This window comes from Vreelandella gomseomensis (assembly GCF_031451645.1).
GTDB classification, from domain to species: domain Bacteria; phylum Pseudomonadota; class Gammaproteobacteria; order Pseudomonadales; family Halomonadaceae; genus Vreelandella; species Vreelandella gomseomensis.
Genome location: NZ_JARWAI010000001.1, coordinates 230687 through 286445, shown reverse-complemented (window position 1 = coordinate 286445; position 55759 = coordinate 230687). Strand labels below are relative to the sequence as shown.

Annotated in this window: 54 protein-coding genes and 1 pseudogene (1 of these 55 only partly in view); 36 read left to right on the top strand and 19 right to left on the bottom strand. The window is 62.5% G+C overall.

Going from position 1 to position 55759, the window contains the following annotated elements:
• Nucleotides 1-42 precede the first annotated feature (42 nt).
• The 4 genes from QC815_RS01195 (at nucleotide 43) to QC815_RS01180 (ending at nucleotide 4964) form a co-directional block, all read left to right on the top strand.
• Entirely contained in the window at nucleotides 43-816 is a 774-nt protein-coding gene (locus tag QC815_RS01195) for a YiiX/YebB-like N1pC/P60 family cysteine hydrolase (protein WP_309766517.1), read from the top strand.
• A gap of 161 nt (nucleotides 817-977) precedes the next feature.
• On the top strand, nucleotides 978-1958 hold the full coding sequence (locus tag QC815_RS01190) for a L,D-transpeptidase family protein (protein ID WP_309766515.1): 981 nt from the start codon (nucleotides 978-980) through the stop codon (nucleotides 1956-1958).
• Between the two features lie 143 nt (nucleotides 1959-2101).
• The gene (locus QC815_RS01185) at nucleotides 2102-3223 is read left to right on the top strand and encodes a methyl-accepting chemotaxis protein (protein ID WP_309766513.1); all 1122 of its coding nucleotides are present in this window, start codon (nucleotides 2102-2104) and stop codon (nucleotides 3221-3223) included.
• A complete protein-coding gene (locus QC815_RS01180) occupies nucleotides 3210-4964 on the top strand; it encodes a putative bifunctional diguanylate cyclase/phosphodiesterase (protein ID WP_309766511.1) in 1755 nt (584 codons plus the stop codon). The genes QC815_RS01185 and QC815_RS01180 overlap by 14 nt, the downstream gene beginning before the upstream one ends.
• Nucleotides 4965-4976: 12 nt before the next feature.
• Here the strand turns inward: QC815_RS01180 and QC815_RS01175 are convergent, their stop codons facing one another.
• From QC815_RS01175 to QC815_RS01165, 3 genes are all read right to left on the bottom strand, one after another.
• On the bottom strand, nucleotides 4977-5537 hold the full coding sequence (locus QC815_RS01175; protein WP_309766509.1) for a DinB family protein: 561 nt from the start codon (nucleotides 5535-5537) through the stop codon (nucleotides 4977-4979).
• A 77-nt stretch (nucleotides 5538-5614) separates the two neighbouring features.
• On the bottom strand, nucleotides 5615-5872 hold the full coding sequence (locus QC815_RS01170) for a hypothetical protein (RefSeq protein WP_230446043.1): 258 nt from the start codon (nucleotides 5870-5872) through the stop codon (nucleotides 5615-5617).
• A gap of 58 nt (nucleotides 5873-5930) precedes the next feature.
• Nucleotides 5931-8222 (bottom strand): PqqD family peptide modification chaperone, encoded by a 2292-nt coding sequence (locus tag QC815_RS01165; RefSeq protein WP_309766506.1) that lies wholly within the window; start codon nucleotides 8220-8222, stop codon nucleotides 5931-5933.
• A 253-nt stretch (nucleotides 8223-8475) separates the two neighbouring features.
• Between QC815_RS01165 and QC815_RS01160 the strand changes: the two genes are divergently transcribed.
• The 3 genes from QC815_RS01160 to QC815_RS01150 all read left to right on the top strand — a co-directional run bounded on the left by QC815_RS01160 (nucleotide 8476) and on the right by QC815_RS01150 (nucleotide 11081).
• Nucleotides 8476-9447 carry a sulfurtransferase gene (locus QC815_RS01160; protein ID WP_309766504.1) on the top strand — a complete coding sequence of 324 codons (972 nt, stop codon included), beginning with the start codon at nucleotides 8476-8478 and terminating at the stop codon, nucleotides 9445-9447.
• Nucleotides 9448-9668: 221 nt separating this feature from the next.
• Nucleotides 9669-10253, top strand: a complete 585-nt coding sequence (locus tag QC815_RS01155; protein ID WP_230446046.1) for a TetR/AcrR family transcriptional regulator — start codon at nucleotides 9669-9671, stop codon at nucleotides 10251-10253.
• 48 nt (nucleotides 10254-10301) lie between these two features.
• Nucleotides 10302-11081: a ZIP family metal transporter gene (locus QC815_RS01150; RefSeq protein ID WP_309766500.1), complete on the top strand. Its 780-nt coding sequence runs from the start codon at nucleotides 10302-10304 to the stop codon at nucleotides 11079-11081.
• Nucleotides 11082-11093: 12 nt separating this feature from the next.
• On the opposite strand, the gene QC815_RS01145 is transcribed toward QC815_RS01150, so the two are convergent.
• Nucleotides 11094-11558: a MerR family transcriptional regulator gene (locus tag QC815_RS01145; RefSeq protein WP_309766498.1), complete on the bottom strand. Its 465-nt coding sequence runs from the start codon at nucleotides 11556-11558 to the stop codon at nucleotides 11094-11096.
• A gap of 68 nt (nucleotides 11559-11626) precedes the next feature.
• Between QC815_RS01145 and QC815_RS01140 the strand changes: the two genes are divergently transcribed.
• Nucleotides 11627-13741 carry a heavy metal translocating P-type ATPase gene (locus QC815_RS01140; RefSeq protein WP_309766496.1) on the top strand — a complete coding sequence of 705 codons (2115 nt, stop codon included), beginning with the start codon at nucleotides 11627-11629 and terminating at the stop codon, nucleotides 13739-13741.
• A gap of 78 nt (nucleotides 13742-13819) precedes the next feature.
• Here QC815_RS01140 and QC815_RS01135 read toward each other — a convergent pair whose 3' ends face one another.
• Entirely contained in the window at nucleotides 13820-14833 is a 1014-nt protein-coding gene (locus tag QC815_RS01135; protein ID WP_230446050.1) for an isocitrate dehydrogenase, read from the bottom strand.
• Between the two features lie 537 nt (nucleotides 14834-15370).
• Between QC815_RS01135 and QC815_RS01130 the strand changes: the two genes are divergently transcribed.
• The 4 genes from QC815_RS01130 (at nucleotide 15371) to QC815_RS01115 (ending at nucleotide 20098) form a co-directional block, all read left to right on the top strand.
• Nucleotides 15371-16861 carry a SulP family inorganic anion transporter gene (locus QC815_RS01130; RefSeq protein ID WP_309766494.1) on the top strand — a complete coding sequence of 497 codons (1491 nt, stop codon included), beginning with the start codon at nucleotides 15371-15373 and terminating at the stop codon, nucleotides 16859-16861.
• A gap of 36 nt (nucleotides 16862-16897) precedes the next feature.
• A complete protein-coding gene (locus tag QC815_RS01125; RefSeq protein ID WP_309766676.1) occupies nucleotides 16898-17758 on the top strand; it encodes a universal stress protein in 861 nt (286 codons plus the stop codon).
• 151 nt (nucleotides 17759-17909) lie between these two features.
• Nucleotides 17910-19070: a cyclopropane fatty acyl phospholipid synthase gene (cfa, locus tag QC815_RS01120; protein WP_309766492.1), complete on the top strand. Its 1161-nt coding sequence runs from the start codon at nucleotides 17910-17912 to the stop codon at nucleotides 19068-19070.
• A gap of 68 nt (nucleotides 19071-19138) precedes the next feature.
• The gene (locus QC815_RS01115) at nucleotides 19139-20098 is read left to right on the top strand and encodes an arsenic resistance protein (protein ID WP_309766490.1); all 960 of its coding nucleotides are present in this window, start codon (nucleotides 19139-19141) and stop codon (nucleotides 20096-20098) included.
• Between the two features lie 29 nt (nucleotides 20099-20127).
• Here the strand turns inward: QC815_RS01115 and crcB are convergent, their stop codons facing one another.
• A complete protein-coding gene (gene crcB, locus QC815_RS01110) occupies nucleotides 20128-20511 on the bottom strand; it encodes a fluoride efflux transporter CrcB (protein ID WP_230446054.1) in 384 nt (127 codons plus the stop codon).
• Complete coding sequence (locus QC815_RS01105; RefSeq protein WP_268902676.1) at nucleotides 20508-20891, bottom strand: fluoride efflux transporter FluC; 384 nt, start codon at nucleotides 20889-20891, stop codon at nucleotides 20508-20510. The genes crcB and QC815_RS01105 overlap by 4 nt, the downstream gene beginning before the upstream one ends.
• A 154-nt stretch (nucleotides 20892-21045) precedes the next feature.
• Between QC815_RS01105 and QC815_RS01100 the strand changes: the two genes are divergently transcribed.
• Nucleotides 21046-21900 (top strand): universal stress protein, encoded by an 855-nt coding sequence (locus QC815_RS01100; RefSeq protein ID WP_309766488.1) that lies wholly within the window; start codon nucleotides 21046-21048, stop codon nucleotides 21898-21900.
• Here the strand turns inward: QC815_RS01100 and QC815_RS01095 are convergent.
• A complete protein-coding gene (locus QC815_RS01095) occupies nucleotides 21897-23090 on the bottom strand; it encodes an MFS transporter (protein ID WP_309766486.1) in 1194 nt (397 codons plus the stop codon). The genes QC815_RS01100 and QC815_RS01095 overlap by 4 nt on opposite strands.
• A 96-nt stretch (nucleotides 23091-23186) precedes the next feature.
• Here QC815_RS01095 and QC815_RS01090 point away from each other — a divergent pair, with 96 nt between their 5' ends.
• Nucleotides 23187-23528 (top strand): TraR/DksA family transcriptional regulator, encoded by a 342-nt coding sequence (locus tag QC815_RS01090; RefSeq protein WP_230446058.1) that lies wholly within the window; start codon nucleotides 23187-23189, stop codon nucleotides 23526-23528.
• A 45-nt stretch (nucleotides 23529-23573) separates the two neighbouring features.
• On the opposite strand, the gene QC815_RS01085 is transcribed toward QC815_RS01090, so the two are convergent.
• From QC815_RS01085 to QC815_RS01075, 3 genes are read right to left on the bottom strand one after another with little or no spacing between them, the layout of a single operon-like run.
• Nucleotides 23574-24434: a MurR/RpiR family transcriptional regulator gene (locus tag QC815_RS01085; RefSeq protein ID WP_230446059.1), complete on the bottom strand. Its 861-nt coding sequence runs from the start codon at nucleotides 24432-24434 to the stop codon at nucleotides 23574-23576.
• Nucleotides 24434-26191 carry a putative bifunctional diguanylate cyclase/phosphodiesterase gene (locus QC815_RS01080; RefSeq protein ID WP_230446060.1) on the bottom strand — a complete coding sequence of 586 codons (1758 nt, stop codon included), beginning with the start codon at nucleotides 26189-26191 and terminating at the stop codon, nucleotides 24434-24436. The genes QC815_RS01085 and QC815_RS01080 overlap by 1 nt, the downstream gene beginning before the upstream one ends.
• Complete coding sequence (locus tag QC815_RS01075; RefSeq protein WP_230446061.1) at nucleotides 26188-28794, bottom strand: ATP-binding protein; 2607 nt, start codon at nucleotides 28792-28794, stop codon at nucleotides 26188-26190. The genes QC815_RS01080 and QC815_RS01075 overlap by 4 nt, the downstream gene beginning before the upstream one ends.
• A gap of 298 nt (nucleotides 28795-29092) precedes the next feature.
• On the opposite strand from QC815_RS01075, the gene QC815_RS01070 reads away from it, so the two are divergent.
• From QC815_RS01070 to lpxL, 12 genes are all read left to right on the top strand, one after another.
• A complete protein-coding gene (locus tag QC815_RS01070; protein ID WP_230446062.1) occupies nucleotides 29093-30238 on the top strand; it encodes a GNAT family N-acetyltransferase in 1146 nt (381 codons plus the stop codon).
• A gap of 104 nt (nucleotides 30239-30342) precedes the next feature.
• Entirely contained in the window at nucleotides 30343-30684 is a 342-nt protein-coding gene (gene ftsB, locus QC815_RS01065; protein WP_230446063.1) for a cell division protein FtsB, read from the top strand.
• The gene (gene ispD, locus QC815_RS01060; protein WP_309766482.1) at nucleotides 30677-31384 is read left to right on the top strand and encodes a 2-C-methyl-D-erythritol 4-phosphate cytidylyltransferase; all 708 of its coding nucleotides are present in this window, start codon (nucleotides 30677-30679) and stop codon (nucleotides 31382-31384) included. Before ftsB ends, ispD begins: the two co-directional genes overlap by 8 nt.
• A complete protein-coding gene (ispF, locus tag QC815_RS01055; RefSeq protein ID WP_230446065.1) occupies nucleotides 31384-31872 on the top strand; it encodes a 2-C-methyl-D-erythritol 2,4-cyclodiphosphate synthase in 489 nt (162 codons plus the stop codon). The genes ispD and ispF overlap by 1 nt, the downstream gene beginning before the upstream one ends.
• Nucleotides 31865-32935 carry a tRNA pseudouridine(13) synthase TruD gene (gene truD, locus QC815_RS01050; RefSeq protein ID WP_309766480.1) on the top strand — a complete coding sequence of 357 codons (1071 nt, stop codon included), beginning with the start codon at nucleotides 31865-31867 and terminating at the stop codon, nucleotides 32933-32935. The genes ispF and truD overlap by 8 nt, the downstream gene beginning before the upstream one ends.
• 10 nt (nucleotides 32936-32945) lie before the next feature.
• Complete coding sequence (gene surE / locus QC815_RS01045; RefSeq protein WP_230446067.1) at nucleotides 32946-33692, top strand: 5'/3'-nucleotidase SurE; 747 nt, start codon at nucleotides 32946-32948, stop codon at nucleotides 33690-33692.
• Complete coding sequence (locus QC815_RS01040) at nucleotides 33679-34356, top strand: protein-L-isoaspartate(D-aspartate) O-methyltransferase (RefSeq protein WP_230446068.1); 678 nt, start codon at nucleotides 33679-33681, stop codon at nucleotides 34354-34356. Before surE ends, QC815_RS01040 begins: the two co-directional genes overlap by 14 nt.
• Complete coding sequence (locus tag QC815_RS01035; protein WP_309766478.1) at nucleotides 34353-35324, top strand: DUF368 domain-containing protein; 972 nt, start codon at nucleotides 34353-34355, stop codon at nucleotides 35322-35324. The genes QC815_RS01040 and QC815_RS01035 overlap by 4 nt, the downstream gene beginning before the upstream one ends.
• A 7-nt stretch (nucleotides 35325-35331) precedes the next feature.
• On the top strand, nucleotides 35332-36357 hold the full coding sequence (locus QC815_RS01030; RefSeq protein WP_230446070.1) for a peptidoglycan DD-metalloendopeptidase family protein: 1026 nt from the start codon (nucleotides 35332-35334) through the stop codon (nucleotides 36355-36357).
• Nucleotides 36358-36511: 154 nt separating this feature from the next.
• Nucleotides 36512-37483: an RNA polymerase sigma factor RpoS gene (gene rpoS, locus QC815_RS01025; RefSeq protein ID WP_230446071.1), complete on the top strand. Its 972-nt coding sequence runs from the start codon at nucleotides 36512-36514 to the stop codon at nucleotides 37481-37483.
• Nucleotides 37484-37603: 120 nt separating this feature from the next.
• On the top strand, nucleotides 37604-38704 hold the full coding sequence (gene alr / locus QC815_RS01020; RefSeq protein ID WP_230446072.1) for an alanine racemase: 1101 nt from the start codon (nucleotides 37604-37606) through the stop codon (nucleotides 38702-38704).
• 13 nt (nucleotides 38705-38717) lie between these two features.
• Nucleotides 38718-39632 carry an LpxL/LpxP family Kdo(2)-lipid IV(A) lauroyl/palmitoleoyl acyltransferase gene (lpxL, locus tag QC815_RS01015; RefSeq protein ID WP_230446073.1) on the top strand — a complete coding sequence of 305 codons (915 nt, stop codon included), beginning with the start codon at nucleotides 38718-38720 and terminating at the stop codon, nucleotides 39630-39632.
• A gap of 88 nt (nucleotides 39633-39720) precedes the next feature.
• Here lpxL and speD read toward each other — a convergent pair whose 3' ends face one another.
• From speD to QC815_RS00990, 5 genes are all read right to left on the bottom strand, one after another.
• Entirely contained in the window at nucleotides 39721-40515 is a 795-nt protein-coding gene (speD, locus tag QC815_RS01010; protein ID WP_230446074.1) for an adenosylmethionine decarboxylase, read from the bottom strand.
• Nucleotides 40516-40757: 242 nt separating this feature from the next.
• Nucleotides 40758-41177: an OsmC family protein gene (locus QC815_RS01005; RefSeq protein ID WP_230446075.1), complete on the bottom strand. Its 420-nt coding sequence runs from the start codon at nucleotides 41175-41177 to the stop codon at nucleotides 40758-40760.
• A 70-nt stretch (nucleotides 41178-41247) separates the two neighbouring features.
• Nucleotides 41248-41643, bottom strand: a complete 396-nt coding sequence (locus tag QC815_RS01000) for a gamma-glutamylcyclotransferase family protein (RefSeq protein WP_230446076.1) — start codon at nucleotides 41641-41643, stop codon at nucleotides 41248-41250.
• Between the two features lie 2 nt (nucleotides 41644-41645).
• Entirely contained in the window at nucleotides 41646-42314 is a 669-nt protein-coding gene (gene murU, locus QC815_RS00995; protein WP_230446077.1) for an N-acetylmuramate alpha-1-phosphate uridylyltransferase MurU, read from the bottom strand.
• On the bottom strand, nucleotides 42311-43321 hold the full coding sequence (locus QC815_RS00990; RefSeq protein ID WP_309766473.1) for an aminoglycoside phosphotransferase family protein: 1011 nt from the start codon (nucleotides 43319-43321) through the stop codon (nucleotides 42311-42313). Before QC815_RS00990 ends, murU begins: the two co-directional genes overlap by 4 nt.
• Before the next feature lie 70 nt (nucleotides 43322-43391).
• Between QC815_RS00990 and QC815_RS00985 the strand changes: the two genes are divergently transcribed.
• The 7 genes from QC815_RS00985 (at nucleotide 43392) to QC815_RS00955 (ending at nucleotide 51212) form a co-directional block, all read left to right on the top strand.
• On the top strand, nucleotides 43392-45824 hold the full coding sequence (locus QC815_RS00985; protein WP_309766471.1) for an LPS-assembly protein LptD: 2433 nt from the start codon (nucleotides 43392-43394) through the stop codon (nucleotides 45822-45824).
• 37 nt (nucleotides 45825-45861) lie between these two features.
• Nucleotides 45862-46878 (top strand): peptidylprolyl isomerase, encoded by a 1017-nt coding sequence (locus tag QC815_RS00980; protein WP_309766469.1) that lies wholly within the window; start codon nucleotides 45862-45864, stop codon nucleotides 46876-46878.
• A complete protein-coding gene (pdxA, locus tag QC815_RS00975; RefSeq protein WP_309766467.1) occupies nucleotides 46878-47933 on the top strand; it encodes a 4-hydroxythreonine-4-phosphate dehydrogenase PdxA in 1056 nt (351 codons plus the stop codon). Before QC815_RS00980 ends, pdxA begins: the two co-directional genes overlap by 1 nt.
• A gap of 68 nt (nucleotides 47934-48001) precedes the next feature.
• On the top strand, nucleotides 48002-48817 hold the full coding sequence (rsmA, locus tag QC815_RS00970; RefSeq protein ID WP_309766465.1) for a 16S rRNA (adenine(1518)-N(6)/adenine(1519)-N(6))-dimethyltransferase RsmA: 816 nt from the start codon (nucleotides 48002-48004) through the stop codon (nucleotides 48815-48817).
• The gene (apaG, locus tag QC815_RS00965) at nucleotides 48814-49191 is read left to right on the top strand and encodes a Co2+/Mg2+ efflux protein ApaG (RefSeq protein WP_230446083.1); all 378 of its coding nucleotides are present in this window, start codon (nucleotides 48814-48816) and stop codon (nucleotides 49189-49191) included. Before rsmA ends, apaG begins: the two co-directional genes overlap by 4 nt.
• 75 nt (nucleotides 49192-49266) lie before the next feature.
• Entirely contained in the window at nucleotides 49267-50091 is an 825-nt protein-coding gene (locus QC815_RS00960; RefSeq protein ID WP_230446084.1) for a symmetrical bis(5'-nucleosyl)-tetraphosphatase, read from the top strand.
• A complete protein-coding gene (locus QC815_RS00955) occupies nucleotides 50088-51212 on the top strand; it encodes a tRNA nucleotidyltransferase/poly(A) polymerase-related protein (protein ID WP_309766463.1) in 1125 nt (374 codons plus the stop codon). The genes QC815_RS00960 and QC815_RS00955 overlap by 4 nt, the downstream gene beginning before the upstream one ends.
• Before the next feature lie 6 nt (nucleotides 51213-51218).
• Here QC815_RS00955 and folK read toward each other — a convergent pair whose 3' ends face one another.
• Both folK and folB read right to left on the bottom strand, forming a co-directional pair.
• Nucleotides 51219-51764 (bottom strand): 2-amino-4-hydroxy-6-hydroxymethyldihydropteridine diphosphokinase, encoded by a 546-nt coding sequence (gene folK, locus QC815_RS00950; RefSeq protein WP_230446086.1) that lies wholly within the window; start codon nucleotides 51762-51764, stop codon nucleotides 51219-51221.
• Nucleotides 51761-52141, bottom strand: a complete 381-nt coding sequence (folB, locus tag QC815_RS00945; RefSeq protein WP_230446087.1) for a dihydroneopterin aldolase — start codon at nucleotides 52139-52141, stop codon at nucleotides 51761-51763. The genes folK and folB overlap by 4 nt, the downstream gene beginning before the upstream one ends.
• Before the next feature lie 90 nt (nucleotides 52142-52231).
• Between folB and plsY the strand changes: the two genes are divergently transcribed.
• Nucleotides 52232-52804: a glycerol-3-phosphate 1-O-acyltransferase PlsY gene (plsY, locus tag QC815_RS00940; RefSeq protein WP_230446088.1), complete on the top strand. Its 573-nt coding sequence runs from the start codon at nucleotides 52232-52234 to the stop codon at nucleotides 52802-52804.
• A 7-nt stretch (nucleotides 52805-52811) separates the two neighbouring features.
• Here plsY and tsaD read toward each other — a convergent pair whose 3' ends face one another.
• Entirely contained in the window at nucleotides 52812-53861 is a 1050-nt protein-coding gene (gene tsaD, locus QC815_RS00935; RefSeq protein WP_309766461.1) for a tRNA (adenosine(37)-N6)-threonylcarbamoyltransferase complex transferase subunit TsaD, read from the bottom strand.
• Nucleotides 53862-54060: 199 nt separating this feature from the next.
• Here tsaD and rpsU point away from each other — a divergent pair, with 199 nt between their 5' ends.
• Nucleotides 54061-54276 carry a 30S ribosomal protein S21 gene (gene rpsU, locus QC815_RS00930; protein ID WP_007113641.1) on the top strand — a complete coding sequence of 72 codons (216 nt, stop codon included), beginning with the start codon at nucleotides 54061-54063 and terminating at the stop codon, nucleotides 54274-54276.
• Between the two features lie 164 nt (nucleotides 54277-54440).
• Nucleotides 54441-55759 (top strand): annotated as a pseudogene (dnaG, locus tag QC815_RS00925) (DNA primase); its annotated part runs 514 nt beyond the window's last position; the annotation flags it as partial.

Genomic DNA, 55759 nt, shown 5'->3' with positions numbered 1-55759 from the left:
CACTCCACTAACCAGTAAGGAATAAGATCGGGAGGGGCAGAGATGAAAGCAGTACTGCATCGCATGGGTTACATGATGAGTTGCTGGTTGTCCTGCCCACGCCATGACAAGTTGAGTGCGGGGCCAAGCAATGAGCAGTTGGCGTCGTTGTTACAGCCCGGCGATGTCTTGCTCGTTGAGGGATCATCACGACTGAGCGTGGTCATCCAATACCTGACCCAGTCGTCATGGTCCCATGCGGCACTATACCTGGGCGCCGATCAAGCCCGGCGCCTTGGTGCTCAGGGAGAGGAATGCTTTATCGAGGCCGACGTGGCGGAAGGCGTTCGTCTGGTGGGGCTGGACGAGTTTCAGGGCTGTCATTTGCGTATCTGCCGTCCAGTCGGTTTACACGACAGCGAAATAGCGGCGTTGATGGCGTATGTTGGCCAGCGGCTTGGACAGCGATACGACCTGCACAACATTGTTGACCTTGGGCGTTATTTCTTCCCCCTGCCACCCGTGCCGCAGCGCTTTCGAAAGCGCTTTCTGACGCTGGGAAGCGGTGATCCTACCCGCGCCATCTGCTCAACGCTGATCGCCCAGGCGTTCCAGTCGGTATTTTATCCAGTCTTGCCCATCGAAGAAGGTGATGCATCGTCAGCATCGAAGGCTGACGGCAGCGATCAGTTGATGACGCAGCGCCATTATTCGTTGTTCACCCCGCGAGATTTTGACCTCTCGCCCTATTTCGACATTATCAAACCGCGCTTGGCGAATGGTTTTGACCCTCACCGGTTGCATTGGCGAGAGGCGAAGGCGCCGTCTTTGACATGACTTTTGAAATGGTTACTACACGCTTGGTTGCGCAATATCCCGAGATTACACATCCACCCTGAAATGACGAGTAAAGAAAACCCATGAGCCGAGTGTGCACACCCGTAAATCCTGAGTATGCCCCCAAGCGAACTTATATCGCCCTTATAGTGGGGGCGGTGATGCTTCCCGGGATTGCCACGGCCCAGCCAGACCCGAATGCGGACGGTTATTATGCGATACCGGCGCAGGGCGACCTGATTGGGCAGGACTACGAAGTCATCGCCAATAAAGACGATACGCTGCTGGATATCGCCCGGGAACATAAGGTGGGCTACGAGGAAATCCGCTCCGCCAACCCGGATGTCAGTCTTTGGGTGCCCGGCGAAGGAACCTCGGTGACGATTCCGCGACGGCATATCCTGCCGGACGTCGAGCGCAAGGGGGTGGTGATCAACATTGCCGAGTTGAGGCTCTACTATTATCCCGAGACGGACGAAGGGCAGCCGTCGCGCGTGGCGACCTACCCCATCGGCATTGGGCGAGAGGGGTACGATACACCGCTGGGCATTACCCAGACCACCATGCGGCTGGAACAGCCGGCCTGGTATCCGCCCAGTTCGATGCGTCAGGAAGCGGCCGAGCGGGGTGACCCACCGCCAGAGATCGTGCCTCCCGGACCCGATAACCCGCTCGGCGAGTACGCCATCCTGCTGGATATCCCCGGCTATCTGATTCATGGCACGAACCAGCCCGACGGTATCGGCATGCGGGCCAGTCGTGGCTGTATACGCATGTACCCCGAGGATATCGAGTCCGTCTTTGATGCAGTGCCCATTAACACGCAGGTCAATATCATCGACCACCCCATCAAGGTGGGGGAGGACGAACAGGGGAATACCTACTTTCAGGTTTTCGAGAGCGTCGAGGGTGTCGAGTCTGGCATCGAGCAGTTAGAGGACATGCTGATAACGCAAGGGGTCATTGGCGCGGAGGGAACCGACGTTCTGGACAGGGTTCGGCTGCTGGCGCATTTTGCTGAGCCTGACGACCAGATACGTTCGTTATCCTCCTTTTATCAAGAGGTGGTCGAACCGCCTGGCGAGACCAACGCCATTACGGTTTATAGCTTGATGGATGAGCCAGCAGCGGCAAGCTGCTAGCGAGTGGTCGTTTCAGGCGTCGGTCGTCCCATTGAGCAGAGGCTCATAAATAAATACAAAGCTCTTGAACCGTCGTACACTATGATCGGGAACGATCATTCCATGACCTGGTTCGGCACTTGAAGGCACAGTAAGGGGATCTTATGTCGGCAGCAGACGTACATCATTGGGGAAATCACAACGCCCAGAGCGATAGTCATCCGCCACTTTGGCATCGGGCTCTGAAAACGGCACTGGTCGTTGGGCCCGTGCTGACAGTGATCAATCAATTTGAAGCGCTGTGGGCGTTAAGCGGCTTCAGTGTCTGGCAGTTTGCCTTGACCATGCTAGTTCCGTTCTGCGTGTCATGGCTGGGCGCCTCCGGCGCCAAGCAGCACTTTGGCCGCACCAGCCAACGGCAGGCCGACCGGTTTGACGACATTGCCGGACTTGCCGACAAGATTGCCCATAACGCCCATACGGTGAATCAGGCCTCTCAACAGCGCCATGCCTTCATCGAGCAGGTGCTTTCCCACAGTCGTGGGACGGGAAAAGAGGCCGAGCACCTTCAAGTGACAGCCGAACAGAGCTGTAAAACGCTACGCCAGGCCAACCATGACGCCGCCGATGTGAATACACGTATTCAGCATGTTGCCGATGGCATGTCGGAGGGACGTTCGCTCACGCAGCAAACGGCTGACGCGGTGGCCACGTTCAGCCAGCAGTTTGACGATATTCAAGGCATGGCGGCCAGCATTCAGCACATCGCCACCCAAACGAATTTGCTGGCCGTCAATGCGCGGGTAGAGGCCGCAAGAGCGGGAGAAGCCGGTCGCGGTTTTGCCGTCGTGGCGATGGAGGTCAATAAGCTCGCAGACAGCGCGGCCAACGCGGCTAATGATATTCATCAGCGGCTGGATGCGCTCTCCGCTACCACAACCGACGTCAAGCAGAAGATGCAGGCGCTGCAGGCGCAAATCGACGCGCTCGAAGCCGAAAGCCAGGCCGGTCAGCGCGGCGTCGAAACGGTCTCGACGGCGATCGACCATGCCACTGGCGCCGCCGATGAGGCAGCTGGTCATGCGATGCGGCAGGTGGAGGCAACCCGAGGTGTCATACGTGACCTGGAGCAGGTACTGGATGACACGCAAAAAGCGATCGAACGCTCAGCCAGCAATCACCAGCTTGCCCTGGAGCTCAGTCGCGTCGCCCATCCTGTCGTGCCCACGCTGCCCGAATCATCGCCTGCGCTTCCTGCATCGGGAGCCCAAAATGGCGTGGCGTAACTGGTTCAATCTCTCTCGGCACATGGCCAACTGCTCCCAGGCGCTGACGGACGCCAACCGTCGGCTACGCCAGGAAATTGCCGAGCGCCGCGAAGCCCAGGCGCTTGTGGCAAGCCTTGCCCGGTTTCCCGAGGAGAATCGTCAGCCGGTGCTGCGCATCGACCAGCGCGGGGAGTTACTTTATGCCAATAGTGCTGCCCGTCCGCTGCTCGATCACTGGCGTTGCGATGCGCCAAACGATGACACACCCCGGCAATTGCGAGTCCCCTCGGCCTGGCAAGCGCGTGTCGATAGCGCGTTGAAAAGCGGAGAGCTCGTTGAAGAAGAGTGTTACCTGGCACAGCGCTGGCTGTTATTGACGCTGAACCCCCTTGTCGATGCCAACTATGTCAATCTTTACGGCACTGACATTACGGACCGAAAAGCCTATGAGCATGCGTTAGAGCAGCGTAACCACTACGACGAACTGACCGGTTTAATCAACCGGCATGTGCTTTACGACCGTGTTGATCAAGTCTATCGCCGTGCTGACCACAAACGCGGGTTCGCCTTGATAGTGCTGGATCTGGAAAACTTTCGCCTGGTGAATAGCTTGCTGGGTCACCAGGGCGGTGATCAGGTGCTCATTGTCCTGGCAGAGCGTTTACGCCAGCAGGTGGACGAGGCAGCCACCCCGGCCCGTTTGGACGGTGATACCTTTGCAGTGCTACTGCCGCATACGGAGTCGCTTTCCCGTTTGGCAGCAGGCGTTGAGCGATGGCTCCAGAGCCTGGCCGAGCCCCTTGACGTCGACGGTGAGCGCATCGAGTGTCAGATGGCAGCGGGTATCGCCCTGGGCCCGCAAGACGGAGAAGATGCGCGTGAGCTGTTACGTCATGCCCATTTGGCCGCCCACCAAGCGCGACAGGGTCAGCAGCGCTACCGCTTTTTCGTTCATGAACTCAACGCTCACCTGCACCAACGCCATCAGCGCTTGACCGCCTTAAAAGATGCTATTCAAAACGATATCCTCTTGATGCACTACCAGCTCCAGTTCGATTCGCAGGGTGTGGCGGTCGGCGCTGAGGCCCTGATTCGCTGGCCACAACCCGATGGCAGCATGGTATCACCAGGTGAGTTCATTCCTCTGGCGGAGGAAAGTGGCTTGATTGTGCCCATTGGTCGGTTAGCGCTAACCCACGCCTGTGCCCAAGCGGCCAAGTGGCGACAAATCGGCTATCCGCTGCGCGTGGCGGTCAATCTGGGGGCCGAGCATATTCATGACCCCGAGCTGCCTGAGCTGATAGAAACCCTATTGGCGCGCTACAAGCTGCCCGCCCATGACCTGGAAATTGAAGTGACCGAAAGCAGCCTGATGGAAAATATCAGCCAAGGCCGCCAGCAGTTACAACGGCTACGCGAGATCGGCATTGATATTGCACTGGATGACTTTGGCACAGGCCACACATCGTTGGCCTACCTGCGCGATTTACCTGCCCAGCGGCTTAAGCTCGACAGGGAATTTATCACCGACTTGCCCGACAAACCCTATAACCAGGCGATCTGCCGGGCCGTTGTCACGCTGGGTCATGCCATGGGGATTATCGTACTCGCCGAGGGCGTTGAAAGAGAAGAAGAATATGCGCTGCTCAAAACGCTTGGCGTAGACGAGTTTCAAGGTTTCCTGCTGGCAAAACCCATGCTGAGTTCGAGAGTGGATGCGCGCCTCAAGACGTTATCGTCAGCGCGGTCTTTGGAATAACTATCAAGTCGGCTAAGCGGACAGTTCTTTCTGACTTGATGACCGCGCCCAGTAACGCAACGTCGATGGGTGAACGCCGAAGTGCTCGGGTAGCGCGATGCCCAGCTGTTCGCAGAGCAGGCCCAGCAGCGCCATATGGTGAATGCTGTGACTGGTTAGAAACGCCAGCTCCCGGCCCAGGCTGGTGGGCAGTGCTACCGAATCGTCGGCGTCACCCTTAACCGGATAGTTCAGCGTCAGAGCGGCATCGTGTGGCATGGTCGCCAATGCCGTGAGCCCCGCCTGCAGCGCTTCAGTACGGTCACCCGCATAGCCGGGCTGGGTTTCCAGCGCCGCTTCCCGCAGGCGATTTTCATAGTCAAAGATCGTCTGGGGAGATGACGTCGCGCAGGCATCCAGCAGGGTTTGGTAGTGCTCAAGGATATGGCGAACGTGCTTGCCCAGCGACTGAGTACCCTTGGCGCCAAGCGGGCGCTGGTAGTCGTGTGCCGAGACGCGGCCAAGCAATTGGGCGAGTTGCGCGAGCGTTTGCACGTTTTCGTCTATCAGTGGCGACAGTGATGATGTCGACATGGTCATTAGCCTCCCGGTGAAGTGTGCCGGTGCGTACACCGGCACAGAAGCAGTTAGTTTGACGGGCAGGGCCGGTGTTAGCCGGCTTCGGCACCGCCTTCGCCTTCTGCTTCTCCCTCGCCTTCACCTTCGCCTTCCGCTTCAGCTTCGCCCTCAGAGCCACCTTCGGCCAGCATCATGGGCGCTTCCTGCATCGAGGTGAATCCTTCGGTGGGCTCGTCGGCCTGGGCCTGAAAGGCCAGACCACCCGCGACCAGCGCCAGGGCAGGGGCGGTATAGCCGAACCGGCGGCCAAGGCGGCTCAGTAAACGACGTTTCGCTTCGTGTTGAGACATGAGGCTTCTCCTTAATAGTGTCATAAGCAAATGCGCCAGATGGCGCGACTTCCTGCCGCTATACCGCGGCCTGGGAAGAGGGTAAAAGTGGTGTCTGTTTAAGCCACTGGTTAACAGCATCAACTGACGTGCTGGCCAGCCGCGCGCAATGCGAGCCTTGGGCCATATGCTGCAGCGCCGTTAAAGCATCAGGGCTTAATCCTTGTTGATGGTCTGCTGTTTCCAGGGCTCTGGGCAGCAGGGCGCCGAGCAATTCGAGCGACGACGGTGCTTCGGAGCTGTCGCTCGGGGCGTCATCAAGCCATAAAAGCCCAACGCAAGGGCCGCGTTCCTGAAACAGGAACCCGGCATCCTCAAGCGGTAGATTAAGCGGTTCCAGGGTGTTCGGTGCGGGCAGGGAGAGGCGTGCCCCGCGTGTCAGGGCAAGGCCATGATGCGCCGCCACGGTTGTCAGCGTGTCCATTGCCTGGGCAGGCGCCTGGTTGGGCACAACGCAGACGACGTGCCCCTCCGCCCGGCTCAGCAGGGCGACATCGAGCACCAGCTGGCCGTTACTGGCAGCGTGGGACAGGCAGTGCTGGGTGATGGCGGGGACGATGTCGTCGAGGCGCAGGCGCGAGCGAATCACCCGGCTGTCGCTGGTCAGGCAATAACCGTTGGCGCTTTCCAGGACATGCAGTGATGTGTCGGCGGTGTTGCCGTCGGTGTCCAGCAGCGGCGTCAGTGTCTCGGTAATCATGGCTGACACGGGGCCCTCGGGCGCGCTGATCGACCAGCGGCGCTGATCGAAGAACAGCGTACCGCGCCAGGTGGCGGGACGCTCGCGAGCGGAAGATGTCGTGTCGGGCACTGAAATGTCGCGATCCCCGGGCGCCAGCAGCCCATGTTGCCACCATAGCGAGAGCGTCGCCCACAGATCGCTGGACAGGGTGTCGGTATCGACCTGCCCGCCGCTTGCCTCTTGGAGCTGTTCAATTACGCTTTTGATCGGCGCGCCGTCGCTGACCAGCAGCCAGATCAGCGCTGCGCTGTCGTTGAGCTGAAAATAGTGCCCGCTGGGGTGGTGATAAAGCGCCAGACGATCGTCGTCGATCAGCTCGCTGACGCCCTGGCCGTGGAAAGACAGGCTCAGCGGAGCGAGCTCGGTCGCCAGCCGGTAATCGGCAAGGCTGGGTAGCCCGACGAAGGGCAGGTAGCGATGGCCGTCCCGGGTCGGGTAGAGCGGTACAAAGCCACCCGCCCGTTCACGCTCGGCCGCCAGCGCCGCGGCATCGAAGGTGGCCTCGTCGCGGGGCGGCTGATCAAGCCCGTTCAGGGCGATCATGTCCTGCACCAGGCCGGTTTTGACGGCCTCTTCGACTACGCCGCCGTGCTCGGGCTTGGCGCAGGTGCCAAGCGAAGGGCTCAGGTTGCACTCCAGAATCCATGGCTTTAGCTGGTCGTCGACCAGACAGTCCAGGCCGATCAGCTCGTAGCAGCCCCGCGGGTCGGCGCCGTCTTCCCGGGAGCGGGCGCGCATCGCCTCGACGCCGGACAGCGCGGTCAGCGTGGCCAGATCCTGCAGCTGGCTAAACAACGCCTGGTCGTCGTGGCCCTGTTCGCGAAGCCAGTGGCGATAGCGGTCAAGGTCGATAAACTCCACCGGAATCTCGGCGTCCAGGTTGAGCGCGTTGATGTCGGGGTTGGTCAGCTGGCTGAAGGGGTTGTCGATGTCGTCCGGGCTCCACGGCGCCGAGGCCAGCTTGGCAAAGCCCTGGTCGTAGAGATACACGCGTAGCGGGTCGATGCTGGCGATCAGCATATACAGGCGCAGCACGTACTTGTGGCCGCGGATGGTATGCGGGTTGGCAACGTATTCCTGCACCAGCCAGTTGGGTTCCAGCGGGGCACGGACCGGGTCGCGCAACACCTGAACCCCTTGTCCCTTGGACGCATTGGTCGGCTTCAGGATCCAGCGCTTATCGGGATGCGCGGCGGCGTCTTCGACCAGCGCCGGGTAGTCGTGGGGCATTTCATAGGCGCGGGGGAAGAAATTAAGCCGCTTCGTGTTGGGGTGCAACTCCCCAAAGTGGTGCCGGGTGCGGTCACGCAGCGCCTTCAAGCCCGCATGCAGGCGGCTTTTGACCGTGAGCGCGGCGTTGCCGGGAATGTGGTTCATCACGCGGCTGGGAGACGTCGCCTGGAATGCCGCCCTGGGCGGCATGCCGGTCACCCAGGCTGCCTGCCAGTGCGCGTCGTCGCCTTGCTGCCAGCCCTTGGCTTCCAGCGTCTGGCGGAAAAAAACATCCTGCTCGGCATGGCGTTTGCCGCTCAGCCAGAAGCGTGGTGGGGGAGTAGTGTGCGCGCTCATACCGGGCTCCTTGTCGGGTCATTACCAGTGAGTGGTGGATCAGCGCGATTGCTTACACATGATTTTCAGCAATTGCCAAAAGCAAGCCTCGCACCGATGCCACGACCATTGGGGCGTTTATCTATACGTTTATGCCAAAAAAGCATTTTAATAATGGTTTTATATCACCCATTATCATATTAATGTACCAATCGTTCTTTTTCCTGTTTTACTCAGGTCGATGAGCGTTGCTCGCGACCGCAATGGAGGTTTTATGTCCCGCTTACTATTGGGCCTGATCGGCGCCCTGGGGTTTTCCGCCCAGGCCCTAGCACTTGAAGAAACGCCGTTTGAAATGACGCCGCTGGTGGATGCCCAGTGGCTAAACGAGCATCTCGATGAAGAGGAATTGGTGGTGTTGGACGTGCGCTCGTCCATCGACGATGGTGGCGATGCCGAGAGCTTTGCCGAGGCCCGCATTCCGGGCAGCCGCTATTCAAGCTACACCGATGACGGCTGGCGCGAAACCCGCGACAGCGTAGCGGGCTTGATGCCCGAGGTGAGCGATCTGGAAACGCTGGTTGGCGACCTGGGTATCGATAACGACAGCGCGGTGGTGATTGTGCCCGCGGGTACCGGCGCCACCGATTTCGGCAGCGCGGCGCGGGTGTATTGGACGCTCAAGGTCCTCGGCCACGACGACGTTGCCATTCTCAACGGCGGCTTTGCGGGCTGGGAGCAGCAGGGCTTTGACGTGGCAAGCGGCGAGCCTGAGCCTTACGATGCCGCCGAGTTTGATGCCACGCTCCGCGAGGAGCTGATTGCGTCAACCGAGGATGTCGAAGCCGCCCGTGAAAGCCAGGCGCAGCTGGTCGACGCCCGGCCCGCCGACTATTTCGCCGGTGACAACCAATCCCCTGCGGCGCGGGTCGCCGGCACGATTCCAGGCGCGCAGAGCCTGCCCCATCAGTCGCACCTGAACGACCAGAACGGCGCTTACTATCTGGACGTTGAGGGTCTGCAGTCGCGCATCAATGCCGTGGAGCTGGATAGCAGCGAGCGCACGATCGCCTTCTGCAACACCGGCCACTGGGCCGCGACCGACTGGTTTGTGCTCAGCGAAGTCGCCGAGTTCGACAACATCGCCATGTACGATGGCTCGATGGCCGCCTGGACCCTCAGCGATTCCCGCCCGGTGCAGCTCGCTCGCGAAGGCATCAAGCAGGTGAGAGAACTGCTGAACTAAGCCTCAAGCTTTTCTTCATGCGTCTCATCCCTGGTGTGGCTCGGCTACGCCAGGGACAAGCGTTGCTGTGTCCTTAACGGGCTTCCCCGTGTCGCTTTTTCCTTGCCCTGCGATCGATAGGGACGCTGGCTCCCCTAATGCCCCTGCGGCATGTTAAATTGATCCTTTAGATAGTGATTGTCCCGCCTATGGGCGGGCGACAGCTTCCAAGAGTGGTGACGATGGCCATTGGCAGACCCCTACAGCATCAGCCAGAGGAAGCGCTAAAGGCGGCGATTAATACCTTCTGGCGCTCCGGCTACTATCATACGTCCATGCGTGACCTGCTTGACGCCATGGCGCTGTCGCGCAGCAGCCTGTACCAGTCGTTCGGCAATAAAGAGGCGCTGTTCCTGCTAGCCCTGCAGAATTATCGTGACGAACTGCTGGCGACGCTGTCCGAGCAGCTGGACGCCGCCGACAGCGCTTGGTCGTTTATCGAGCAGCTTCTATATTCAGCCGCCGAGACCGATAGCCAGCAGGCATCGCTTGGCTGCCTGCTGTTCAATTCCGCCACTGAGCTGGGCGGTGAAGATTCGCCGCCGGCGCAGACCGCCCGGGACAGCGTGGCCAGCATCAATGCGTTCTTCTCGGACGTCATCAAGCGTGCCCAGCAGGAAGGCAGCATTGCCGATACCCGCGACCCCGACAGCGCCGCGCAGTTTTTGACGCTGTCCATGTCCGGCCTGCGGCTGTTGATGAAAAACGGCGCCTCGCAGCATCAGGCGCAGCAAACGGTAGACTTCATTCTGCGCGGGCTGGGCTAGGCATTACCCCAGCGCGCTGACCCTATTGAAACAAGGCCCACTTGGCGCATGGAAAATACATTTTTACTCGGTTTCCTGGGCAGCCTTGCCGCCGGGTCGTTGACGGCCGTCGGCGCGCTACCGGTACTGCTGGGCAAAACCCCTGACCGTGGCTTTCGTGATCTGGCGCTGGGGTTTGCCGCCGGCGTCATGCTGGCGGCGTCGTTCTTTTCGCTGATCATCCCGGCGCTGGACGCCGCCGAAATCTACTACGCGGGTGGCCCTGTGCCTGCCGCCATCGTCTGCGCGGCGATTTTGCTGGGCATGGGCGCGATTGCGATGCTCAATGAACGCCTGCCCCACGAGCATTTCCAGCAGGGCCGCGAAGGCCCCGAAGCCGCCTCGCTGCGGCGGGTATGGCTGTTTGTATTTGCCATTGCCATTCACAACCTGCCCGAGGGCATGGCGGTGGGCGTGGGGTTCGGCGCCAACGGCCTGGAGGGCGGCATGCCGCTGGCGATCGGCATTGGCCTGCAAAACATGCCGGAAGGGCTGGCCGTGGCGATTGCGCTAATGGGGGAGGGCTATTCCCGATGGCGGTCGTGGTCGATTGCCGCGCTCACTGGACTGATCGAGCCCATCGGCGGCCTGTTCGGCGCCAGCATTATCAGCGTCTCGCAGATATTGCTGCCCTGGGGCATGGCCTTTGCCGCCGGGGCGATGCTCTATGTGATCAGCCATGAAATCATTCCCGAGACGCACCGCTGCGGGCACCAGAAGAAGGCAACCTTTGGTCTGGCCATCGGCCTTGTGATCATGCTGTTCCTCGACGTGTGGCTGGGGGCGTAACGCGCCGCCGCATCAACGTAGCGCCTCCGCGCCGCCATGGGCGGCATCGTGGCTGCACAGCCGGTGGTCGCTCAACACCTCGATAATCCGGCACTGGGCCACGCTGTCGCCGTCGCACTGGGCAACCGTGCGCTTCAGTTCGTCGCGCAGAACCATCAGCCGCTGAATGCGCGACTCCACCTCCGCCAGGTGCCGACGTGCCAGCTGATCGACCTGGTCGCACGGCTGGCTTGGGTGGTCGGCCATGTCGAGTAGCTCCCGCACGGCCTCCACCGAGAAGCCGAAATCCCGCGCATGACGAATGAACATCAAGCGCTGCACCGTTGCCTCGCTGTAACGCCGCTGGTTGCCCTCATTGCGCGGGGCGGCGGGCAGCAGGCCGATCTTCTCGTAATAGCGCACGGTCTCCGGCTTGCAGTGGGTCCGGCTGGCGAGTTCGCCGATGCCGATAGCGGCATGGCTGGACGTGCTGGTCATGGCTTGAACCTCTAGTGACTACAGGTATTAGGCTGATCCCAATATAGTCGACTGGGAAGGACGATGCCATGACCACTCGCCAGCAAGAGACCCGCGACACCGCACGCCTGAATGTCCAGGGCATGGACTGTGGCGGCTGCGAGCGCAAGGTAGAGGCAGCGCTTGAAGGCTTGTCGCAGGTTGAACGGGTCAGCGCCTCCAGCATGAGCGGTACCGTGAGTGTGACCGCCCATGCCGATCAGGCGCTGGACCATGACAGCTTGAAACACACGCTTTCCAGGCTTGGTTATCCGGTGATTGAAGCCTCGCCATCGACGGCATCGACGCCGCGCTGGTGGAACACGACCAAAGGACGCCTGGTGGTGGTCAGTGGCGCGCTGCTGGTCATGGCGTGGTTGTTGGCCTGGCGTCTGCCTGAAGTGGGTGCCTGGCCATTCGTATTGGCCACGCTGATCGGTTGGCTGCCGATCGGGCAGGTGGCCTGGCGCTCGCTGCGCATGGGCAATCCGCTGACCATTGAAATGCTGATGAGTATCGCGGCCCTGGGGGCTTTAACCATCGGGGCCGCCGCTGAAGCGGCCATGGTGGTGTTCTTGTTCGCGGTGGGTGAGCTGCTCGAAGGCGTGGCGGCCGGGCAGGCGCGACGCCGTATCGCCGCGCTGGGCAATCTGACGCCAGCGACGGCGCGTCTGCTTGAGGGGGAGACCACCCGCGAGATAGCGGCGGATACGTTGACACCAGGCCAGCGGGTACTGGTGCGCCCCGGCGATCGCGTGCCTTGCGATGGACGTATCATTGCGGGTACCTCTCAGCTCGACGAGTCACCCATCAACGGTGAGTCGGTGCCCCGGCAGCGGGCCACCGGCGAGGAGATCTGGGCGGGCACGGTCAATCTCGACGCGGCGTTGGAGGTAGAGGTCACCCGGGGGGCTGCCGACAATACCATTGCCCGGATTATCCATCTGGTCGAAGAGGCGCAGGCCGCCAAAGCCCCGGTGGCGCGCTTTATCGATCGCTTTGCCCGCTGGTACATGCCATTGGTCGTCGGGGTGGCCGTGCTGGTGGCGGTGGTGCCCCCCTGGTTGACCGGGCTGGCCTGGTCCGAGTCGGTCTACCGGGCCTTGGCGCTGCTGCTGATCGCCTGCCCGTGCGCGCTGGTCATCTCGACACCCGCCGCCATTGCCGCCGGGCTTTCAACCGCGGCGCGGCGTGGGCTGTTGATCAAGGGTGGCGCCGTACTTGAGCAGTTGGGCAAGCTTCAGCGCGTGGCAGTGGATAAAACCGGCACCCTGACCGCTGGTGCGCCCAGCGTGACCGATGTTGAAGCATGGACCGAGTCGAGCGAGGACGAGGTGGTCAGGTTGGCCGCCGCGCTGGAGCAGGACTCAAGCCACCCGGTGGCGCAGGCCATTGTGCAGCATGCAGAGCAGTTGGGGCTGTCGCTTGGCAGGGCATCCGAGGGGCAGGCTCAGGCCGGGCAGGGTGTCAGCGGTCGGTTCGAGGGGCGGGCGTTGACCCTGACAAGCCCGCGCCATTGGCTGGGGACCGAGACCCAGTCAGCGCGAATTGCCGCGCTTGAAGCAGAGGGTAAAACGGTGGTTCTGTTGCTGGCTGAAGGAAGCGCGCTTGGCGTGCTGGCGCTGCGCGACGAACCCCGTGAGGATACCCCTGCAGCAATCGACGCGCTCAACCGCCTGGGCGTCAGCGTGGTGATGCTCAGCGGCGACAACGCGCGCACGGTGGCCGCCATGGGTAAGCAGTTGGGTATTGAGGCCGAAGGCGAGCTGATGCCCGAGGACAAGGCTCAGCGGGTGCGGGACTGGCAGGCCCAGGGTCTGGGGCCCGTGGGTAAAGTGGGTGACGGTATCAACGATGCCCCGGCGCTGGCGGCCGCCGACGTGGGGGTTGCCATGGGCGGCGGTACCGACGTGGCGCTGGAAACCGCCGATGCGGCGCTGCTCAAGAATCGCGTGATGGGCGTCGCCGAGCTGATCGGGCTATCGCGAGCCACGCTACGCAACGTCAAGACCAATGTGGTGCTGGCGCTGGGCTTCAAGGCGATATTTCTGGTGTCGACGCTTCTAGGCGTGACCGGGATGTGGGTGGCGGTCATGGCGGATACCGGTGCCACCGTGCTGGTGACGCTCAATGCGATGCGTCTGCTCGGCTACCGGTTCCGTTAATCAAGCGGATCATGGCGTAAAGTACTGGCCGCTCAAGAGCGGCCAGGTAGCCAGGTCGTGATCGAGAGGTATGGTGGGTTACCGGCCGACGTACTCGACCAGCGCCTCTGCGAAGGAATCGGTGTTACCGGTGCCGCCCATGTCCGGGGTGACCATGTCGCTGCGGGTTTCCAGTACGGTACGAATCCCCTGACGGATGGCGGTGCCTTTCTCGGGCATGCCAAGGTGGTCGAGCATTTGCGCCGCGGCGAGCAGCAGGGCACAGGGGTTGGCGATTTTCTTGCCGGCAATGTCCGGCGCCGAGCCGTGTACCGCTTCAAAAATCGCCGCTTTCTCGCCGATGTTGGCGCCCGGTGCCAGGCCAAGGCCGCCCACCAGGCCCGCACACAGGTCTGACAGGATATCGCCGAACAGGTTGGTGGTGACCACCACGTCGAACTGGTGCGGGTTCATCACCAACTGCATGCAGGCGTTATCGACGATCATTTCCTGGAATTCGATTTCCGGATATTCCTCGGCGATTTCCCGGGCGATGTCCAGAAACAGCCCCGAGCTGGTCTTGATGATGTTGGCCTTGTGCACCGCCGTGACCTTCTTGCGGCCCTGGCTGCGCGCCAGTTCAAAGGCGTAGCGCACGATGCGCTCGGAGCCCTTGCGCGTCACCTTGATGACCGACAGTGCGGTATTGCCATCGTCGGTATATTCCTGGCCATCGGCGAGGTAGGCCCCTTCGGTGTTTTCGCGCACGGTGATCATGTCGATGTCGTCGTAGCGCGAACGCGTGCCGGGGAAGCTGATGGCCGGGCGCACGTTGGCGTAGAGATCAAAATGACGGCGAAGCTGCACGTTGATGGAAGAGAAGCCTTTGCCGATCGGCGTGGTGAGCGGGCCCTTGAGCGCGATACCGTGCTTTTCGATGGCGTCCAGCGATGCCTGGGGAATCAGCGTGCCGTGTTTTTCCAGCGCGCCAAGACCTGCATCGATAAATTCGTACTCCAAACCGCAATCCAGGGCGTCCAGCACGCGTAGCGTGGCGTCCATGATTTCGGGGCCGATACCGTCGCCTTTGATCACTGCTATGGAATGGCTCATCTACTGCTCCTCTTCTCTCGGCGGGGGTGCCGCTTCAACGTGGAAAGTTGGGACTCGATCAGTCGATATATGCGCTGTAATGGTACGCCAAAGTGGTGGGCTTGGGCACCCTGCGGTCGTCGTACATGGCGCCTTCATGACCGTTGTCAAGGAACGCCAACGGCGATGGGCGGGTGCAGCGTGGTAAAATTACTGTTAGAATCTCGCGCCTTCTGCTGCCCTTATCGTTAAGAGCAGGCACATCGACGTATTCGTGTAGATGACACAGTGGCCTTTTTTATGACGTTACCGGCATTTGCCACCCAAGGGCTGATGACTCCACCCTAGGCTTCCCTTCCTATTGCTGTGCATGACGCCTTCACCCGGCTGTCATCGCCTGACGGTATCCTTGCATACCGCCTTTGCTATGTCCTGACGTTGCCGTACGTCGATCTCTCAAACATCGTTTGTACTACCCAAGCGCTTCACGTGCCGCTGTCGGGCGTTTTACGCCCCACGCTTGCGGCCTGTCGTTAACCCTTAACTATGGATCCCCGCATGTACGAAAAATTTAAACAGTCTTGGCTCTCGAACCTCAAGGGCGACACCCTGGCGGGTATCGTGGTGGCGCTCGCCCTGATTCCCGAGGCCATCGCGTTCTCCATCATTGCGGGGGTCGACCCCAAGGTTGGCCTTTACGCCTCCTTTGCGATCTGTGTGATTATCGCCTTTACCGGCGGCCGCTCGGGCATGATCTCGGCCGCCACGGGGGCCATGGCGCTGCTGATGATCACCCTGGTCAAGGAGCACGGCCTCGAGTATCTGCTGGCCGCCACGCTGCTGACCGGCGTATTCCAGATTATTGCCGGCTATCTGAGGCTTGCCGACCTGATGCGCTTTGTCTCGCGCTCGGTGGTCACGGGGTTTGTCAACGCCCTGGCGATTCTGATTTTCATGGCCCAGCTGCCTGAACTGACCGATGTTACCTGGCACGTTTACGCCATGACGGCGGCGGGTCTGGCAATCATCTACGGCTTCCCCTATATGCCGGTGCTGGGTAGGACGATTCCCTCCCCGCTGGTGTGTATCGTCGTGCTGACGGCGGTGTACATGATCACCGGCATGGAGATTCGCAGCGTGGGCGATATGGGCGAACTCCCCGACAGCCTGCCGATCTTCCTGTGGCCGGACGTGCCGCTGAACCTTGAAACCCTGATGATCATCCTGCCGTACTCGCTGATGCTGACCGTGGTGGGGCTGCTGGAATCCATGATGACCGCGACGATCATCGATGATTTGACCGATACCAAGAGCGATAAAAATCGCGAGTGTAAAGGCCAGGGCATTGCCAACATCGGGTCGGGCCTGATCGGCGGCATGGCGGGCTGTGCGATGATCGGCCAGTCGGTGATCAACGTGAAATCCGGCGGCCGTCGACGCACTTCGACCCTGATTGCCGGTATTGCGCTGCTGCTGATGGTGGTGTTCCTCGCCGACTGGGTCTCGCAGATTCCCATGGCGGCGCTGGTCGCGGTCATGATCATGGTGTCGGTGGGTACCTTCAGTTGGGAGTCGATCCGCGACCTCAAGAAACACCCGATGAGCACCAATATCGTGATGGTGGCGACCGTGGCGGTCACCGTGGGCACCCACAACCTGGCGATTGGCGTTTTCGTGGGCGTGCTGCTGGCAGCGATGTTCTTCGCCAACAAGGTCGGCAACATCATGTACATTGGCTCGAAGGAAGTCACGCCGGGCAGCGAGCGCGAATATCAGGTCGTAGGCCAGGTGTTCTTTGCCTCCTCCGAGCGCTTTATCGAAGCATTTGATTTCAAGGAAAGCATCGACAAGGTCACCATCAATCTTTCGCGGGCCCACTTCTGGGATATCACCGCCGTGCAAGCGCTGGATCGGGTGGTGATCAAGTTCCGCCGCGAAGGCACCGAGGTTGAAATGATCGGCCTCAACGAAGCAAGTGCTACCGTGGTGGATCGCTACGCCGTACACGACGACCCCGTGGCGGTGGAAAAACTCATGGGCGGCCACTAACGAGGCAAGGAGTGCACAATGTCTGATCAATTCACGATGTCCGGTCAAGTACTAGCCGCGATCGACGGCTCGTCGTTTTCCGAAAGCGTCTGCGATTACGCTGCCTGGGCTAGCCAGGCGCTGAACGCGCCGCTGGTGTTCGTCCACGTGGTGGATAACCATCCGCAAACCAGCGAGGACGCTAACCTGTCGGGGAGCCTGCGCCTCGGTGCGCGGGAAAAGCTCATGGAAGAGCTTTCCGACCTTGACGAGCAGCGGGCCAGGGTCAACCGCGAGCAGGGCAAACTGATGCTCGAGGCGGCCAAGGCGCGTGCCGTTGAAGACGGCATCGCTGACCCGGCCACCCGCCAGCGTAACGGCACCCTGGTGGAAACCCTGGTGGAGCTTGAAAACGACGTGCGTCTGCTGGTCGTGGGCAAGCGCGGTGAAACCGCCGACCAGGCCAGCGGCCACCTGGGTTCAAACCTTGAGCGCGTGGTGCGCGAAATGCACCGGCCGATTCTGATGGTGCCACGAGGTGGCTTCAAAGCCCCGGCAAAGGCCATGATGGCGTTCGATGGCAGCAAGACGGCGCGCAAGGGCATTGAAATGCTCGCCAAGAGCCCGCTGTTCAGCGGTATTGCCTGCCATGTGGTCATCGTCGGCGCCGATACCGGCGAGAACAGCTCGCAGCTCGAGTGGGCGCTTTCCACCCTGCGCGAGGCCGGCCACGAGGACGAAGGGGCTATTCGCGCCGGTGAAGTGGAAGCCACGCTGCATGCGTATGCAGAAGATAACGACATCGACATGATGGTGATGGGCGCCTACGGCCATTCGCGCATTCGCCATCTGCTGGTAGGCAGTACCACCACCGACATGCTGCGCAAGAGCACGATTCCCGTGCTCATATTGCGCTAAGCGCAGCTCAAGCCGGCCTTCTTCGCGAGTGGCTGGCTTTTTTTTGCCTTGATATAAATAGGGCGGTCGATTTCACCAAACGGCGACGTTGATTCTATGCTTAGTGGAAAGGTGTTACCTATTCACTCACTAGCATAGGCGGGGTGTTACCTTGAATTTATCAACCCTCGACAGGCAACGAGCCGTCTTTGACGAACGCTCATCATCCCATCGCTTCGTCGCTGATTTATTGAAACAGGCGGATATTGTGATCAACGGCCACCGGCCATGGGATATTCAACTGAAAGCGCCAGGCGTTATCGATAGCGCCCTTTCGCGAGGCAATCTGGGGCTTGGCGAAAGTTACATGAATGGCGACTGGGACGCCAAGTCGCTGGATCAGTTCTTTTATCGCCTGATGCGCGCCCAGCTCCACCAGCGGATCCGGCCGACGCAGCTTGTCTATCATTCGCTACGCGCCCGGCTGCTCAACCGCCAAAGCGCCAAGCGCGCCTGGGAAGTGGGCGAAAAACACTATGATCTGGGCAATGAGTTCTACGCTGCCATGCTCGACAAGCGTATGACCTATACCTGCGGGTACTGGAAAGACGTTGACAGTCTGGACGACGCCCAGGAAGCCAAGCTCGATCTCATCTGCCGTAAACTGGGCTTGCAGCCCGGTATGCGAGTGCTGGATATCGGCTGCGGTTGGGGCAGTTTCATGGCCTACGCCGCCGAGCATTATGGCGTCGAATGCGTTGGCCTGACCATCTCCAGAGAACAGGCAGAGTTTGGTCAGCGGCTGATGAGAAGCGGGCTGCCCGTCGAGTTTCGCCTGCGGGACTATCGCGACGAAACGGAGCAGTTTGATCGCATCGTCAGCATCGGCATGTTCGAGCACGTCGGGCATAAAAACTATCGCCAGTACATGGAGGTGGCAAGCCGCTGTCTGAAAGACGACGGGCTGTTTCTGCTCCACACCATCGGCAAGAACCTTTCCGCCACGGCTTCTGACCCATGGATTGACAAGTACATTTTCCCCAACGGCGAATTGCCGACCCTCGGCCAGGTCATCGAGGCTTCCGAGTCGCTCTTCGTGGTGGAAGATGTGCACAACTTTGGGGCCGATTACGACAAGACCCTGATGGCCTGGCATGCCAACTTCGACGCCAACTGGCCAAACTTCCGCGACCGCTTCGATGATACCTTTTACCGCATGTGGCGTTACTATCTGCTCAGCTGTGCCGGTGCCTTCCGCGCCCGGGAGATTCAGCTCTGGCAGTTCGTGCTGAGCAAAAGAGGCGTGGTAGGGGGTTATGAACGCGTGAGCTGAGTCATTAAAAGCTGCCGCCGTGTTAGCTTAGGGGCTTACCTTTTTATCTAGCACGAGCGGACGGCTGAATGCGAGACACGCTGGAAAAGTATCAGGTTGGTTGCTATCTGGCGGCTATCCTCGCCGGTATCGTCCTGGGAACGCGCTGGGAGGCGCTCCACGCCTGGGAGGCAGCGCTCTGGCCGTTACTCGGCGCCCTGCTGTATGCCACCTTCACCCAGGTGCCGCTGCTGCATGTTTCCCGGGCGCTCAACGACCGGCGCTTTCTCGGCGCCCTGATCGCAGGCAACTTCGTGATCATGCCGCTGATCGTGTGGGGACTGGTCACGCTGTTTGCGCTGGAAACCAGCCTGATGCTCGGCGTCCTGCTGGTGTTGCTGGTGCCCTGCACCGACTGGTTTATCAGCTTTACGCACCTGGGGCAGGGCGATAGCGCCCGGGCGATTGCCGCCACGCCGGTCTTGCTGTTGCTGCAGATCCTGCTGCTGCCGCTGTATGTCACGCTGATAATGGGCGAACAGCTGGTCGCGTCCCAGCTGTTCAGCGAATTATTGCCCGCCTTTGCCGGGCTCATTGTGACCCCGCTGTTGCTTGCCTGGCTGACGGAAAAAGGCGCCGAACGTTACGCGGTGCTAAAGAAAGGCGTCAGCGTCATGGGCTGGTTGCCCGTGCCGCTGTTGACGGCGGTGGTATTCCTGATTGCCGCCTCGCAGGTACACGTCATCATGGAAGCGCGGCAAACCCTATGGCAGGTAGCGGCGATCTTTGTCCTTTACCTGCTTGTTGCCGCCGTGGTCGCCAGGGTGCTTTACCGACTGGCCAAGCTACCCGTGGCCGCCGGCCGGACACTGGCCTTCAGCCTGGGCACCCGTAACTCTTTTGTGGTGCTACCGCTGGCAATGGCGCTGCCGGATATCTGGGCCGCGGCAGTGGTGGTCATTGTCATGCAGTCGCTCATCGAGCTACTGGGCATGGTGGTTTACCTGACCTGGGTGCCGCGGCTGATCAAGTCGCCGCCGACCCGGTAACCGTGGAGCGTGGCGCACAGGCGACAGGCTTAACGCCCGATGGCACAGCGCTGACCCAGCCATACCGCCGCAAGCCACAGCGGCAGGCTGCCGAGGGTATATACCAAGGCCAACGCCAGGTCGCTCTGCGCAAGCAGAGCGACTTCCAGGCTGAACAGGGAGAAGGTGGTGAAACCACCGCAAACCCCGGCGATCAGAAACGGCTGCCAGCCTGCCAGGCGCGCTTCCGGGGCCTTGGCAATTTGCGCCGCCAGCCAGCCGATCAGCCAGCAACCCGCCACGTTGACCAGCAAAGTGCCCCAGGGAAAGTCGCTGGCGAAGGCGTCGATCATCATTAACGAGATCACATAGCGCAGCGCGCTGCCGAGCCCACTGCCGATGCCTATCGCGGCGTAGGTGGTTAAGGTTTTCACAGCCCGCCCCCCAGCCAGGCGCCGACGGCGAGGGCGACAACCCCCAAGGTGACGGTGGTAATGATATTGGCTAGCGCCTTGCCGCCCTGGCCGCTTTCCCACAGGCCCAACGTCTGCAGGCTGAATGACGAAACGGTGGTAAAACCACCGAGCAGCCCCACGGCGAGCATTAGCCAGGGGCCGCCCGTGGGCGCGACGCTATCGGTTGTGAGGGTGGCCGCCAGCCAGCCAAGCGCCAAGGCCCCTAGCAGGTTGACGGCCAGGGTGCCCCAGGGAAAGGCGCTGCCCAGCCATCGGGCGGCGAGCTGGGAAACGCCGACGCGTGCCATGCCCCCAATGGCCCCGCCCACGGCTACCAGCGTAATGCTTGCCAAGCCCATGCCCACGGATTTACCTCCCTTGCCAGCGCAACCTGTTGGTTACCAAGCTTATCATGGGCCGCCGTTGGGGCGCTGTTGTCGGTGAACGACTTCGTGTAGAAAGGAAGGCGAATAACAACAATCCCTCGACTCGCCGTTCAAGGAGACGCACGCCATGACCGACCATGTATTAGCGGCCGTTGATAGCTCACAGTTTTCCATCGGCGTCTGTGACTATGCGGTATGGGCCGCCCAGCGCCTTGATGCCCCACTGGCGTTTATCCATGTCATCGATAACCACCCGCAGACCTCGGAGCCTGACCTGACTGGCAACCTGGGCCTTGGCACCCGCGAGCATCTGCTCGAGAAGCTGTCCGACATCGAGGAGCAGCATGCCAAGCTGGCCCGCGAGCAAGGCCGGCTGTTGCTTGACGACGCCAAGCAGCGCGCCCTGCACGCGGGTATCGAGGCGCCGGCAACCATGCAGCGCAACGGCACGCTGGTGGAAACGCTGGTGGAGCAGGAAAATGACGTGCGGCTGCTGGTGGTCGGCAAGCGCGGTGAAACAGCGCACCAGGCCAGCGGGCATCTGGGCTCGAACCTCGAGCGCGTGGTGCGTGAAATGCATCGCCCGATTCTCATGGTGCCCAAGGCCTTTACGGCGCCCAGGGCGGTGATGATGGCCTTCGACGGCAGCAAGACGGCGCGTAAAGGCATCGAGATGCTGGCCAAGAGCCCGTTATTCAACGGCGTGACCTGCCATGTGGTGATTGTCGGTGCGGAAACCGCCGAGCATCGCTCGCAGCTGGAATGGGCGCTGAGCACCCTTGAAACGGCGGGCCATGCCGCCGAAGGCGCGATTCGGGCGGGTGACGTCGAAGAAACGCTACGCGCCTACAAGGAAGAACGCGCCATCGATATGCTAGTGATGGGGGCCTACGGCCATTCGCGTATCCGTCACCTGCTGGTGGGCAGCACCACGACCGCAATGTTACGCAGAGCCCAACTGCCGGTGCTGATCCTGCGCTAGCGGCGTGGCGCTCGGCTGGCCACCTGCAGCACGCGCTGGGCCAGGCACCAGGCGGCGATGATAAACGCCAGCATCGTGGCAAGGATGGCCTGAAACGCCATGCCCGCGCTGAGCGCGAGCCCGATAGCGGCGGGGGCGATGCCCGTGGAAAATACCATGGCGGCGCTGAGCGCCGAGCGTACGCGCCCCAGGTGCTCGATGCCCCACAGCTTGATCAACAGCCCCGATGCAATCAGCTCCTGGGCGCCCATGGCCAGTCCGCCGCCGACCATCAGCGCCCAGACGCTGGCGTCTCCGCCGACAAAGGCGGCAAACAGCATGGCACTTGCGTAAGGCAGCAGGTAGACGCGGGCCAGGCGTGCCGGGCCGATTTTGTCGATCCAACGGCCGCCGAGCAGCGCCCCCGGCAGCTTGGCGACGCCCATGCCGGCAAGCGCCAGCGCGTAGACGCCAAGGGAGCTGTCCAGGGACTCGGTCAGTTGGGCCTGGTAGATGAACAGCCCCGTCATGGTAATCGGCAGCGACATGAGTAGTGGCAACAGGGCCCAGAAGCGTGGCTCGCGAAAAGGTCTCGGCCCCTGCAGATCGTGGTCGGCGGGTTTGTTACCCGGCGCGATGGACCACGGCGCGCTTATCAGCAGCCACAGCCACGGCAGGGCGAGTAGCGCACACAGCAGCCACCAGAAGGACTGCCAGCTGAGCCACACCAGCGTCGCGGCGACCAGCGGTGGCAGCAGCGCTTCGCCGAGCGGGATTCCCAGGCTGGCCAGTCCCATGGCCCGGCCGCGCAGCGTGGTGAATTCACGGGCGGCAAGGGTGTTGCCGAGGTGCGTCAGCATGCCCTGCCCGCATAAACGCACCAGCCCGAGACCCAGCACGCCCAGCCCCCACCAGGGTGACAGCGTCATCAGCGCTACGCCGGCGAGCAGGGCAAGCAGTATCGTTATCGCAAACCGGCGTGGGGCGACCCAATCGATGGAGGGGCCCACGCGCAGCATGACACATCCCGCTGCCAGTGTTACCACGGTGTAGGCGGTACCAAATTGCCCGGCACTCAGCTGCCAATGCGCGGCCAGCGGTGCCTGAAACAACCCCACAAAAAAACTTTGTCCCAGGCTTGAACTGAACATCGCCAAGAACGCGATACTCAATACGCTGCGGTGGTCGCGCAGCAGGGTGCGGTAGCCCATGATGGCTTATCCTTTGCGAAACAAGCAGGCGGAGAAAACGCCCAAAAGGTAGTAATCCTGTTAAGTGTAACAGCAGATCATAAGGAGACGACGGTGATGAACCATCCAGACATCGACGCGGCGGCCATGAAGACGCGGTTGTTGACCCTGCGTGAAACACTTCTTGACGAGAGCGCTGACAGTGCCGGAGCCCGGGATACCGTAACCCTCGACCAAACCTCGGTAGGCCGCCTGTCCCGGATGGACGCCCTGCAGGGTCAGGCGATGGCCAAGGCCGAAGAGGAGCGCCGCCAGTTGAACGTCACGCGCATCGCCGGTGCACTGCAACGTCTCGAGCAAGGGGGGTTCGGCGAATGTATCGAGTGCGGCGAGTGGATCAACGTCAAGCGCCTGGAAAGCGATCCGCTGGTACTCAAGTGTATCGACTGCGCCGAATAGTGCCGACCTGGCGGAGGCTGAGGCCGGCGACCACGCCTTGACCCGTCAGGTGATCTTGTTCACGGGGAAGCGCGTTTCGCGCAGGCTGTCCTTGATTTTCTTGAGGTGCGGCAGAAAATCCTCGCCGCGCCTGAGCGTCACGCCGGTGGCCAGGGCGTCGATCAGCGTCAACTGGATTACCCGCGAGGTCATCGGCATGTAATGGTCAGTGTCTTCCGGCGTGGCGACCTCCAGAGTGGCGGTACATTCCTGGGAAAGCGGTGAATCCGGCGCGGTAATGCCCAGCACCACCGCGCCCGCTTCGCGGGCGACGCGAGCAATGTCGACCAGCTCGCGGGTGCGCCCGGTATAGGAAATGATCACCACCACATCGCCAGTGTGGCAGGCCGCCGCCACCATGCGTTGCATCAGCACATCGATATGCACCATGACCGGCAGGTTGAAACGGAAGAACTTGTGCTGGGCGTCCTGGGCCACCGCACCGGAGGCCCCAAGGCCGAAGAAGTGGATCTGCTTGGCCTGGGTCAGGTAGTCCACCATGCGCTCCACGGCGCCCATGTCGACCTCGCGCTGGGCCTCGTCCAGGGCGGCAATGGTGGCGCCGAAGATCTTGTGGGTGTACTGGGTAGCGGTATCGCCAGGCTCCACCGCGCGCGTCACGTAGGGGGTGCCGCCGGCCAGGCTCTGGGCCAGCTTGATCTTGAAATCCGGGTAACCTTTAGCACCGAAGTTACGGCAAAAACGGTTGACCGTAGGCTCGCTGACGCTTGCCGCTTGAGCCAGGCTGGCGATGCTCAGGCTGGTGGCGGCGGCCGGATCGTCGATAATCACGTTGGCGACTTTACGCTCCGAGCGGTTGAGGTCTTCCAGGCGTTCGCGTATCCGGGCTAGCAAATCGTGAGCCATTAAACGGTCTCCGTGGCAGTAGGTGGCAGGTGCGACTGCCAATGATCGCACCAATCAATAAAGTCGTCGGCCGCTAGCGGGCGTGAGTAATAGTAGCCCTGGGCGATTTCACAGCCAATATGGCGTAAGTACTGGGCCTGGCCAGAGGTTTCAATGCCTTCGGCCACCACGTCACAGCCGACACTATGGGCGAGCTGGGTAATGGTGCGCGCCAGTTGGCGATCCACATCGCTTTCTTCCAGGTCCATCACGAAGGCACGATCGATCTTCAACGTCGAAAACGGCAGCGTCTTGATGTATGCCAGCGACGAATGGCCGGTGCCAAAATCGTCAATGGCGACGGCAATACTCGCCTGGCTGAGCTGCGCCAGTTGCTGACGGGCATTCTGCATGTCGCTCATCAGGCCGGACTCGGTGACTTCGATGGCGAAGAAATGAGGGGGAATCTGCCGCGCTGCCAGCTGGTGCAGCAGGCCATCGGCGAAATCCCGGCGAGCCAGCTGGCGAGCCGCCACGTTAACGGCTACATGGAAGTCATTGCCCATCACCTGCTGTTCGCGCCAGCGGGTGATGGTGCGCATGGCTTCTTCCATCACCCACTCGCCAATGGCGAAAATATCCCCGCTGGCTTCAGCCAGTGGTATGAACATGCCCGGGGAAATCTGCCCAAGCTCGGGGTGGTGCCAGCGCAGCAGTGCCTCGGCGCCGACGACACGCTGATCCATCAGCGATAGTTTGGGCTGAAAGGCGAGCGACATTTCACCCCGTTCGATAGCGCCGCGCAGGGCCTGCTGGACGTGCAGGCGATGGCGTTGCCGGGCCTCAAGGTCTTCATTGTAACACTGTACCTCAACGCTCTGACGGCCCGGTAGCGCCAGGGCGGCCATGTGTACCAGGCGCTCGGTATCAAACGCGTCCCGGGCGCTGCTGATGCCGATCCGCGCCGCCAGGGGCAGCAGCATGCCGTCAAGCTGCTGGTCGTGCTCGAAGACGGCCAGCAAATGGTGGGCCAGCGTCAGCAGCTCACCGTCGTCATCGCTATTGCGGATCACCAGCAGTTCGCTGCCGCCCCACAAACCCAGGGTGTCGGTGTCGCTCAGGCGTTCGTTCAGGCGCTGGGCAATGTGCCGGAGGAGTCGCTCGGCAATCCGGTAGCCATGCAGCCGGATAACGTCGTCCAGGCGATCCAGGGCGATGAACAGAAGCCCCGTGGCCTTGCGCAGCGCGGCCGCCTCGTTGAGCGTCTGGGTCAGCCCGCGCCGATTGGGCAACAGGGTGATCGGGTCGGTGCGCGATTGACGGTTGAGCGCCCGGGTTCGCTTGCCCACCAAGCGTTCGAGGGAGTCGGCCTGCTGGTCGCGAATACGGAAGCGCTGCTCGACGCTCAGCACGTTGTGAATGCGCTGTATTACCTCGTCGTGCTGAAACGGCTTGGTGACGAAGTCGCGCACGCCCAGGGCCAGCGCGCGCTGCTTGGTGTCGTTATCGATTTGCGCCGTCAACACGATCACCGGCGGCGCCTGACGCTCGAAGGCGTGATGCAGCCGTTCGATGACCGCGTAGCCGTCCAGGTGCGGCATGCGGATGTCCAGCAACAGCAGGTCGGGCAACTGCTGCTGGCAGTAGCCTACCACCTCCCGGGGGTCGCTGATGCCATGGCTATTGTCAAAGCCGTGGTCATCGAGCAAGTCGAGCATCAGCTCGATATTGATCGGGTTGTCGTCAACAACCAGTATGTGTTTATCGTGAGATGTCATGGCTCCTGCCTGGTGGGCGCTCCCAGCAAATGGTGAAGGGTGTCGGAAAGCTGTGCAATATCGATGGGTTTTTTCAGGTAGTCATCAAACCCGGCGTTGAGGCCCTGTCTTACGTCGCGGGGCAGTGCGTTGGCCGAAAGGGCGATCACCGGTAGATGCCGGTAGCGCGGATCCCGACGCAGATGGGCCAGCGCCTCATAGCCGCCCATGCCCGGCAGGTGGAGATCCATCAACACCACGGCGGGCCTCTCTGCCTGCAGCATGTCCAGCCCCAACTCGGCGCTTGACGCGGTGCGCAGGGTAATGCCCTCCATCGCGTCGACGATGTCTTCCATCAGGCGCTGATTGGCGGGGTTGTCCTCGATATACAGCAGCGTGGGCGACGATAGTGGCGCTGATGACGCGTCGGGCTGAGGTTCGCGTGGCGATGATGCAGCGGCCGGTGTCGCCACCGGCAGCGTGAACCAGAAGGTGGCACCCTGGCCCGGCTGACTGTCGACCCCGATCCGGCCGTGCATCTGTTCGACCAGCTCGCGGGTGATGGACAGGCCAATGCCGGTTCCTTCCACGGTGCTATCCTCGGCGTCGAGCCGGTTAAACGGCTCAAACAGCTCATCAAGGCGCGCGGGGTCGACGCCAGGCCCCGTATCACGCACGCGAATCTTGATCTGCTCCTGCTGGTGCTCGGCACTGAGCTCGATACGTCCATGGGCGACGTTATATTTCATGGCGTTGGACAGCAGGTTGAGCAGGATCTGCTTGGTGCGCGTGTAGTCGGCATGCACACGCCAGGCGGCGTCGGGCAATGTGCAGCTCAGGGCAATGCCTGCGTTCTTAGTGCTCGCTTCCAGGGTGCTGCAGGCGTCGTCGAACACGCCGGCAAGCGAGATGGTTTCAATGGACAGCGATAGCTGGCGGGCCTCGATCTTGGCCAGATCCAGCACGTCGTTGATCAGGCTGAGCAGGTGCTGGCCGCTCTTCTCGATCTGGCGAACCTGTCGCTGCTGTTTGGCGTTGAGCGGCGTTCGCGTGTTGCTGGCGAGCAGCTGGGCAAAGCCCAGGATGGCGTTGAGCGGGGTGCGCAGCTCGTGGCTCATCGACGACAGAAAGTCGCTCTTGGCCTGGTTGGCCTGTTCCGCCTGATCGCGAGCCGCTGCCAGGTCCTGCATGACCTGTTCGCGCTCAGCCATCTGGCGGTACAGGTTGATCAGCAGCACGCAGGTGTCGGTGAAAGGCTGTAGCCAGTCCAGGAGGCCCCGGTTCAGCGGCTGGCGGCTGTTGGCGATGGCGTACATGCCGATCAGCTGACCGTGGCTGAAAATCGGCACGCCCAGGTAGTTATCAAACTGCACTTGTCCCAGTGGGAACTCGCTGCGCTGGGTCGACGCATTCACATTGTTGTCGATGACCACTTTACCCCGGGAAAAGACGCGGCCCAACAAAGAGTTAGGGTTCTTGAGCACCATGTCGCCGCTGGCCAGTTGCTCCATCACCTGTTGCGACTCGCTGCTCCACGACAGGTCGGTAATGGCATGCAGTTTCAGCGCATTACCGGTGTCTCCCTGAATGACCTCGCCAATCAAGGCGTAGTCGCTGTCGGTCAGCTCGCGCAGGGCTTCCATGAGAAATATCCACAGCCGTTTGCCCGACATCAGCGCTGGATAGTCGGTAATCCCCTGGTGCAATACCTTGAGCAGGCTCTGTTCCTTTTGGATGCGCTGGTTGGCGGCGTGGATCTGACGCAGGTCGGTCAGAATGCCGATAAACTCCGCTACCTGATGATGCTCATCGTCGATGGCGTTGACCGCCAGATGGACAGGCACGCGGTGGCCGGCCTTGTGTTGCGCCTCGACTTCGCGGCCGCGCCCCACCACCTGGGGACGCCCGCCGGCCAAAAACCGGGCGATGAAGCTGTCGTGCCGGTCGTGCAGGTCGGGAGGGGTCAGCATTGCCACGTTGCGGCCGAGCACTTCATCCCGGGTGTAGCCGAGCAGCTTCAGGGCAAAGGGGTTGATGCCGAGCACCGTGCCGTCGCGGTTGATCCGCACGATGCCGGTGGCGCTTTCGTTGAACAACGCTTCATAGCGGCGGGTGGTTTGCGCCAGGGTATAGCGCATCTGGTGCTGTCGCAGTAGCTCTTCTACCTGGCCTGCCAGGCTTTTCAACAGCCCCATGTCGCGCTCGCTGAATTCGCGGGGCTGGTGGTCGAGCAGGCACAGGCTACCCACGGCCAGCTGGTCGTGAGGGCGCAGCGGGTAGCCGGCGTAAAAGCGAATGTGGGGTGGCTCAACGACCAGCCGGTTGTCCATGAAGCGAACGTCACGATGTGTATCGGGCACGACCAGCGGCGCATCGGCGGTGATGGTATGGTCACAAAACGCGATGTCGCGCGGGGTCTGGCAGATGTCGAAGCCGGGGTGCGACTTGAACCACTGGCGTTGTTCGTCGAGCAGAGTAATCAGCGCAACGGGGACGTCAAACAGCTCCCGGGCAAGCTGAGCCAGCCGGTCGAAGGCCTCCTCTGCGGGCGTGTCCAGCACATGCAAGGCGTGCACCGCGGCCAGTCGCTGCGGCTCGTTGTCAGGGGGTGCTGATGCTGGCATGGCCGCTCCGCGATTAAACGTATTTGTTAGTTATATCGGCCGAGATTAGCATTGCTTAAGCCAGAGCGCGCATTTTCAGTGAACAGTGTCGTTGCGGGGACTAGCCGCGTGATCGGCGAGCGCTTTGGCGGATGGAAAAAACGGCGTAAGTAACTGAAACGGTAGAGCCGGCGTTAAAAGACGTGGCATGGCGTGCCCCCGTGATAGGCGCTTGTGGGCAGCGTTTCCCCTAGCGTAGAAGGGCAACCGGCCAGCATAGTGTAGAGTCGTTCAATTAACCCAATGTACGGGAGATGCCATGCCAGCTTCGCTATCGGTGGCGGTGATATCCACCATGGAGGCCGTATCGGCCAGCCAGTGGGACGCGCTGGTGGATCCGGACCAGCCTTTTTTGCGTCACGCTTTTCTTCATGCGCTGGAGGCGAGCGGGTCGGTTAGCCCGGCGACTGGCTGGCAGCCGTGCCATCTGACCGTATGGCAAGGCGCGCAGCTGGTCGGCGCCATGCCCCTCTATGAAAAGTCTCATTCCTACGGCGAGTATGTGTTTGACTGGGGGTGGGCCGATGCCTTTGAGCGCGCCGGGGGCGACTATTATCCCAAGGCGCTCAGCGCGATACCGTTTACCCCGGTGCCCGGCTCGCGCGCGCTGGTGGGGCCGGGCAACGATACGCAAGCGATTTACGCCGCGCTGGCCGAGGGCTGGCAAGCGCAGTGCCAGCGCCAGGGGTTGTCGAGCTGGCATCTGCTGTTTGCCGAGACGCCCGAGGTCGAGGCGTGGCAGGCGCAATGCCCGGCGCTGATCAGCCGAGAGGGCGTACAATTTCAGTGGCGTGATACAGGCTTCGGTGATTTCGACGGCTTTCTTGCCGCGCTGACCTCCAAGCGTCGCAAGATGATCAAGCGCGAGCGCCGCCTGGTCGCCGAACAGGGCCTTGACATGGTGCGCTTGTCCGGCGAGCAGATCACCCCCGACGCCCTTGCGCATTTCTACCGCTGCTACGCGATTACCTATCAGGAGCGCGGTCGGCCGCCCTATCTGAACAAGGACTTTTTTGAGCGCCTCTACCGCGACATGCCCGACTCGCTGCTGCTCGTCCAGGCGCATCTCGACGGGCGACCGGTGGCGGCGGCGCTGTATTTTAAGGGTACCCGTACGCTTTACGGGCGCTACTGGGGTAGCGAGGTCATGGCCGACTGCCTGCATTTTGAGGCGTGCTATTACCAGGGCATAGAGGTGTGCCTCGCGCAGGGACTGACGCTGTTTGACCCCGGCACTCAGGGCGAGCACAAGCTGCTGCGCGGGTTTGCGCCGCAGCGCGTACGCTCCCTGCACTACCTTGCTCATCCGGGCCTGGCCAATGCGGTGGCGACCTTTTGCCAGGATGAGGGGCGTCAGGTGGCGGCCTATCGTGAGGCCGCCTCCAGCGCCTTGCCGTATAAATGAAAGCCACTCGCTGGGTGGGCGGCATGATGGCATAATGCGCGCCACTTTAGGCGCATCGGTTTTTTGAAAAAGCCCAGGCAATTGTCAAGGAAAGGAGAGCGGTCATGCGCAGATGGCTATTACTCGCGCTGCTGCTGGTGTTGGGCGTACTGCAATACCAGCTGTGGCTGGGCGAGGGCGGCTGGCGCGACCTCCAGCAGCTTGAGCAGCGCGTCGCTGCACAGGAAGCTCATAACGTGCCCCTGCGCGAGCGCAACGCCCGGATGGCGGCTGAAGTGACCGACCTGAAAAACGGCCTTAATGCGATCGAAGAGCGTGCGCGCAGCGATATGGGCATGGTGCGTACCGACGAGCAGTTCTTCTGGGTGCCGGGCGTGGCTATCGAGCACGCGCTAATCGGCATCAACGCTCGCATGGTGACCTCGCCGGAGTCGGCCGATGAATAACCGCTTATGGCTGGTCGTGCCCGCCGCTGGGCAGGGGCGCCGCATGGCAGCGGACAGGCCCAAGCAGTACCTGTCGCTGCTGGACCGCCCGATTCTTGCGCACACGCTTGCCCGCTTACACAGTGCCTTCCCCGATGCGCGGCTGGTGCTCTGCCTGGATGACGATGACCGTTGGTTCTCACCCGAGTGGGTGCCGTTTACCGACTGGCAGCGCGTGACGGGCGGCGCTGAACGCATGGAGAGCGTGTTCAATGCGCTCGGTGCCATCGACGCGGGCGACGACGACCTGGTGCTGGTTCACGATGTCGCGAGACCCTGCGTCACCTGCGACGACCTGCTGGCGCTCCATCAGGCGACGCAGCAACACGCCTCGGGCGCGCTGCTGGCGATGCCGGTGGCGGATACCATGAAGCGTGCCAGTGCCGCCGGTACCAGCCTGCATACCGAGCCCCGGGAAGCCCTATGGCATGCGCTGACCCCCCAGGGCTTCCGCTATCGTCAGCTTTATCAGGCGCTGGATGAGGCGCGTAGGCGCGGGACATTGCTGACTGACGAGGCCTCAGCGGTGGAAGCACTTGGCGAAGCCCCAAAACTGGTGCCCGGCCGGCGCGATAACCTGAAAGTGACCCACCCTGATGACCTGGCGCTGGCGGCCGCGATTCTCACTGCCCAGCGGGATACCCTCGAAAGGAGCCTGTAATGCGAATTGGCCACGGATTTGACGTACATCGGTTTGGCCCCGGCGACCACCTGATGCTTGGCGGGGTCAAGGTAGCGTTTGAACAAGGATTCGTTGCCCACTCCGACGGCGATGTGCTGCTCCACGCGGTAAGCGATGCACTGCTGGGGGCCTGCGCGCTGGGGGATATCGGCCATCACTTCCCCGACACCGACCCGGCCTGGAAGGGCGCGGATAGCCGTGACCTCCTGCGTCAGGTGATGGCGTTGGTGCGAGGGGAAGGGTATACCGTCGTCAATATCGACGCGACGGTCATGGCCCAGGTGCCCAAGCTGGCGCCCTTTGTGGGCGCCATGCGCGAGGCCATCGCGGCGGATCTGGCGCTGTCAACAGGCCAGGTGAACGTCAAGGCGACCACCACGGAACGGCTCGGTTTCACCGGTCGCGGAGAGGGCATTGCCGCCGAGGCCGTTGTATTGCTTGGCTCGCTCGAGGCGCCCCATGCTTGAGCTTCCCCACTGGCAGCGCGGCCTGGATGCCGACCTGGGGCCGCCCAGGCCCGGTCATTTTCGTCTCACGCCCGACGACTTCCTGGTCGACGAGGCGCTGGATTTTGCCCCGGAAGGCCACGGCGAACACCTTTGGCTGAACATTGAAAAGCGCAACCTGACAACCCTCGAGGTCGTCAAACTGCTCAGCCAGCGCTGCGGCGTGTCGCCCCGCGACGTGGGCTATTCGGGGATGAAGGACCGCATCGCCGTGACCCGCCAGTGGCTGAGCGTACACCTGCCGGGCAAGGAAGCCCCCGAGGGCCTGATGAGGGGCCTCGCCGAGGGCGGCGTGAAGGTACTGGCGCATGCCCGCCACCCGCGAAAGCTGAAGCGCGGCGTGCATCGCTTTAACCGTTTTCAGCTGCGGCTCGGCGGCGAGGCGGTGGCCGCCGATGACTTTGAGACGCGCTGGCAGGCGCTCTGCCAAGCGGGGGTGCCCAACTACGTGGGGCCACAGCGCTTCGGGCCGTCGGGGCGGAACCTGCAGCGTGCCGAAGCGCTGCTGGCGCGCGGCTGGCGCAAGCGCGATGATCGCCACGGCATCCTGTTGTCCACGGCGCGCAGCTTTCTGTTCAACGAGCTGCTCAGCGACAGGGTCAAGCAAAATCAATGGCATCAGCCCCTTGACGGCGATACGCTGATGCTCGAGGGCACCCATAGCGTGTTCAGCGTCGACCAGGTGGACGACACGCTGCGCGCTCGCGCCGCCGCGCTCGATCTGCATCCGACCGGCCCGCTGTGGGGCGTCGGTCGCACCAGTCAGCAGGCGGCGGGCGAGTTCGAGGCCGCGCTGCACAGCCGTTATCCGGCCCTCTGCGAGGGCCTGCTGCACAGCGGCGTCAAGCGCAGCCAGCGGGCATTGCGCATGTGCCTGAGCGAGCCGTCGCTGACCCGGGACGCGCAGGGCGTGGTACTCTCATTCGGCCTGCCGCGCGGCAGCTTCGCCACGGCGGTGGTCAGCGAGCTGCTGACCACCGCTGACTCGGGTGGCGAACGCGTCGGCGCGGACGCAATCCATTAAGGAGACTTCCATGCGGCGTTTGCTGCTATCCAACGACGATGGTGTTCATGCGCCGGGACTCAAGGCGCTTTACGATGCGCTCACCCAGCATGCCAACTTGCGAGTGGTGGCGCCGGATCGCGACCGTAGCGGGGCGAGCAACTCGCTGACGCTGTCGCGCCCGCTGGCAATGACGGCTCTGGAGAGCGGTTTCTACAGCGTGGATGGCACGCCTGCGGACTGCGTCTACCTGGGCGTCAACGGCGTATGGGACGAAAAGCCCGACCTGGTGATTTCCGGCATCAACCATGGCGGCAACCTGGGTGATGACGTGCTCTATTCGGGCACCGTCGCCGCCGCCATGGAAGGCCGTAACCTGGGCATGTCGGCGATTGCCATGTCGCTATGCGGCCAGCATCACTTTGCCACTGCCGGCCATGTGGCCGCGAGCCTCGTCGGCGCCGTGGATCAGCTGTCGCTGCCGCCGCGTACGCTGCTCAACGTCAACGTGCCCGACCTTCCCTGGGATGAAGTCAAGGGCGTCAAGGTGACCCGGCTTGGCTATCGCGGCCCGGCGGAGCAGCCGTTGGCCGTCAAGGACCCGCGCGGACGCACCCGCTACTGGATTGCCCCGGTCTCGGCCAACGCTGACGACGGTGATGATACCGACTTTGCTGCGGTGGAAGCCGGCTATGTGTCGATTACTCCGCTGCAGACCGATTTAACGCGCCATCAGGCGCTCAACGACGTTCGAGACTGGTTGGATGCGTTTGCCTGAACTGTCGCCGGAGGAGCTGCGCGGTACGGGAATGACCTCGCAGCGTACCCGGGATCGCATGGTCAAGCGCCTGATGCAGCAAGGGATTCGCGATGCACGGGTGCTGGAGGTCATGGCCGGTGAGCCGCGTCATCTGTTCGTGGATGAAGCGTTGGCCCATCGCGCCTACGAAGATACCGCCTTACCCATCGGCTTTGGTCAGACTCTGTCCCAGCCGCTCATCGTGGCCCGCATGACCGAGCTGGTACTGCGCGCTGAACCTCGTCGGGTATTGGAACTTGGCACCGGCTCCGGGTATCAGACGCTTATTCTGGCGCGGCTGGTGGACAGGCTGTTTTCTCTCGAGCGGATCGAGGCGCTGCATCGGCGTGCAGCTTTTCGCCTGAGCCGCCTGGGCGCGCGGGCCTCGCTGGCCGTTGCCGACGGTGGCGAAGGCTGGCCCGGCGCGGCACCTTTCGACGTCATTCTGCTCACCGCCTGCGCGCAAACGCTGCCCGAGGCGCTGCTCGAACAGTTGAGCCCCGACGGCGTCCTGATTGCGCCGCTCGAGTCGCCCGACGGCAGCCAGTGGCTCACCCAGATAAAGCGCATCGGCAATGCGTTTGAGAAACGCCGCCTGGAGCCGGTGCGGTTTGTCCCCCTATTGCAAGGAGTGGTCGATTGAAGCGTCAACCCGTACGATTGTTATTAACCGGTGCCGGGATGGGCGCCGCCGACGCCGTGCCGGGCGTGTCCGGGGGAACCATTGCCTTTATCAGCGGCATCTACGAAGAGCTGATCCTGACCATCAAGCAGTTTGGCCCCGGCGCTTTTGGTGCCTGGCGCCAGGGGGGATGGAGCGGGCTTGTCGAGCACCTTAACCTGGCGTTTCTGGTGCCGCTTTTCGCTGGCATCGTGGTCAGCCTCTTCAGCGTGGCGCATCTGGCGCTCTGGCTGATGGAAGCGCACCCGCTGTTACTGGATGGCTTCTTTTTCGGGCTGGTCGCCGCCTCGGCGATTGTCGTGAGCGACTCGGGCACCCGCTTCAAGTTGCGCTACCTATTCCCGCTGGGCGTCGGCTTGTTGTTGGCCCAATGGTTGCCTGGCTTGATGCCGCTGGTGTCAACATTGGGTAATGAATCACTGATATTGGTAGTGGCCGGGAGCATTGCCATCAGCGCCATGCTGCTGCCGGGCGTATCAGGCAGTTTTTTACTGTTGACCATGGGGCTTTACAGTACGGTAATGGAAGCGGTTCGTGGCCTTGATGTGACCACCATGGCGTTGTTCGGCGGGGGGTGCCTGATCGGCCTGGCGCTGTTTTCACGGTTGCTGTCGTGGTTGCTTACACATCACCGTGGTTCAACGCTCCAATTATTGTTAGGTTTTATTATCGGTTCACTGCCCGTGCTCTGGCCGTGGCGTGAGCTGTTACGCTACCAGTTGGGTGGCGAAGGTGAAATGATTCCGCTGGACTATCGCTATTTATTGCCCGGTGACTATGCACAATTGACGGGTGAATCCGCACAGTTAATCGGTGTGATCGCGTTGATGGCGTTTGGCGCGTTACTGGTTGTCATGTTGCACCGGCGTGGGCTTGCGCGCACGACGCCAACGTCACCCCAGACCGCCTCCGCCGTTGAGAAGGAGTAGGCTTTGCATGCGTAAGATAGTAATGATGTCCGCACTGGCGCTGGCCGTGGCCGGCTGTGCCAATCAGCAGGGGGGCGGCCCCTTGGTGCGCGATCTGAGCGATGCCAGTAACGCGGTGGAGCGCTCCCCCGAGTACCAGGTGAAAGAAGGCGACACGCTGTACGGCATCGCCTGGCAACATAATCTCGATTACCGTGACCTGGCGGCGATCAATGACATTGATCCCCCGTATCGTATCTATCCCGGGCAGACGATTGCCCTGCGCGAGGGGGCGGAGATGTCGTCGGCGAGCGCTTCGGCCGCGTCGGGCTCGAGCGGCGCCGTGGCCCGAGGCCTGGCCCCCGATGCGTCGGCGTCCAGCGACGGCCAGCAGATGGACTGGCTGTTGCCTGATGAGTCCGCCATCGAGCGTAATCAACGACTCAGCGCCGAGCGCGAGGCCGTTGATGCGGCAGATGACGCCGCGACCGAGGCACCGCGTGAGGACGTCGTGGCTGCCGAAAACGCGCCAGAATCTGAGCCCGAGCCGGAAAGCGAACCCCGTCAGACCGAGCAGGTGCAGGCGGATACCGAGTCGGCACCCGAGTCCGCCGAGCAAACCGCTGCTGCGAGCGAGGACTCGTCCTCCGAACGCGAAGAGCGAACCTATACGCCCGCCGAGACGATTGACTGGCAGTGGCCCAGCGACGGTGATGTGGTAGGCGAGTTCGGCCAGGGCGACAGCATCACCGCCGGGATTGATATCGCGGGTGAAAAGGGGCAACCTGTAAGAGCGGCCGGCCCTGGCATCGTGGTATATGCAGGCAGCGGCGTACGTGGTTACGGTAACCTCATTCTGCTCAAGCACAACGATCAATTTCTCAGCGCGTACGCGCATAACGACAGCCTGAATGTCAGCGAGAACGACGTTGTGGAAGCCGGTGAAGTGATTGCCGCCATGGGCGATAGTGACGCGGAAGACGTGAGACTGCATTTCGAGGTTCGCCGGGAAGGCCAGCCGCAAGATCCCCTGGAGTTTCTGCCGTCACGCTAACCGATATCAGCCATGTGTAATGTCCGTTACCCAGACCATTGCGATAGGTAACGGCGTCAACGCTTTAGATAATAATAACGATGGGAATCGGACCTGGGTGTCTCGTTCCGGATTTTTTAACGGGCGGATAGGCGATATAACGGGGGTAAGACGCATGAGTATGCTGGAAAAAGATCTACAGGAAGTAGACCTCAACGCAGTGGAAGAGGCGCTTGACGGCGGCGAGGAGGTGGCCGCCGCCGAAGACGCTTTTGAGAAGGCGTTAGGACGCGAGGACCGTCAGCAGCATCAAAGCCTTGATGCCACGCAGATCTACCTCAACGAAATCGGCTTTTCGCCGCTGCTGACGCCCGAAGAGGAAGTATATTACGGCCGGCTGGCGCGCAAGGGTGATCCCCTCGGGCGCTCGCGGATGATCGAGTCCAACCTGCGTCTGGTGGTCAAGATTGCCCGCCGCTACCTGAACCGCGGGCTGACCCTGCTGGATCTGATCGAGGAGGGCAATCTCGGTCTGATTCGCGCCGTTGAGAAGTTTGATCCCGAGCGGGGGTTCCGCTTCTCGACCTATGCCACCTGGTGGATTAGGCAAACCATCGAACGGGCGCTGATGAACCAGACGCGCACCATTCGACTGCCCATCCACGTGGTCAAGGAGCTCAACATCTATCTGCGCGCGGCCCGCGAGCTGACCCAGAAGCTGGATCACGAGGCCACGGCCGAGGAAATCGCCGACCACCTCGACAAGCCGGTAGAAACGGTGAAAAAGATGCTCGGGCTCAACGAGCGTGTCTCATCGGTCGACTATCCGATGGGCGGCGAAAGCGACAAGCCGCTTATCGATACGCTCAGCGACGATGATGACCACGGCCCCGAGGCGAGCCTGGTCGACGGTGACGTCAAGGAGCACGTCGATTACTGGCTCGACGAGCTCAATGAGAAGCAGCGCGAAGTGGTGGTGCGCCGTTTCGGGTTGCGCGGCCACGAGGCGGCCACCCTGGAGGAAGTCGGCGCCGAGATTGGCCTTACCCGCGAGCGCGTTCGTCAGATCCAGGTGGAAGCGCTCAAGAAACTGCGCCGATCCCTCGAGAAGCAGGGCCTGTCGCTGTCGTCGATCTTCGAGAGCTAGCGAGCGCTCGTTCACCATTGTGGTACCCAGCAGTCACCGGGCCAAGCGCCCGGTGACTTTATTGGGCATAATCGGGCATAGCCTCCAACCTGACCGTTCAGCAACAAGCGAGACACCCTCATGCGCCCGCTGGTGGCCCATATCGATCTGGACGCGTTGCGTCATAACTATCGGCTGGCGTGTCAGTGCGCGCCACACAGCCATTCAGTGGCGGTCATCAAGGCCGACGCCTACGGGCACGGCGCGCTCGACTGTGCCCGGGCCCTGGCAGCCGATGCGTCGGCATTCGCCGTCGCCAGCCTGGACGAAGCCCTGGCGCTGCGTGAAGGCGGCATCACCGTGCCGATTGTCTTACTGGAGGGTATCTTCAACGCGGATGAGTTGGCGCAGGTCGATCAGCATCGGCTGTGGATGGCGGTGCACAGCGCCTGGCAGGTAGACGCGCTGCTGGCTTTCTCGCCGCGCGCGCCGATTCCCGTCTGGGTCAAGGTCGATTCGGGCATGCATCGCCTGGGATTTGCTCCCGACACCGTCAGCGCCGTCTGGCAGCGGCTCAGCGAGGCGCCCCAGGCCACCGCGCTGCACCTGATGAGCCACTTTGCCACCGCCGACGCAGCGGAGAGCCGCTATTTCCACCAGCAGATGGAATGCTTGCAGGCGCTTGGCGATCGCCTGGACGCACCGCTATGCCTGGCCAACTCCCCCGCCACCCTGGCCTGGCCGGTGGCTCACGGCGCCTGGAACCGGCCGGGCATCATGCTCTACGGCAGCAATCCGCTGGAAACCACCACAACGGCTGCTGACACGTTGCGCCCGGTCATGACGCTGCGATCCGAGATCATCGCCCTGCGCGATGTAGAGGCCGGTGAGCCGGTGGGCTATGGCGGCCGCTGGCGGGCACCGCGTCGCTCAAGAATCGCGGTGGTTGCGGCGGGCTACGGCGACGGCTACGACCGCCACGCGCAGGACGGCACCCCGGTACTGGTGAACGGGCAGCGCTGTCCGCTGGCGGGCAAGGTGTCCATGGATATGCTCACGGTGGATGTGAGTGACGTGGCTGATGCGACCATCGGCAGTGAGGTGGTGCTGTGGGGGTGCGCCGCCAATGGCGCGGTGCTGTCGGTCGACGAGGTGGCCCGCGGCTGCGACACCATCAGCTACACCCTGCTGACGGGGGTGTTGCCTCGGGTGCCGCGCCGCTATCATGGCGCTTTTGGTTAAAAGGGCGAACCGCATGTCACGATCCACCTATCCACGCTCTTTTGCGCACCCGCGCTTCTGGCTGACCTGGCTGGGCATTGCCTCCATGTACGTGGTGGCCTGGTTCCCCTGGCGTCTGAACATAGCCATTGGCTCGGCAATCGGCCGACTAGCCTGGCGCTTTGCCAAGCGCCGTCGGCACATTACCGACGTCAACATCAAGCTCTGCTTTCCCGACAAAAGCCCTGCGGAACAGCGTCGGCTGGTCAAGCAGACGTTCATCGCCAATGGCATTGGCCTACTGGAAACCGCCGTGGCGTGGTGCCGCAGCCCCGAGGACTTTCGCCATCGCGTCGCCTGTGTCGGTGAAGAAAACCTCGCCAGGGCCCAGGCGCAGGGGAAAGGGGTGCTGATTATCGGCGTGCACTTTTCGCCGTTGGATTTGGGCGGTGCATTACACTCACTGTTTTTTACCTCGGACGCCGTCTACCGGCCACACAACAACCCACTGTTCGACCGCTTCATGACCCGGGCCCGCTTGCGAGTGTTTGATCAAATGATTCACCGCCATGACCTGAGAAGCGTTGTGCGACGGCTGAAAGCGGGCTATTCGGTGTGGTATTCCCCCGACCAGGACTTTGGTCGCGACGCCAGCGTGTTCGCGCCGTTTTTCGGCCAGCAGGCGGCGACGGTGCGGCTGACCGCCAAGATTGCGCGGATGACCGGCGCTGAGGTGGTGCCGCTGATTTTCTACCGCAACCCGGATAACCGTACCTACACCTACGAGTGGCTCCCTGCGCTGGAGAACTATCCAAGCCGCGATGAAGTTGCCGATGCCACGCGGGTCAATGCCTTTATCGAGCAGGCCATTCGTCGCCATCCCGAGCAGTACTTATGGCTGCATCGACGCTTCAAGACGCGACCGGAAGGCGAGCCGGGCGTTTACTAGCCAGCTTGACCCTATTACCGCCAACAAAAGCGTACCGCCACCAAAAAGCCGACGCATGACGTCGGCTTTTGGTTTTCGTGTCACCCGGTCAGTCGAGATTGCGCGAGTAGAAAATTTCCAGCATTTCCTTGCGCAGGCGGCTTTCAATATCGCGCGCTTCTTCGAAGCTGATATCTTTCTGCGTGGTGCCGAACAGGTAGTTATCCAGCTCGAAGTTCTTGAGCAGCATCTTGGTGTGGAACATGTTTTCCTGATACACGTTCACGTCGATCATCTGATAGGAATGCTTGGTATCCTCGGCCAGATAATCCTGGATCGAGGTGATGTCATGGTCGATGAACAGCTTCTTGCCGTCGACGTCGCGGGTAAAGCCGCGCACCCGGTAGTCCATGGTCACGATGTCGGAGTCAAAGCTGTGGATCAGGTAGTTCAGTGCCTTGAGGGGGCTGATATGGCCACAGGTCGACACGTCAATGTCCAGTCGGAAGGTGCTGATGCCGTTGTCCGGGTGTGACTCGGGGTAGCTGTGGACGGTGACGTGGCTCTTGTCCAGGTGGGCGACCACGGTCTCCGGCAGCGGGCCGGGGCCCGGTTCCGTTTGCTCGGGGTCGGTCTCGTCCAGCTCGTGTTCGGCAATCAGAATGGTCACGCTGGCGCCGTGGGGCTCGTAATCCTGGCGCGAGATATTCAGTACGTGCGCGCCGATGATGTTGGTCACGTCCTTGAGGATCTGCGTCAACCGTTCGGCGTTGTAAAGCTCATCGATATAATCGATATAAGCCCCACGCTGCTCTTCCGTCTTGGCGTAACAGATGTCGTAAATGTTGAAGCTTAGCGAACTGGTCAGGTTGTTAAACCCGTGGAGTCGGAGATTATCTGACACGTCCGAACCTCCCTATGGCAGATGAAAACACCCCGACGAGCCAACGCCGGAACCGATCATGGGCACAGTGCCGGCCGGGGAGGCACCGACGTCCCATGGTGAGGAGCACGCATTCCAGCGCCTTTTGACACAAGGCGCCATAGAAAAGCGGACGTATTATGCCCGCCTCGATCCCGTGATGCATCCGGCCAGGCAAGTTTTTTCGCGACTTGCCCGGCCTGAACGCCTGCCTGGTGCGCCGGTTACGCCTCGACTATCTCGAACGAATGAGTGATTTCAACGCCGCCGTTGGTCAGCATGATCGAGGCGCTGCAGTACTTCTCCGCCGACAGCTCGACGGCGCGCTGAACCTGTTTCTCTTTCAGGGCGCGGCCGGTCACTACAAAGTGCACGTGGATGCGGGTAAACACCGACGGCACGCTATCGGCGCGTTCGGCCTCCAGTTCGGCCACGCAATCGGTCACGTCGGCCCGGGCCTTGTCGAGAATATTAAGGATATCGAAGGCTGTGCAGCTGCCCATGCCCATCAGCAGCATTTCCATCGGCCGAGGGCCGGTGTTGCGACCGCCATGATCCGGTGGGCCGTCGATCACGACGCTGTGACCGCTGCCCGACTCGGCGACGAACTGGCGACCGTCTGTCCATTGTACCCGTGCTTTCACGTTGCTCTCCTCGTCCTGGCGACTCCACTAAGTTGCGCAGCATAACATCTCTTGCCCGAGGCGCACTGCCTCATTGTGGCAGCCAGCCGCCCTGGGCAATCATCCGGCGTCCTGCCACGCTTGGGTTGTAAACGTAGACCCAGGCGGTGCCGAAGCGCGTGGCAAGCAGCCGCCGCTGGTACTCGCCCTGGGCCGGCGCCTGCGGGCGGTGATCTTCCAGGACGTCGAGATCGGCGAGCTGGTTTGCCGTCACGCGATAGACTTCAAGCGTGATACCGCGCGACCTTTGCCATTTGGCGCCGGGGTAGGGGCCGATGTCGTAGAGGGTCAGGTCGGTGCTGGTGTCGGCCCCCAGCCAGGTCGCCGCCGACAGCCAGTGGGCGTTGTTCAGGCCTTTCTTCAGCGTGCCGTATACCGCCACCAGCGGCGTGGTGGCAATGGCGGCGTTCAAATCGTCGGCGCTCATCCTTAAACTCCCTGGCGTTGCAGGTGGTCATCAAGCTCGGCCAGCCGCTCGGGCGTGCCGACGTCGACCCAGTGGTGAAGCGTGTGCTCACCGCTCACCCGGCCGGCGTCTATCGCCTCTCTCAGCAGCGGCGCCAGGGCAAAGGCGCCTGCCGCCTGGTTTGCCAGAAGCGCCGGTCGAATCAGGCTGATGCCTGAATAGGTCAAACGCGGGGCAGGATGCTGATACACCCGGCCATCGCGCAGGGCGAAATCCCCGTCGCGATGGTGGTCGGGGTTGTCGACCAATATCAGGTGAGCCAGATCCTCTGTGGCCAATGCATGCTCGCCGGGCAGCGCGTCGCACCAGATATCGCCGTTGAGCAGCAGAAAGGGCGCCTCGCCGAGTAGCGGTAGCGCCTGATGGATGCCGCCGCCGGTCTCCAGCGGGGTGGCTTCTCGGCTCCACTGGATGGAGACGCCGTAAGCCCGGCCGTCGCCGAGCGCCTGAATGATCTGCTCCGCCCGGTAGCTGACATTGATCACTACTTGATCAATGCCGGCACGCTTGAGTCGCTCCAGGTGGTGTACGATGAGCGGCTTGCCGGCGACCGGCAGCAAGGGCTTGGGGCAGTGGTCGGTGAGCGGGCGCATTCGCTTGCCGAGGCCGGCGGCCAGGATCATGGCTTTCATACCTCTGCCTCGTTCAGGCGCGCCATCACTGCCGGGCGCAGCGTATCCCTGGCCCAGCGGGCAAAGTCGCCGTGCGCCGGCAGTCCGGCCAGGCTGTCGTCGAGATGATCGAGAAAGTGGGGTAGTCGCGCCAGATATCCCGTTTTTTGGTCGCGCAGGGTCAAGCGGCAGAAAATGCCCAACACCTTGAGGGTTCGCTGGGCGGCCATCGCCTGGCACTGTTGGAGAAAGGTGGCGGCGTCGTGGCGTGGCGACAGGCGACCATCGCGCCGGGCCGCGTGGTGAAACGCCGCCACGAAGGCGGCAAACTGTTCATCGCTGAAGCGCCGGTAGCGCCCGCGCAGCAGTGAAATGACATCGTAGCTGATGGGGCCTGCCACCGCGTCCTGGAAGTCGATCATGAACAGCTGCTGGTGATGAACCATTAAATTCATGGCGTCAAAATCGCGGTGGACGCAGACCACGGGTTGGTCAAGGGCCTGGTCGATCAGCTCGGCGCGCAGCGCCGTCCAGCTGTCGGGCGCTGAAAGGCCCAGCCATGCGTTCAGGCACCACGTGGGAAACAGGTCGAGTTCGCGACCCAGCAGCGTCGCGTCGTAGGCTGGCAGTGACGTTGGCGACACGCGATTTTGTAAATCGGCGATCAGCGTGAGGGCCTGATTATGGTAGCCTCGAACAGCCGCATCATCGGTAAACAGCTGCTGCATGGGCATGCTACCCAGGTCGTCGAGCAGTAAAAAGCCCTGCTCGAGATCGGCAGCATGCACCTGGGGTACCGGCAGACCCGCGCCATGCCAGCGTCGGGCAATGGTCACAAACGGCTGGCTATCCTCCTGTTGGGGTGGGGCATCCATGACCACCCGGGTGGTGCCGTCGGGGAGCGTCAGCCGGAAATAGCGCCGAAAACTGGCGTCGCCGCCGGCGGGGGCGATGGCAATGGCGTCTACGCCAAGCCCGTGTTGGTGTGCGGCCCAGGTAGTAAGGGCGTTAATCCGCGATGAAGACATGCAAGCTCCTGGCTGGTCGGGCATGATGCGGACTGTATAATACCGATTCTCGATGCCAAGGATAACGACGATGGGCAAGCGATTTTCGCGCGCGGTGCCAATGGCGCAAACATTGATGGGCAGTTTGCTGGCCGGTGCCTCGTTTTCAGCCGTGGCGCAAAGTGAGCCGCTCTCGGCCGACGCGCTGGACTGGGAACCCTGGGGGAAAGAGGAGGCGGCGACGCAGCTCTGTCGTGGCCGTTACGTCATGCCCGGTTACCGCTTGGCAGAGCAGGAAAATCCCGACACGCTGGCGGCCGAGGCCACCGAAGCGGACTACGCCACCGACGGAAAAACGATTCTGCGTGGCGACGTGGTATTGCGGCGAGCCAACGAAGAGGTTGAGGCGGAGCAGATCACCATGCCCGCCGACCGCGAGCGTGTACACGCCGAGGGCAATATCGCCCTGCGCGACGGCACCGCCCTGGTGCGTGGCGATACGGCCGACATCATGCTCAACGAAGACCGCACCCAACTGGATAACAGCCAGTTCGTGCTTTACGACCAGCATCTGCGCGGTCAGGCCGTCCAACTGGAACAGCTGGAAAAGGATCAGTACCGCCTCAAGGATGCCAGCTTCACCACCTGCGATCCCGGCGAAAACACCTGGCAACTGGTGAGCAGCGATATTCGCCTGGATCAGGCGGCGGGTTTCGGCACCGCGCGTCATGCGCGGCTGGAAATAAAGGACGTGCCCGTGATGTACGTGCCCTGGGTGCGCTTCCCGATCGATGACCGTCGCCATACCGGCTTGTTGACGCCGGCGATTGCAGTGTCCGGTGACGGGGTCGACTATACCCAGCCGTTCTACTGGAACATTGCGCCCAACCGCGATGCGACCATCACCCCGCGCTGGATGACCGACCACGGCCTGCTGCTCAACGGCGAGTTCCGCTATCTGGAAGATAATGTTGCCGGCACGGTGGAGGCGGGCTATCTAAACAGCGATGACGGCGGCTCGGGCGGCGCAGAAGGGCGCTACGCGGGGCAGGATCGCTGGTATTTTGAGACCCAAAACGCCGGGCGTATCAATCCGCGCAGCCGCTATCGCTTGAATTACGGCGCCGCCAGCGACGGGCGATACTTCGATGATTTTGGTGGCGAGTTTGGCAGCAGCGACCGCGTCAGCATGGAACGCCTCGCGCAGGTGGACTATCGCGGCGAGCGCTGGCAGCTGGATGCCCGGGCCCAGGGCTTCCAGCGCCTGGACGATCCGCTCAATGACCGCGACAAGCCGTTCTATCGCCTGCCGAGCCTGACCGCCAATGCCGATTGGCAGCTGGGCAGCGGCGTCTACAGCCAGTGGCGATCCAACGCCACTTACTTCTGGCGGGACGTCAACGAGCAGCGGATCATCGAGCGCGAAGCCGCCACGGGTAGCCGGGTGCACCTGACACCGGCGCTGGGCTGGCGATTTGACCGGCCTTGGGGCTATATCGAGCCGCGCACGGAACTCTGGCACACCGACTACCAGCTGGATTACGGCGATCGCGCGACGACCAACGGCGAGTCGCCAAGCCGCACCGTGGCGATAACCTCGGTGGACAGCGGCCTGGTGTTCGAGCGTGAGCTGGCGCTGGGCGGCCGCGACTACCGCCAAACCCTAGAGCCGCGCTTGAACTACGCCTTCGTGCCGCGCACCGACCAGAGCGAACTGCCGGATTTTGACAGCAGCGAGCGAGCTTTTTCATGGAACCAGCTCTGGTCTCCCAATCGCTTTTCCGGCGCCGACCGGGTGGGTGATCTGAACCGACTGTCGTTTGGTGTCGAATCGCGGCTGCTCGAGGACGAGACCGGCCGCGACCGACTCTCCGTGGGCGTTGGTCAAAGCGTCTACTTCGACGAGCGACGGATCGATATCGAGGGCGATGCTGATACGCTGCCGCCGCGCACGAATGACGAGGAATATTATCAAGCCACTCGGGATCGTTCGCCGCTGGTCACGCGGATCGACTGGCAGATCAGCGACCGTTGGAGCACCGGCTACGAGTGGCTTTATGACGACAAGCGCGAGCGTACCGAAAGCGCCACCGCCGACCTGCGCTACCGTCATCCGCAGGGCCACGTCGTGAACCTTGGCTACCGTTGGGAAATCGAAGACTTCGACCCCGGGGTAGAGCCGAGCGATGACAGCTTTCGCAACTACGATCGCGAAGAGTGGGATCTGTCCTTTGCGTGGAAAGCCAGCCCGCAGATTGATCTGATCGGCCGTTACCTTCACGATCAAACCAATGGCCGCGCGCTGGAACAGCTGGCGGGTGTCCAGTGGAGCGACTGTTGCTATGGCCTGCAGGTGGTATGGCGCGAATGGATCGACGACAACGACAGCGCGCGTATCGACGACGACTTCAACGATCGCGGTATTTTCCTGCGCTTCGTATTCCGCGGTTTAGGCGGCGTTGGTCAGAATGCCGATGGATTCTTTGAGCAAGCTATTCCGGGTTACCGCCCGACGCCTTTATAAATGAGCCTTTTGAATGGCGACTGACAGAGACGATGTTATGACGATGAGAAAGACCCTGCGTGTCCGCGCGACCCTGCTATCGGTAGGCGGCGTCCTGGCCCTGTGCATGGCGGCTGCCGTTCCGCTGAGTGCCCAGGCGCAAACCTCGGCGCCTGCCGAGCGCCAGACCCTCGACCGGGTGGTCGCGGTGGTCAACGATGGCGTGATCATGCGCAGCGAGCTGAACGACCGCATGGCCCAGGTCGAGCGCCAGGCCAAATCCCGTGGCGAGTCGCTTCCCGTCGGTGAGCAGATCGAGCGGCAGGTGCTTGAGCGCATGATCCTGGAAGAAATCCAGCTGCAGATGGCGCGCGATGCCAATATCACCGTCGACGACACCGAGCTTAACCGGCAGGTGCGCTCGATCGCCGAGTCGAACGACATGACCCTGGACGAGTTTGCCGATGCGGTGGAAGCCGACGGCATGACGCTGGCCAGCGTGCGGGACAACGTGCGTCGCGAAATGCTCATGCGCCAGGTACAGCAGCGCCAGGTCGGCAGCCGGGTCAATATCAGCGACAGCGAAGTTGACCGCCTGCTGAGCCAGCAGACCGGCCGGTCGGGGGAGCAGGCCGTGATCCCCGAAACCCGTGCGCGCCACATCCTCATCGAGCTGACCCCGACCCGCGACGATGAGCAGGCACGCGCCATGGCTGAAGAGGCCCGCGAGCGGCTGGCGCAGGGCGATGACTTTGCCACCGTGGCCCGTGAAATGAGCGATGATGACGGCAGCGCGCTCAATGGCGGTGACCTTGGCTGGGTACGCCCCGGGCAGACCGTCCCCGCCTTTGAAGAGGCCATGCGGGAGCTCTCGGTGAATCAGGTGTCCGAGCCGGTTCGCTCGCCGTTCGGCTATCACGTTATCGAAGTCCTGGAGCGCCGCCAGCAGGACGTGACCCAGGAAGCCCAGCGTGAAGAGATTCGCCAGGCTATCTTCCAGCGCCGCGCCAACCAGGAGCTGGAAGCCTGGCAGCAGCAAATCCGCTCGCAAGCCTTCGTAGATGTCCGCCTTTAATGAGCCCTGACCATGCGTCACCGATGGTGATCACCACCGGTGAACCCGCCGGTATCGGGCCCGAGCTTGTGCTGATGCTGGCCGCCCGGGGCGTCTTGCCTGCAGGCACCGTGGCGATTGGCGACCCGCGCATGCTGCGTCAGCGCGCCGATGCCCTGTCGCTCGAGGTGGCAGTTGTCGAAGCGTCGCCGGGCCAGGTGCTGCCGGCACCTCAGGCGCCGACGCTGCCGGTCTGGCCGGTTGCGCTGAAGGAACCCGCGGTGCCCGGTACGCTCAATCCGGCGAACAGCCATTATGTACTCGAGACCCTGGCGCTCGCGGTGGCTGCCTGTCGATCGGGGCAGGCAGCGGCCATGGTTACCGCGCCGCTGCACAAAGGGGTGATCATCGAGGCTGGCATCGCCGGGTTCACCGGGCATACCGAGTGGCTGCGCGATGCCTGCGGCGTTGACGAGGTGGTCATGATGCTGGCGACCGACAATGCCCTGCATGCACAAGCCCCAGGCTGGCAGGGCAGCGGCGACCTGCGTGTGGCGCTGGTGACGACCCATTTGCCGCTGCGCGAAGTGGCCGAGGCCATCACCCATGAGCGCGTGATGCGTATCAGCCGCCTGCTGGAGGCCGATCTGCGCCACCAGTTCGGCCTGGTGTCGCCGCGCATTGCGGTGTGCGGGCTGAATCCCCATGCCGGGGAAGACGGCCACCTCGGGCGCGAGGAGCTGGATATCATCATGCCCGCCCTTGATGCGCTGCGTCAGGAGGGCATGGCGATCAGCGGGCCTTTCCCCGCCGATACCCTGTTTACCCCGCGCCATCTGGCCGACGTCGATGCGGTGCTTGCCATGTATCATGACCAGGGCTTGGCGGTGTTAAAATACGCCGGCTTCGGTCAGGCCGCCAATATCACCCTGGGTCTGCCGCTGGTGCGCACGTCCGTGGATCACGGTACGGCGCTGGCGCTGGCGGGCAAGGGCGTGGCCGACGCCGGGAGTCTGCAGGTGGCCCTCTCGCTCGCCAGGCGGCTTGCCGACCAGCGCACCGCGTCGCGTCGCTGACCCGGCGACGTGCCGAATTGATGGTTCAACCCTTTTGCCCAACGATAGCCCCCAAGGAAACGTGCTTGATGTCTCACGCGCCCCAGCAGCACCGCGCTCGCAAACGCTTCGGTCAGAACTTTCTCCGTGACCTGGGGATCATTTCGCGCATCGTTCGCGCCATCGGCCCGCGTGAAGGCGACCGGCTGGTCGAGATTGGCCCCGGCCAGGGCGCCTTGACCGAGCCGCTGCTCGAAGCGGCCGGGTCGCTGGAGGTCATCGAGCTCGATCGCGATCTGATCCCGGGGCTTAGGGTACAGTTCTTCAACTACCCGGATTTCGTCATCCACGAAGGCGATGCGCTGACGTTCGACTTCACCGCGCTGAAAGGCGAAGGGCCTGGGTTACGCGTGGTAGGCAATCTGCCCTACAACATCTCGACGCCCTTGATCGTGCATCTGCTGACCATGGGCGATGCCATTGCCGATATGCACTTCATGCTGCAAAAGGAAGTCGTCGAGCGGCTGGCGGCCGCGCCGGGGGGAGCTGACTGGGGGCGCTTGTCGATCATGGCGCAGTATTACTGTCAGGTCGAGCAGCTGTTCATTGTGCCGCCTGAGGCCTTTGTGCCCCGCCCCAGCGTGGATTCGGCCATCGTGCGCCTGACCCCCCACGCCGCGCTGCCGCATCCCGCCGACGATCCCGCGCTTTTGTTCGAGCTCGTCAAGCAGGCTTTCGGTCAGCGCCGCAAGACACTGCGCAACAACCTGAAAGGGCGTGTCAGCGCCGAGGTGCTGGAAGCGCTGGGCATTGACCCCGCGCGTCGCCCGCAAACGCTCACCGTCGCCGAGTATGTGGCGATCGCCAACCGCTTGGCAGCCGATGAAGGAGGAGCAATCCCGTGAGTGACCTGGCGATTGAGGTGACGGTGACGCCCGAATACCGTGCCGACGAGTCCAGCGAGGCGGAATCACGCTACGTATTCAGCTACGCCGTGAGCGTCCGCAACAACAGCCCCCACAGCGTTCAGTTGATGGCGCGTTACTGGAAGATCACCCAGGGCGGTGGGGAGTATCAGGAGGTGCGTGGCAAAGGCGTGGTGGGCCAGCAGCCGCTGATCGGTCCGGGCCAGCAGTTCCGCTACACCAGTCGTGCCATGCTGCAGACGCCGGTGGGGGTCATGGAGGGCGTCTACACCCTGCTGGATACCTCAACCCAGCGCGTCTTTGAAGTGGCGATTGCCCCCTTCAGGCTGGCGGTGCCCCTGCAGCTGCATTAGGAGACACCAACGCCAGGCATGATAAGGCGTTGAAATACGCGTATTTGATGCATTCATTTTTTATAGGCTCCCTGCATGAGTACTTACGCCATCGGTGATGTGCACGGCTGCCACGCCGAATTTGTGACGCTGCTGGAGCAGCTTAGCTTCGACCCCAGACGCGATACGCTCTGGCTGGTCGGTGACCTGGTCAACCGCGGGCCCGATTCGCTCGCCTGTCTACGCGAAGCCGAACGCCTGGGCAGTGCCGTGCAGTGCGTGCTGGGTAACCACGACTTTCATTTGCTGGTGGCCGCGCGGGGCGGCGGCAAGCTCAAGAAGAACGACAGCCTCAAGGCGGTGCTTGAGGCACCCGACCGTGAGCGACTGCTCGACTGGTTGCAGAGCCGTCCTTTAGCGGTTCGCCATGACGCCTGGCTGATGACCCATGCGGGGCTGTTACCCCAATGGGGGCTTGATCAGGTGGAAACGCTGTCGCAAGAGGTGCAGGCCGCGTTAACCGGCGAGCAGTCGGGTGACTTTTTGCGCCAGCTGTATGGTAACCACCCCGACCGCTGGGACGATGCGCTTGACGGCATGGAGCGGCTGCGCTGTGTGGTCAACGTGCTGACCCGCATGCGTTTTATCGACGCTGAAGGGCGCCTGGATTTCACTGCCAATAAGGGAATGGATAGCGCTCCTGCGGGGTTTGCGCCCTGGTTTCAGTTCCCGCGTGACGATGACCCACAGCTGCTGTTCGGCCACTGGGCGGCCCTTGAGGGACGTACGCCCGATGCCCGGGTGCGTGTCAACGCCCTGGATACCGGCTGCGCCTGGGGAGGCGCGCTGACCGCGCTAGACCTGGCGACCGGCGAGCGGATCCGGGTGCCCGGCCGTGCATCGGCGGGCGTGGCGCGATGACAACAGTGCAAAACGACCCGCGGATCGCCGGGCTCGAGGTCTACCGGGTGGGCGGCGCCGTGCGCGACCGGCTGCTGGGCTGGCCAGTTTACGACAACGACTGGGTGGTCGTGGGCGCGACGCCCGAGGTCATGCTGCAGCGAGGGTTCAAGCCGGTAGGCCGCGACTTTCCGGTATTTCTTCATCCCGACAGCGCCGAAGAGTACGCCCTGGCGCGCACCGAGCGTAAAGCCGGGCATGGCTACGCCGGGTTTCAGGTGATTGCCAGCCCCGAGGTGACGCTGGAAGACGACCTGCTGCGCCGCGACCTGACCATCAATGCGATTGCCGAAGCGCCCGACGGCACCCTGATCGACCCCTTTCACGGACAGCAGGATATACAGGCGCGGCGGCTGCGGCATGTCTCGCCCGCCTTCAGCGAAGATCCGCTCCGAGTGCTGCGCACCGCGCGCTTTCTGGCCCGTTACCAGCCGCTGGATTTTGTCATTGCCCCGGAGACGCTGGCGCTGATGGCGGAGGTCAGCACAAGCGGCGAGATGGCCTTCCTGGCCGCTGAGCGGGTCTGGCAGGAAACCGCCAAGGCGCTGGGCGAGGCGGCGCCGGCGAGCTACTTTGTGGCGCTCGAAGACTGCGGCGCCTCGACCACGTGGTGGCCGGAGCTATCCGGTGACGCTTTGCGTACAGGCATCGCCGCCATGACGCCAGCGCTGGAAAGGGACGCCCTGGCCCATGGCGACTGGCGTTACGCGCTGATGGCGTCGCCCTTGAGCGAGGCCCAGCGTGACTCGCTCGCCCAGCGGTTGCGTCTGCCCAATGCCGTTGCAGCGTTGGCCCGCCATGTGGCGCTTACCCAGACCATGCTGGCGGGGAGTCGGGCGCCGTCGGCGGTCGCGGATTGGCTAGAACGTCTCGATGCCTGGCGCAAGCCCGGGCAGGTGGACGCGCAGTTGATGCTGGTCGGGGAACTGGCCCCCGCGCAGCTAGAAACGCTGCAGGCGGCCTGGCAGGCCGCACGTCAGGTAAGCCCGCAAACGCTGATGGCGGAAGGCTATCGGGGGGCTGCGCTGGGCGCGGCGCTCAAGGAGCGCCGACGGTTGGCGATCGCCGAGGCGCTGGGGTAAGGCGCCCTAGCGGGCCATCGCCTGGCGTGGTAGCGGGTCGGCCTGGGACACCCAGCGATCCTGCCAGACAAAATCAATTGCCCACAGGCGCTGGCTGCCCAGCGAAAAGCCCGCCCACAGCGTAGCGTAGGGCGTCTGGCAGCGGGGATGCGGTGTCGTCGGTAGCAGTTCAGCCAGCGGCTGCAACACAAAGGCGTTATAGTTGATTTCGGCGCGGGGCAGGGAAATGTTGTCGATAACGCCGCAGGCGTCGCCCACAGTCAGCAGATCGATGTCCAGCGCGCGGGGGCTATACTTGGTCATGGCCGGGGTTCGGCCATGGTCGATTTCCAGCTGTTTGGCCCACGCCTGAAGCGCGCCCGGCGTCCAGTCGCTGTGAAACGCCACCACCAGATTATAGAAATTACGCTGGTCGTCGAAGCCGACGGGTTCGCTTTCGAATACCCGCGAGATGGCCAGGCGGCCAAAGGTCTCGGCCAGCGCATCGAGGCACAGGCGAATATGTCGGGCAGGTTCGATATTGCTGCCCAGGCTAACGGTCACTAAGCTCATGGTTGCGGCGCTCCATGGGTCTCGGGTAGCGTGCCACGGGTGATTTCAAGGCCGACGCTGGCGGCGCTGGGCACCGCGCCGGGCTTGCGTACGGTGAGGCGTAGCCAGCTGATGGGGAAGTCGTTGCGCAGGCAGTCGGTCAGCCGTTCGGCAAAGGTTTCTACCAGGGCAAAGTCATGGGTATCGGCGAACTGCTGGATCCGTTGGCAAATGGCCGCGTAATCCAGCGTCAGGCGCAGGTCATCGGTGGCCGCCGCCGAGCGTATGTCGGTGGCCAGGATCAAATCGAGCCGCAGTGACTGATGAATGGTGCGCTCCCAATCGTAGACACCGATGATGGTGTCGACCTCAAGGGCTTCGATGAAAATGCGGTCCATGGGCCTTCCCCAAACGCCAACGAGCGAGCGATTGTACGTGAGCAAAGCGCCGAGCAACAGTCGCTGCGGGGGCAAAGTGAGCACAATGGCATGATATGGATAGTGGTGGGGTATGTCAGCGGCAGCTGGCTGGCGGCGCTAAGCGTCTGCCGGTGGTCGGGCGTGCCCGATCCGCGCCGGCATGGCTCGCGTAATCCCGGCGTTTCCAACGTGCTGCGCCTGTACGGCCCGCGTCTGGCCGCGATGACCCTGCTGCTGGATGCGCTGAAAGGCATGCCGGCGGTGCTCGCGGCCAAGCTGTCGGGGTTGCCGGTATGGCTGCAGGGGTTGGTCGGGCTGGCCGTGCTGCTGGGGCACAGCTACCCGCTATGGTATGGCTTTCGCGGCGGCAAGGCCGTTGCCAGTGCGTTCGGCGTGCTGCTGGTGTTGGTGCCCGAGGTGGCGCTTATCAGCGCGCTGGTCTGGGCGCTTCTGGCGTGGCGGCTGAGAACCGCCGCGCTGGCCTCGCTGATCAGCGCGCTGGCGGCGCCGCTGCTGTGCGCCTGGCTTGCGCCGTCGTATGTGGTCGTGGTCGGCGGGTTCAGTCTGCTGGTGCTGGCTCGCCATGCGCTCAATATCCGTCGGCTCCGGCGTGGCGAGGAGCCGCCGTTGGGCGGCTCCTGAGCAGCGGCTAGGGCGTGACCGGTGCCGCCAGATCGGCGAGCGGCCAGCGCGGCGTGGCCTGCATGATGCCGCTTGCGTCGTGCTCGCCGGCGGCGAGTCGCTGGGCGCCCACGTAGGCAATCATGGCGCCGTTGTCGGTGCAAAAACGTCCGCGTGGATAATACGCCGTTGCCTGGCGCTTTTCGCAGGCCTGGGCAAGCCGTTCGCGCAGCCGATGATTGGCGCTCACGCCCCCTGCGACCACCAGACGCTTGAGGCCGGTTTGATCCAGCGCGCGGCGGCACTTGATGACCAGGGTATCGACCACCGCTTCTTCAAACGCGCGGGCCACGTCGGCGCGGGCCTGATCGTCGAGCTCGCCCGTCGCTTCCAGTTGGCGAATGGCCGTCAGGGTATGGGTCTTCAGGCCGGAAAAGCTGAAATCCAGTCCTGGCCGGTCGGTCATCGGACGGGGGAAACGGAAGCGCTCAGGGTTCCCCCGTTCGGCCAGTGCGGCCACGTGTGGCCCGCCCGGGTAGGCAAGGCCGAGCATCTTGGCGGCCTTGTCGAAGGCCTCGCCGGCGGCGTCGTCCACCGATTCGCCCAGCAGCTGGTAGTGCCCGAGGCGCTGGACGTCGACCAGTTGGGTGTGCCCGCCGGATACCAGCAGTGCCGCAAACGGAAACGCCGGGGCGTTGTCTTCCAGCATGGGCGCCAGTAAATGACCTTCCATGTGGTGAACGCCAAGCACCGGGATGCCCAGGCCTCGCGCCATGCCATGGGCGGTGCTGGCCCCCACCATGAGCGCGCCGACCAGCCCGGGGCCGGCGGTATAGGCGATGCCATCCAGATCCTGGCGCGTCAGCCTGGCGTCGCCGAGCACCTGTTCGATCAGCGGCAACAGCTTGCGGGTGTGATCCCGCGACGCGAGTTCGGGCACCACGCCACCGTAGTCGGTGTGCATGGCGATCTGGCTGTAGAGCGCATCGGCCAGCAGGCCCTGGCCGCCGCTCAGCGACGTATCGTAAATGGCGACGCCGGTTTCATCGCAGGACGTTTCAATGCCCAGTACGCGCATAGGACAATAACCCCGTAAAAAATAGTCGCGTTAGTTTAGCATCCCCGGCGCCGGGTGGGCGTTAGCATTTGCAAAGCCAGGCGTGCAGGATTAGACTGTTGTGCGCTGTAAAACTGGGTCGTGCACTGTACTCGCAAACATGCTTTAACGGTGCGCGTACTATCCGAACTCAAGACTCCTTAAGGTAGGTGAGTGCTTAATGCCTTCTGTAAAAGTACGTGATAACGAGCCGTTTGACGTCGCCCTGCGTCGCTTCAAGCGTTCTTGCGAAAAAGCCGGTGTTCTCTCTGAAGTACGCCGTCGCGAGCACTACGAGAAGCCGACTGCTGAGCGCAAGCGCAAAGCGGCCGCAGCCGTAAAACGTCACGCCAAGAAGATTCAGCGTGAGCAAAAGCGTTTCGAACGGCTCTATTGATCCGTACCGGAACACGCTGTTTAACGCTTAGCGTGTTTCAAGAGGGATGCCAAGCGGCCGCCACTTAGGTGGCCGCTTGTTTTGCGTTTTACCAAAGCGTGTCTAAGGTGATCGGGCGCAGGGCCCGATGACGTTAGGTTCGCGAATCAGCGCCCCGCGCGAGGATGCCCGCGTCCATGGCTGGCCAGATTCCACAGCGTTTTATCGACGATCTACTGGGCCGCGTTGATGTGGTCGAAGTGGTCGGTGAGCGCGTACAGCTCAAAAAGGCAGGTCGCAACTATTCGGGTCTGTGCCCCTTTCATCAGGAAAAAACGCCGTCGTTTACGGTTAGTGCCGACAAGCAGTTTTATCACTGCTTTGGTTGCGGGGCCCACGGTAACGCGCTGCGTTTTCTGATGGAGTACGACAAGCTGCCGTTTCCCGAGGCGGTCGACCAGTTGGCCGGACGTCTCGGCATCGACGTGCCCCGAGAGGGCGCGGACGATCCCCGCGCCCAGCAGCGCGAGAAAAAGCGTAAAGAGGGGGTCAACCTGCTTGAGCTGGCCGCGAGTTTCTACCGCGAGCGGCTGAAAATGCAGGAAGGGCAGGGCGCCAAGCAGTATTTGCACACGCGTGGCCTTACCAGCGACGTGATCGACGCCTATGGCATTGGCTATGCCCCTGGGGGGTGGGAGGCGCTCAAGCATCACTTGAGCGAGCGGGGTATAAGCGAGCCGGTGCAGACGGAATACGGCCTGCTGATTCACCGCGAAGATACCGGGCGTACCTACGACCGCTTTCGTGACCGGGTGATGTTCCCGATTCGCGACCTGCGCGGGCGCACGATTGCCTTCGGCGGTCGGGTGATGGGCGATGATCAGCCCAAGTACCTCAACTCCCCCGAGACACCGGTGTTTCACAAGGGGCGTGAGCTTTACGGCCTCTACGAAGCCCGCCAGGCGTCCAGCAAGCTGGAGCAGTTGGTGATGGTGGAGGGTTACATGGACGTCGTGGCGTTGGCGCAGTATGGCATCCATAATGCCGTTGCCACTCTGGGGACGGCCACCACCGAAGATCATTTGAGCCGCCTGTTCCGCCTGGTGAGTCGCGTGGTGTTTTGTTTTGACGGTGACCGTGCCGGGCGCCAGGCGGCAAGCCGGGCGCTGGAAACCGCGCTGCCGATGATGATCGACGGCCGCGAGGCCCGCTTTCTGTTTCTGCCGGAAGGCGATGATCCGGATAGCCTGGTGCGCCGCGAGGGCACCGAGGCTTTCCAGGATCGTGTCACCTGCGCAATGCCGCTCTCCGAGTTTCTGTTTGAGCAGGCCGCCCAGGGGCGTGACCTGAATACCGTGGAAGGTCGCGAGCGGTTTGCCAGTCAGGTGCTCGAAGCATTGAACAAAGTGCCCGAGGGCATGCTCAGATCGTTAATGCTGGAAGCCCTGGCCAAGCGTAGCGGCCTGGCCCAGGAGCAGCTCAAGGGGCTGCTGGAAAAACGCGT

Bases quoted from the DNA above. Each gene is read 5' to 3' on its own strand.
- QC815_RS01195 (WP_309766517.1), top strand. From the start codon at position 43: ATGAAAGCAGTACTGCATCGCATGGGTTACATGATGAGTTGCTGGTTG.
- QC815_RS01190 (WP_309766515.1), top strand. From the start codon at position 978: ATGCTTCCCGGGATTGCCACGGCCCAGCCAGACCCGAATGCGGACGGT.
- QC815_RS01185 (WP_309766513.1), top strand. From the start codon at position 2,102: ATGTCGGCAGCAGACGTACATCATTGGGGAAATCACAACGCCCAGAGC.
- QC815_RS01180 (WP_309766511.1), top strand. From the start codon at position 3,210: ATGGCGTGGCGTAACTGGTTCAATCTCTCTCGGCACATGGCCAACTGC.
- QC815_RS01175 (WP_309766509.1), bottom strand. From the start codon at position 5,537: ATGTCGACATCATCACTGTCGCCACTGATAGACGAAAACGTGCAAACG.
- QC815_RS01170 (WP_230446043.1), bottom strand. From the start codon at position 5,872: ATGTCTCAACACGAAGCGAAACGTCGTTTACTGAGCCGCCTTGGCCGC.
- QC815_RS01165 (WP_309766506.1), bottom strand. From the start codon at position 8,222: ATGAGCGCGCACACTACTCCCCCACCACGCTTCTGGCTGAGCGGCAAA.
- QC815_RS01160 (WP_309766504.1), top strand. From the start codon at position 8,476: ATGTCCCGCTTACTATTGGGCCTGATCGGCGCCCTGGGGTTTTCCGCC.
- QC815_RS01155 (WP_230446046.1), top strand. From the start codon at position 9,669: ATGGCCATTGGCAGACCCCTACAGCATCAGCCAGAGGAAGCGCTAAAG.
- QC815_RS01150 (WP_309766500.1), top strand. From the start codon at position 10,302: ATGGAAAATACATTTTTACTCGGTTTCCTGGGCAGCCTTGCCGCCGGG.
- QC815_RS01145 (WP_309766498.1), bottom strand. From the start codon at position 11,558: ATGACCAGCACGTCCAGCCATGCCGCTATCGGCATCGGCGAACTCGCC.
- QC815_RS01140 (WP_309766496.1), top strand. From the start codon at position 11,627: ATGACCACTCGCCAGCAAGAGACCCGCGACACCGCACGCCTGAATGTC.
- QC815_RS01135 (WP_230446050.1), bottom strand. From the start codon at position 14,833: ATGAGCCATTCCATAGCAGTGATCAAAGGCGACGGTATCGGCCCCGAA.
- QC815_RS01130 (WP_309766494.1), top strand. From the start codon at position 15,371: ATGTACGAAAAATTTAAACAGTCTTGGCTCTCGAACCTCAAGGGCGAC.
- QC815_RS01125 (WP_309766676.1), top strand. From the start codon at position 16,898: ATGTCCGGTCAAGTACTAGCCGCGATCGACGGCTCGTCGTTTTCCGAA.
- QC815_RS01115 (WP_309766490.1), top strand. From the start codon at position 19,139: ATGCGAGACACGCTGGAAAAGTATCAGGTTGGTTGCTATCTGGCGGCT.
- QC815_RS01105 (WP_268902676.1), bottom strand. From the start codon at position 20,891: ATGGGCTTGGCAAGCATTACGCTGGTAGCCGTGGGCGGGGCCATTGGG.
- QC815_RS01100 (WP_309766488.1), top strand. From the start codon at position 21,046: ATGACCGACCATGTATTAGCGGCCGTTGATAGCTCACAGTTTTCCATC.
- QC815_RS01095 (WP_309766486.1), bottom strand. From the start codon at position 23,090: ATGGGCTACCGCACCCTGCTGCGCGACCACCGCAGCGTATTGAGTATC.
- QC815_RS01090 (WP_230446058.1), top strand. From the start codon at position 23,187: ATGAACCATCCAGACATCGACGCGGCGGCCATGAAGACGCGGTTGTTG.
- QC815_RS01085 (WP_230446059.1), bottom strand. From the start codon at position 24,434: ATGGCTCACGATTTGCTAGCCCGGATACGCGAACGCCTGGAAGACCTC.
- QC815_RS01080 (WP_230446060.1), bottom strand. From the start codon at position 26,191: ATGACATCTCACGATAAACACATACTGGTTGTTGACGACAACCCGATC.
- QC815_RS01075 (WP_230446061.1), bottom strand. From the start codon at position 28,794: ATGCCAGCATCAGCACCCCCTGACAACGAGCCGCAGCGACTGGCCGCG.
- QC815_RS01070 (WP_230446062.1), top strand. From the start codon at position 29,093: ATGCCAGCTTCGCTATCGGTGGCGGTGATATCCACCATGGAGGCCGTA.
- ftsB (WP_230446063.1), top strand. From the start codon at position 30,343: ATGCGCAGATGGCTATTACTCGCGCTGCTGCTGGTGTTGGGCGTACTG.
- ispD (WP_309766482.1), top strand. From the start codon at position 30,677: ATGAATAACCGCTTATGGCTGGTCGTGCCCGCCGCTGGGCAGGGGCGC.
- ispF (WP_230446065.1), top strand. From the start codon at position 31,384: ATGCGAATTGGCCACGGATTTGACGTACATCGGTTTGGCCCCGGCGAC.
- truD (WP_309766480.1), top strand. From the start codon at position 31,865: ATGCTTGAGCTTCCCCACTGGCAGCGCGGCCTGGATGCCGACCTGGGG.
- surE (WP_230446067.1), top strand. From the start codon at position 32,946: ATGCGGCGTTTGCTGCTATCCAACGACGATGGTGTTCATGCGCCGGGA.
- QC815_RS01040 (WP_230446068.1), top strand. From the start codon at position 33,679: ATGCGTTTGCCTGAACTGTCGCCGGAGGAGCTGCGCGGTACGGGAATG.
- QC815_RS01030 (WP_230446070.1), top strand. From the start codon at position 35,332: ATGCGTAAGATAGTAATGATGTCCGCACTGGCGCTGGCCGTGGCCGGC.
- rpoS (WP_230446071.1), top strand. From the start codon at position 36,512: ATGAGTATGCTGGAAAAAGATCTACAGGAAGTAGACCTCAACGCAGTG.
- alr (WP_230446072.1), top strand. From the start codon at position 37,604: ATGCGCCCGCTGGTGGCCCATATCGATCTGGACGCGTTGCGTCATAAC.
- lpxL (WP_230446073.1), top strand. From the start codon at position 38,718: ATGTCACGATCCACCTATCCACGCTCTTTTGCGCACCCGCGCTTCTGG.
- QC815_RS01000 (WP_230446076.1), bottom strand. From the start codon at position 41,643: ATGAGCGCCGACGATTTGAACGCCGCCATTGCCACCACGCCGCTGGTG.
- murU (WP_230446077.1), bottom strand. From the start codon at position 42,314: ATGAAAGCCATGATCCTGGCCGCCGGCCTCGGCAAGCGAATGCGCCCG.
- QC815_RS00990 (WP_309766473.1), bottom strand. From the start codon at position 43,321: ATGTCTTCATCGCGGATTAACGCCCTTACTACCTGGGCCGCACACCAA.
- QC815_RS00985 (WP_309766471.1), top strand. From the start codon at position 43,392: ATGGGCAAGCGATTTTCGCGCGCGGTGCCAATGGCGCAAACATTGATG.
- QC815_RS00980 (WP_309766469.1), top strand. From the start codon at position 45,862: ATGACGATGAGAAAGACCCTGCGTGTCCGCGCGACCCTGCTATCGGTA.
- pdxA (WP_309766467.1), top strand. From the start codon at position 46,878: ATGAGCCCTGACCATGCGTCACCGATGGTGATCACCACCGGTGAACCC.
- rsmA (WP_309766465.1), top strand. From the start codon at position 48,002: ATGTCTCACGCGCCCCAGCAGCACCGCGCTCGCAAACGCTTCGGTCAG.
- QC815_RS00960 (WP_230446084.1), top strand. From the start codon at position 49,267: ATGAGTACTTACGCCATCGGTGATGTGCACGGCTGCCACGCCGAATTT.
- QC815_RS00955 (WP_309766463.1), top strand. From the start codon at position 50,088: ATGACAACAGTGCAAAACGACCCGCGGATCGCCGGGCTCGAGGTCTAC.
- folK (WP_230446086.1), bottom strand. From the start codon at position 51,764: ATGAGCTTAGTGACCGTTAGCCTGGGCAGCAATATCGAACCTGCCCGA.
- folB (WP_230446087.1), bottom strand. From the start codon at position 52,141: ATGGACCGCATTTTCATCGAAGCCCTTGAGGTCGACACCATCATCGGT.
- plsY (WP_230446088.1), top strand. From the start codon at position 52,232: ATGATATGGATAGTGGTGGGGTATGTCAGCGGCAGCTGGCTGGCGGCG.
- tsaD (WP_309766461.1), bottom strand. From the start codon at position 53,861: ATGCGCGTACTGGGCATTGAAACGTCCTGCGATGAAACCGGCGTCGCC.
- rpsU (WP_007113641.1), top strand. From the start codon at position 54,061: ATGCCTTCTGTAAAAGTACGTGATAACGAGCCGTTTGACGTCGCCCTG.